This is a genomic window from Cupriavidus sp. SIMBA_020 (assembly GCF_046535395.1).
Taxonomy (GTDB): Bacteria; Pseudomonadota; Gammaproteobacteria; order Burkholderiales; family Burkholderiaceae; genus Cupriavidus; species Cupriavidus campinensis.
Window position 1 is genome coordinate 112,167 of the sequence record NZ_JAWRWU010000012.1, and the last position, 57,671, is coordinate 169,837.

At 66.6% G+C, this 57,671-nt stretch carries 48 protein-coding genes (2 of these 48 cut by a window edge); 23 read left to right on the forward strand and 25 right to left on the reverse strand.

Features of this window, described 5'->3' with window-relative positions; all coding sequences use genetic code 11:
• Positions 1 to 37: the 3' end of a LysR family transcriptional regulator gene (locus SB751_RS21400; protein ID WP_144197709.1), read on the forward strand. It extends 863 nt beyond the left edge of the window; 37 of the gene's 900 nt are visible here — the last part of the coding sequence; the start codon falls outside the window, past its left edge; its stop codon occupies positions 35 to 37.
• On the opposite strand, the gene SB751_RS21405 is transcribed toward SB751_RS21400, so the two are convergent.
• The 3 genes from SB751_RS21405 to SB751_RS21415 all read right to left on the reverse strand — a co-directional run bounded on the left by SB751_RS21405 (position 34) and on the right by SB751_RS21415 (position 4,966).
• Positions 34 to 681, reverse strand: a complete 648-nt coding sequence (locus tag SB751_RS21405; protein WP_144197710.1) for a response regulator transcription factor — start codon at positions 679 to 681, stop codon at positions 34 to 36. The genes SB751_RS21400 and SB751_RS21405 overlap by 4 nt on opposite strands.
• A 167-nt stretch (positions 682 to 848) precedes the next feature.
• Positions 849 to 1,790 (reverse strand): hypothetical protein, encoded by a 942-nt coding sequence (locus tag SB751_RS21410; protein WP_144197711.1) that lies wholly within the window; start codon positions 1,788 to 1,790, stop codon positions 849 to 851.
• A 140-nt stretch (positions 1,791 to 1,930) separates the two neighbouring features.
• Positions 1,931 to 4,966, reverse strand: coding sequence for an autotransporter domain-containing protein (locus SB751_RS21415; protein ID WP_410748521.1), 3,036 nt, complete (start codon positions 4,964 to 4,966; stop codon positions 1,931 to 1,933).
• Between the two features lie 514 nt (positions 4,967 to 5,480).
• Between SB751_RS21415 and SB751_RS21420 the strand changes: the two genes are divergently transcribed.
• Positions 5,481 to 5,672, forward strand: a complete 192-nt coding sequence (locus SB751_RS21420) for a hypothetical protein (RefSeq protein WP_244844678.1) — start codon at positions 5,481 to 5,483, stop codon at positions 5,670 to 5,672.
• A gap of 23 nt (positions 5,673 to 5,695) precedes the next feature.
• On the opposite strand, the gene paoC is transcribed toward SB751_RS21420, so the two are convergent.
• The 3 genes from paoC to paoA are packed head-to-tail and all read right to left on the reverse strand — an operon-like array spanning position 5,696 to position 9,529.
• Positions 5,696 to 7,909: an aldehyde oxidoreductase molybdenum-binding subunit PaoC gene (gene paoC, locus SB751_RS21425; RefSeq protein ID WP_410748522.1), complete on the reverse strand. Its 2,214-nt coding sequence runs from the start codon at positions 7,907 to 7,909 to the stop codon at positions 5,696 to 5,698.
• 16 nt (positions 7,910 to 7,925) lie between these two features.
• Entirely contained in the window at positions 7,926 to 8,876 is a 951-nt protein-coding gene (locus SB751_RS21430; RefSeq protein WP_144197715.1) for an FAD binding domain-containing protein, read from the reverse strand.
• Complete coding sequence (gene paoA / locus SB751_RS21435) at positions 8,873 to 9,529, reverse strand: aldehyde dehydrogenase iron-sulfur subunit PaoA (RefSeq protein ID WP_144197716.1); 657 nt, start codon at positions 9,527 to 9,529, stop codon at positions 8,873 to 8,875. Before paoA ends, SB751_RS21430 begins: the two co-directional genes overlap by 4 nt.
• Before the next feature lie 270 nt (positions 9,530 to 9,799).
• Here paoA and SB751_RS21440 point away from each other — a divergent pair, with 270 nt between their 5' ends.
• From SB751_RS21440 to SB751_RS21455, 4 genes are all read left to right on the forward strand, one after another.
• Positions 9,800 to 10,945, forward strand: a complete 1,146-nt coding sequence (locus tag SB751_RS21440; RefSeq protein WP_410748523.1) for a cytochrome P450 — start codon at positions 9,800 to 9,802, stop codon at positions 10,943 to 10,945.
• Between the two features lie 14 nt (positions 10,946 to 10,959).
• Complete coding sequence (locus tag SB751_RS21445) at positions 10,960 to 11,334, forward strand: antibiotic biosynthesis monooxygenase family protein (protein ID WP_144197718.1); 375 nt, start codon at positions 10,960 to 10,962, stop codon at positions 11,332 to 11,334.
• Between the two features lie 12 nt (positions 11,335 to 11,346).
• Positions 11,347 to 12,096 (forward strand): sulfite exporter TauE/SafE family protein, encoded by a 750-nt coding sequence (locus SB751_RS21450; protein WP_369823406.1) that lies wholly within the window; start codon positions 11,347 to 11,349, stop codon positions 12,094 to 12,096.
• Between the two features lie 101 nt (positions 12,097 to 12,197).
• Positions 12,198 to 13,313 carry an alpha/beta hydrolase family esterase gene (locus tag SB751_RS21455; protein WP_144197719.1) on the forward strand — a complete coding sequence of 372 codons (1,116 nt, stop codon included), beginning with the start codon at positions 12,198 to 12,200 and terminating at the stop codon, positions 13,311 to 13,313.
• A gap of 21 nt (positions 13,314 to 13,334) precedes the next feature.
• Here the strand turns inward: SB751_RS21455 and SB751_RS21460 are convergent, their stop codons facing one another.
• Complete coding sequence (locus tag SB751_RS21460; RefSeq protein ID WP_144197720.1) at positions 13,335 to 13,649, reverse strand: 2Fe-2S iron-sulfur cluster-binding protein; 315 nt, start codon at positions 13,647 to 13,649, stop codon at positions 13,335 to 13,337.
• Entirely contained in the window at positions 13,642 to 14,247 is a 606-nt protein-coding gene (locus SB751_RS21465; protein WP_144197721.1) for an IMPACT family protein, read from the reverse strand. Before SB751_RS21465 ends, SB751_RS21460 begins: the two co-directional genes overlap by 8 nt.
• Before the next feature lie 134 nt (positions 14,248 to 14,381).
• Here SB751_RS21465 and SB751_RS21470 point away from each other — a divergent pair, with 134 nt between their 5' ends.
• Complete coding sequence (locus tag SB751_RS21470) at positions 14,382 to 15,011, forward strand: DUF938 domain-containing protein (RefSeq protein WP_144197722.1); 630 nt, start codon at positions 14,382 to 14,384, stop codon at positions 15,009 to 15,011.
• On the opposite strand, the gene SB751_RS21475 is transcribed toward SB751_RS21470, so the two are convergent.
• The 13 genes from SB751_RS21475 to SB751_RS21535 all read right to left on the reverse strand — a co-directional run bounded on the left by SB751_RS21475 (position 15,008) and on the right by SB751_RS21535 (position 33,312).
• A complete protein-coding gene (locus tag SB751_RS21475; RefSeq protein WP_410748524.1) occupies positions 15,008 to 15,697 on the reverse strand; it encodes a TSUP family transporter in 690 nt (229 codons plus the stop codon). The genes SB751_RS21470 and SB751_RS21475 overlap by 4 nt on opposite strands.
• A gap of 15 nt (positions 15,698 to 15,712) precedes the next feature.
• Entirely contained in the window at positions 15,713 to 16,714 is a 1,002-nt protein-coding gene (locus tag SB751_RS21480; RefSeq protein ID WP_410748525.1) for a T6SS immunity protein Tli4 family protein, read from the reverse strand.
• 465 nt (positions 16,715 to 17,179) lie between these two features.
• Entirely contained in the window at positions 17,180 to 17,944 is a 765-nt protein-coding gene (locus tag SB751_RS21485) for a sulfite exporter TauE/SafE family protein (RefSeq protein WP_144197723.1), read from the reverse strand.
• Positions 17,945 to 18,057: 113 nt separating this feature from the next.
• Positions 18,058 to 18,579 (reverse strand): type VI secretion system lipoprotein TssJ, encoded by a 522-nt coding sequence (gene tssJ / locus SB751_RS21490; protein WP_410748526.1) that lies wholly within the window; start codon positions 18,577 to 18,579, stop codon positions 18,058 to 18,060.
• 17 nt (positions 18,580 to 18,596) lie between these two features.
• Positions 18,597 to 19,577: a type VI secretion system baseplate subunit TssG gene (tssG, locus tag SB751_RS21495; protein ID WP_211943125.1), complete on the reverse strand. Its 981-nt coding sequence runs from the start codon at positions 19,575 to 19,577 to the stop codon at positions 18,597 to 18,599.
• Between the two features lie 62 nt (positions 19,578 to 19,639).
• Positions 19,640 to 21,520: a type VI secretion system baseplate subunit TssF gene (tssF, locus tag SB751_RS21500; RefSeq protein ID WP_410748527.1), complete on the reverse strand. Its 1,881-nt coding sequence runs from the start codon at positions 21,518 to 21,520 to the stop codon at positions 19,640 to 19,642.
• A gap of 12 nt (positions 21,521 to 21,532) precedes the next feature.
• On the reverse strand, positions 21,533 to 23,098 hold the full coding sequence (tssA, locus tag SB751_RS21505; protein WP_211943110.1) for a type VI secretion system protein TssA: 1,566 nt from the start codon (positions 23,096 to 23,098) through the stop codon (positions 21,533 to 21,535).
• Entirely contained in the window at positions 23,091 to 26,453 is a 3,363-nt protein-coding gene (locus tag SB751_RS21510; protein ID WP_410748528.1) for an ImcF-related family protein, read from the reverse strand. The genes tssA and SB751_RS21510 overlap by 8 nt, the downstream gene beginning before the upstream one ends.
• Before the next feature lie 73 nt (positions 26,454 to 26,526).
• The gene (locus SB751_RS21515) at positions 26,527 to 27,789 is read right to left on the reverse strand and encodes a hypothetical protein (protein ID WP_144197727.1); all 1,263 of its coding nucleotides are present in this window, start codon (positions 27,787 to 27,789) and stop codon (positions 26,527 to 26,529) included.
• 3 nt (positions 27,790 to 27,792) lie between these two features.
• Positions 27,793 to 28,032, reverse strand: coding sequence for a PAAR domain-containing protein (locus tag SB751_RS21520; protein ID WP_410748529.1), 240 nt, complete (start codon positions 28,030 to 28,032; stop codon positions 27,793 to 27,795).
• Between the two features lie 17 nt (positions 28,033 to 28,049).
• Entirely contained in the window at positions 28,050 to 28,694 is a 645-nt protein-coding gene (locus tag SB751_RS21525; protein WP_144197729.1) for a hypothetical protein, read from the reverse strand.
• 1 nt (position 28,695) lies between these two features.
• Positions 28,696 to 30,933, reverse strand: a complete 2,238-nt coding sequence (locus tag SB751_RS21530; protein ID WP_144197730.1) for a M23 family metallopeptidase — start codon at positions 30,931 to 30,933, stop codon at positions 28,696 to 28,698.
• Positions 30,934 to 30,990: 57 nt separating this feature from the next.
• Positions 30,991 to 33,312: a type VI secretion system Vgr family protein gene (locus SB751_RS21535; RefSeq protein WP_410748530.1), complete on the reverse strand. Its 2,322-nt coding sequence runs from the start codon at positions 33,310 to 33,312 to the stop codon at positions 30,991 to 30,993.
• Between the two features lie 295 nt (positions 33,313 to 33,607).
• Between SB751_RS21535 and tssB the strand changes: the two genes are divergently transcribed.
• From tssB to tssE, 8 genes are read left to right on the forward strand one after another with little or no spacing between them, the layout of a single operon-like run.
• The gene (tssB, locus tag SB751_RS21540; RefSeq protein WP_144197732.1) at positions 33,608 to 34,123 is read left to right on the forward strand and encodes a type VI secretion system contractile sheath small subunit; all 516 of its coding nucleotides are present in this window, start codon (positions 33,608 to 33,610) and stop codon (positions 34,121 to 34,123) included.
• A 23-nt stretch (positions 34,124 to 34,146) separates the two neighbouring features.
• Positions 34,147 to 35,709, forward strand: coding sequence for a type VI secretion system contractile sheath large subunit (gene tssC / locus SB751_RS21545; protein ID WP_144197733.1), 1,563 nt, complete (start codon positions 34,147 to 34,149; stop codon positions 35,707 to 35,709).
• A 20-nt stretch (positions 35,710 to 35,729) separates the two neighbouring features.
• Positions 35,730 to 37,076 (forward strand): type VI secretion system baseplate subunit TssK, encoded by a 1,347-nt coding sequence (gene tssK, locus SB751_RS21550; protein ID WP_410748531.1) that lies wholly within the window; start codon positions 35,730 to 35,732, stop codon positions 37,074 to 37,076.
• Positions 37,073 to 37,720, forward strand: coding sequence for a DotU/TssL family secretion system protein (locus tag SB751_RS21555; RefSeq protein ID WP_313819141.1), 648 nt, complete (start codon positions 37,073 to 37,075; stop codon positions 37,718 to 37,720). The genes tssK and SB751_RS21555 overlap by 4 nt, the downstream gene beginning before the upstream one ends.
• 10 nt (positions 37,721 to 37,730) lie before the next feature.
• Complete coding sequence (locus tag SB751_RS21560) at positions 37,731 to 39,467, forward strand: OmpA family protein (RefSeq protein ID WP_144197736.1); 1,737 nt, start codon at positions 37,731 to 37,733, stop codon at positions 39,465 to 39,467.
• A gap of 4 nt (positions 39,468 to 39,471) precedes the next feature.
• Positions 39,472 to 39,957 (forward strand): Hcp family type VI secretion system effector, encoded by a 486-nt coding sequence (locus SB751_RS21565; RefSeq protein ID WP_092293497.1) that lies wholly within the window; start codon positions 39,472 to 39,474, stop codon positions 39,955 to 39,957.
• Between the two features lie 59 nt (positions 39,958 to 40,016).
• Positions 40,017 to 42,707: a type VI secretion system ATPase TssH gene (tssH, locus tag SB751_RS21570; protein WP_250025582.1), complete on the forward strand. Its 2,691-nt coding sequence runs from the start codon at positions 40,017 to 40,019 to the stop codon at positions 42,705 to 42,707.
• Positions 42,707 to 43,138 (forward strand): type VI secretion system baseplate subunit TssE, encoded by a 432-nt coding sequence (gene tssE, locus SB751_RS21575; RefSeq protein WP_144197738.1) that lies wholly within the window; start codon positions 42,707 to 42,709, stop codon positions 43,136 to 43,138. The genes tssH and tssE overlap by 1 nt, the downstream gene beginning before the upstream one ends.
• A 16-nt stretch (positions 43,139 to 43,154) precedes the next feature.
• Here tssE and SB751_RS21580 read toward each other — a convergent pair whose 3' ends face one another.
• Complete coding sequence (locus tag SB751_RS21580) at positions 43,155 to 44,135, reverse strand: Bug family tripartite tricarboxylate transporter substrate binding protein (protein ID WP_144197739.1); 981 nt, start codon at positions 44,133 to 44,135, stop codon at positions 43,155 to 43,157.
• 119 nt (positions 44,136 to 44,254) lie between these two features.
• Positions 44,255 to 45,244, reverse strand: a complete 990-nt coding sequence (locus SB751_RS21585; protein WP_211943120.1) for a LysR substrate-binding domain-containing protein — start codon at positions 45,242 to 45,244, stop codon at positions 44,255 to 44,257.
• A gap of 144 nt (positions 45,245 to 45,388) precedes the next feature.
• On the opposite strand from SB751_RS21585, the gene SB751_RS21590 reads away from it, so the two are divergent.
• From SB751_RS21590 to SB751_RS21610, 5 genes are all read left to right on the forward strand, one after another.
• The gene (locus SB751_RS21590; protein ID WP_186296827.1) at positions 45,389 to 46,561 is read left to right on the forward strand and encodes a CaiB/BaiF CoA transferase family protein; all 1,173 of its coding nucleotides are present in this window, start codon (positions 45,389 to 45,391) and stop codon (positions 46,559 to 46,561) included.
• A 12-nt stretch (positions 46,562 to 46,573) separates the two neighbouring features.
• Positions 46,574 to 47,422, forward strand: a complete 849-nt coding sequence (locus SB751_RS21595; protein WP_410748532.1) for an HpcH/HpaI aldolase/citrate lyase family protein — start codon at positions 46,574 to 46,576, stop codon at positions 47,420 to 47,422.
• A gap of 278 nt (positions 47,423 to 47,700) precedes the next feature.
• The gene (locus SB751_RS21600) at positions 47,701 to 49,038 is read left to right on the forward strand and encodes a TolC family protein (RefSeq protein WP_144197831.1); all 1,338 of its coding nucleotides are present in this window, start codon (positions 47,701 to 47,703) and stop codon (positions 49,036 to 49,038) included.
• A 1-nt stretch (position 49,039) separates the two neighbouring features.
• Positions 49,040 to 50,224: an efflux RND transporter periplasmic adaptor subunit gene (locus SB751_RS21605; RefSeq protein ID WP_244844682.1), complete on the forward strand. Its 1,185-nt coding sequence runs from the start codon at positions 49,040 to 49,042 to the stop codon at positions 50,222 to 50,224.
• A 15-nt stretch (positions 50,225 to 50,239) separates the two neighbouring features.
• Complete coding sequence (locus SB751_RS21610; RefSeq protein WP_144197743.1) at positions 50,240 to 53,362, forward strand: efflux RND transporter permease subunit; 3,123 nt, start codon at positions 50,240 to 50,242, stop codon at positions 53,360 to 53,362.
• A 40-nt stretch (positions 53,363 to 53,402) separates the two neighbouring features.
• Here SB751_RS21610 and SB751_RS21615 read toward each other — a convergent pair whose 3' ends face one another.
• Positions 53,403 to 54,671 (reverse strand): MFS transporter, encoded by a 1,269-nt coding sequence (locus SB751_RS21615; protein ID WP_144197744.1) that lies wholly within the window; start codon positions 54,669 to 54,671, stop codon positions 53,403 to 53,405.
• A 105-nt stretch (positions 54,672 to 54,776) separates the two neighbouring features.
• Between SB751_RS21615 and SB751_RS21620 the strand changes: the two genes are divergently transcribed.
• Positions 54,777 to 55,697 carry a LysR substrate-binding domain-containing protein gene (locus SB751_RS21620; RefSeq protein ID WP_410748533.1) on the forward strand — a complete coding sequence of 307 codons (921 nt, stop codon included), beginning with the start codon at positions 54,777 to 54,779 and terminating at the stop codon, positions 55,695 to 55,697.
• On the opposite strand, the gene SB751_RS21625 is transcribed toward SB751_RS21620, so the two are convergent.
• The gene (locus SB751_RS21625) at positions 55,694 to 56,056 is read right to left on the reverse strand and encodes a YqjD family protein (protein ID WP_144197746.1); all 363 of its coding nucleotides are present in this window, start codon (positions 56,054 to 56,056) and stop codon (positions 55,694 to 55,696) included. The two genes, SB751_RS21620 and SB751_RS21625, sit on opposite strands and share 4 nt — an antisense overlap.
• 289 nt (positions 56,057 to 56,345) lie before the next feature.
• Here SB751_RS21625 and SB751_RS21630 point away from each other — a divergent pair, with 289 nt between their 5' ends.
• Positions 56,346 to 56,786, forward strand: coding sequence for a PRC-barrel domain-containing protein (locus SB751_RS21630; protein WP_144197747.1), 441 nt, complete (start codon positions 56,346 to 56,348; stop codon positions 56,784 to 56,786).
• A gap of 584 nt (positions 56,787 to 57,370) precedes the next feature.
• A protein-coding gene (locus SB751_RS21635) for a hypothetical protein (protein WP_410748534.1) crosses the window boundary here: on the forward strand, positions 57,371 to 57,671 show its 5' portion. It continues 14 nt past the right edge of the window; the window shows 301 of its 315 coding nt (coding positions 1–301); the start codon lies at positions 57,371 to 57,373; the stop codon falls past the right edge of the window.

The window sequence follows — 57,671 nt, forward strand, 5'->3', positions numbered from 1 at the left end:
GTTTCTGCAGGATCGCGCAGCACGGCGGGGCACCTAGAGCAGGCCGTGTTCGTAGGCGTAGCGGATAAGGTCGGTATTCTTGTTGACCCCGAGCTTGTCCATGGCCGTGGACTTTTGCGACGAGACGGTGCTGATCGACCGCCCGACCCGGGCGGCGATCTCCTGCAGCTGCAAGCCCTGAACATAGAGGCGGACCACTTCCATCTCGCGCGGGGTGAGGTCATGGACCGGCTTTTTCATGGCGCCGGAGGCATTCAGCAGCGTGCGGATGGTCGAGGAGTAGAAGCATTCGGTCGTGGTGGCCACGTGCACGCAGGCCTGAACCACTTCATCCAGTTCGTCCTGCTTGCTGACGAACCCGCGCACGCCCAGATTCATGGCGCGGGCGACGATGCCCGGGTTCATCTGGCCGCTGATTACCACAACGTGGGCCTTGGGGTGGTGCTCGATCAGCTGCTTCAGCAGGTTGAAGCCGTCAACGCCGTGATCCCCCTGCCCCATGGCGAAGTCCGTCACGATAATGTCGACCTCGGTATGGGCCAGCGCGTCGATCAACGCGCTGCCATTGGCGCATGCGCAGACCACTTCGAACCCCGGCGTCAGGTCCAGGCAGTCATGCAGTGCTTTGAGGATGAGGGGGTGGTCGTCTGCGACCGCAATTCGATTGGCCATCAATGTCATAACGTAGTCTCCGAACAGGTCGATGCTGCTATGGGTGGTCAAGCGGGTAAAACGGGGGTCAAACGGAGTCAAACGGGGTCAAACGGGTGGTCGAGGAGAGGCCAACACGGGGCCAGAGACCTCGCCCGGCAGGCACGTGGCGGCTGCGGGGCGAGCGGGGCAGGGCTCTATCGGAAGCGGTTGGCGCGCAGGCTGGCCTGCTGGGCCGCGATGGCCGCGCACAATGCCTGATATTCGGGCAGGAGGCGAGCGGTCTGCATGACGAACTGGTCGCAGCGCTGCGATGGCACCGGGGAGGCGGGGGTGGGCATGCTCACGGCCGGATGTGCCATTGCCGGATGGATGGCCAGCCAGCGCGGGATGGCGGCATAGCCGCGCAGGCGCAACAGCATCAACAGTTCGACTGGCACGGCCTGTTCCACCGGCTGGTCGAAGTCCGCGAGCGCGGTGGGCGAGTGGCCGTGGCTTTGGGCGAGATGGCGGTCGGCCAGTTGGAGCGCCAGTTCCACGAAGGCGGTTTCGTTGTCGCGCCACTGCGAGGTCATGGCCGCAAGCGGTGCTTCCGTGGCGCGGAACGTGGCCTCCGGTACCTTGATATCGAGGGCCTGGCCGGCAACCCCGACGATCATGCCGGCCGCGCCGCTCAGCGTCGGCTGGTAGAGGTTGTCGAGCTCGGAGTGCTGGCCGAACCATTCCCGCAGCGCGAACGTCCCGAGATCGCGCCAGTCGAGCGCGAGCAGCATTGCAACCTGGAGCGCCAGGTCCGAAAGGTCCGTCTTGTTATAGTGGGTGCCATACCAGTGCCTGCGATGCACGACCATGGCGTGCGATCCGGCCAGGCTCTCGAGCACCCCGGAGCGCAGGTTGCCCACATTTGGCGCGGGTGCGCCGCGCGCGGTGGCGTTGATGGCCTGCCACTGCCGTACGCGGCCCAGCCGATACATCGCCCGCGCCGCGCGCGACAGCGATACCGAGGCCGGTGCCTCGAAGAACTCGGCCATCGTCTTGCAGTACCGATTCCTGAGCAGGGCAACCTCCATTTCGGCAGGATTGTTGCCCGGCTGGCCCGGATGGTCTGTCTCAATCTCCAGCGGAAAATTTTTGTGCATATGCGATAGATGTGAAAGTCATGGCCTACGTTAGCCGCTTAGCCGTGATGTCACCATCGCTGTTTCCTGAAAAAGCAAGCTGCGCAGCCGGGGCTGCGGTCATCGCTTCCACCGGATTGGATGAATTGCGAGTCGAGGGACTACCAGTGATGCGAGATGCTCACCGCGCCGCCATGCGTGCTGCCGTGGGTGCCGAGTTCGCCGTCGTAGCGAATGGACAATCGGCTACGTGGCGTGGGGCTCACGCTCATGCCCAGACGGAGTTGGGCGGCATTGCGGTTCTGGCCGCTGCCATGCACCGTGAAGTCGGTGGCCGGGGCGCCGGCGTAACGCGCGGTGATGGACTGCGTGTTCGTGCCGAAGGTGTGCACCCAGGCCGCCGCCGCGTGGATGCGCCAGGCGCCTGCCGGTCCGTCGAACAGGTGGCGCCATTCGGTGCCGAGCAGCGAGCGGACCGAATTCGTCGAGCGCGAGGGCAGCACGAGGTTGACGCTGTCCGCCCCGGTTTCCGTCGTGCCGGATAACTTCACCGCCTGCCCTTCCACGCCGGCAAACGGCGACAGCACGCCGGGCAGGGCCAGCGGCAGGTCCACGCCGGTGCGCAGGGCGGCGAAGAACTGGTTGCCGTGCGTGCTGCCGGTGGCCGTGCGGGGCACCTCGGTAAACGTGATGTCGCGGCGCATGTCGTCGATATTGCGCGCATAGCCCAGCGCCTTGCGGAACCAGAAGCGGCCCGCCGTGTAGCGGCCATAAAGCACGGCCTGATAGCTGTCGAACTGGCCGTGCACCGGCAGGCTGTGGGTGAAAGTATTGCCGTGGAGGTAGCCGAATGCCATCCCGCCGACGAAGGCTGGCGTCCATTGATAGTCGACCCCGGCCATCACGCCCGCGAGGTTGATGTCCTGCGACAGCCACGTGTCATAGCCGCCGATGCGGCCGGTGTTGCCCAGCACGGTGGCCCATGCGCAGAAGCGCGCCGCCGGCGCCGCAGGGGTGCAGGTCTCGTCCGCGAGCCGGGTGTCGATGGCGTTCATCCCCGCCCGCGCCGCCGCGTAGTGGGCGTTCGGCAGCGCGGCGTAGGCTTCCGCGCTCAACTGGTCGATCGCCGCGTAGGCCGCTGCGCCTTCCACGTTGAACAGGTCGACGGCCACTGCCAAGAAATCCCGGCTCGGCGCGTTGTTGGTGCCTGCGGCGAAGGCGTCGCGGTCCAGGGCAGTTTCCACGGCGATCTCGTTCGGTGTACCGCCGGCCAGGGCGAAGCCGCGTGCGACCACGAGGTAGGCATTCCCGGCATCGTAGGCCAGGGACGGCGCGGCGAACGGGTTGAGCGTGGTCACGCCCGCGAACGTGCCGGTCAGCCCGCCCGAGGCCGACAGGATGCGGTACGTATCGGCAGGCCGCAGCGACAGCGCGCGCAGGCGGGCCTGCACCGTGCCGCCGGCCAGCGCGGCGGGGCCGGTGACATCTATCAGGTCATTGCTGGTGGGCGAGATATCGACCTGATACACGGCGCTGGCCGCGTGGCTGTAGCTGCCCGCGATGGACAGCGTGCCGACCGACAACGGCGCCCGCGGCGTGGTCGGCAAGACGGCGTTCCCGGGTGCGACGATGCCCTGCACGCTGACAGCGCCCTGCACCGTGCCCGTACCGGCCAGCGCCGCGCCGGGCGACACCGCCACCGCCGGGCTGGCGAGCGTGCCGTTCACGCGCAGGGTGCCGGTCTCGACGGTGGCCGATGTCCCGATCTCCGAGGTGCCGTCGAGCGACCAGTCCGCACCACGCATCGAAAGCGCAGGGAAGCCATAGGCGCGGCCGGGCAGGCTGCCGCTGCCCTGCAGGATCAGGGCGTTGCCGGCGCCGTTGCCACCGTCGAGGTCGCCCGATATGGCGCTGCCGGTATCCAGCGTCAGCGTGCTGTTCGCCCCGGTGAACTGCACGGCGACACCGCTGCCGGTCAGCGTGCCCGCGTTGACGATGGCGACGTTGGCGCCCGCGACGATTGCCGGCCCCTGGCTGCCGGCAATCGTCGCCCCCGGCTGGTTGACCACGCTGGCCGGACCGTCAGCGCCATCGATGCGGATGGCGGGGATGTTCGCGCCGCTGGCCGCGATCGTGCCGGCATTGACGATCTGGCTCCCGCCGTTGAGCGAGATGGCGCTGGTTGTCGGCGACTGGACGACGCCCCCTGGCGCGACTTCTATATAGAGGCCGGTCACGCCGGGCTGGGCGGTCAGGCTGCCGGCGAGTTGCCCGGCGACGACGACACCGCCGCCGCCGATCTGCCACGCCTGTTCGTCCGCGTTCGCACCCGTCAGCGTCCAGACGCTGGTGCCCTGTTTCTGGAGGATGCCGAAGTTCCGGTACTGCGCGGTGGGGCCGAGCGTGGAGACGTCGAAGCTGCCGGCGTCGGCGCCGCCCAGCACCAGCGTGTTGCCGGCGCTGGCCGCCGCGCCGCCGTCCACGATGCCGGTAATCCGCGAGGTGCCGGTGATCTCTATCCGGTCATCCGCCGGGCCGAACGATATCGCCACGCCGCTGCGCCCGTCGATCGTGCCGCTGTTGACGATGGAGGCCGGTGCGCTGGGGCCGGTGTCCAGGTCGATGGCCGCGCCCTCGTCCGACGCGATCAGGCCGGCGTTGTCGAGGGTGAGGGCGGGCGTGGCCAGGATGCCGTGCGCATGCCCCACGATGCGGCCCGTCGCCAGATTGACCACGGTGCCGCTCTCGGCGAAATGGATGGCGGCCTGCGTGCTGGAGTAGTCGAATACGTCGCCGGCGATGTCGCCGGCATTGATCACCATGCTGCCCGACTGCCCGAGGTAGATGCCGTCGAGCTTGCCGGCGATCACCGCGCCGGCCTGATTCACCACGGTGCCGCCGGCGAACATCGCCACCGCGGTGGTACTGGGGCTCGCCAGCACGCCGAAGTTGGTCAGCGTGCCCAAGGGGAGGTGCACCGCGTTGTAGCCGCCGTAGACGGTGCCGTTGTTGGTCAACGACCACCCGGAACTGCCAGAGGCGTCGATGGCGACGGCGCCGTTCCCGCGCGTGTCGATGATCGCCCCGGGCACCACGACAAACGGATTGTCGGCGCGGCTCAGCTTGTAGCCCACCTCCGAACTCGTCAGGTCAGTCGCCTGAAGGGGCCGGAAGGCGGTGGCAAACAACAGAAGCACAGCGATGCGAACTCGGGACGGAACGGGCATCGGCAATTTCCCACGGATCGGAAACTGAATCCAATATGTTTGATAATGGGCGATATTGGATTATCAGAAGATTATTGGGTGGAATTGAAAGGCAGTGTATGTGATGCGAAGGGGTTGAGAAAGTGGATTAGTGATAGTGCGGGGTATTTATTTTCCTGCATTGTCTGATATTTATTTTCCGCCTCGATATAACGCAATGTTGCGATTGTCATTTATTATCCATGTAGCGGTCCATCATGCAAAAAATACAGAACTGGCGGGGGTGACAGCGAAAGGGGATGCTCACTCGCCAGCGCAATGCCGGATTTTCCCGTGGGGCTCCCGACATATATGTAACAGCGCTGGAAATCTGGGCGGCTCGCCCTAGGGTATTAGGATGGGCACTGCCCTTCTCATTTTGCATCTTAGCGATAGGGGATTACGAATGGCCATCCAGTCACTCGCATCTCATAGCACGGCGCAATTACGACGGATGATTGGCCACTTGCAGACGGAACTGGACGCCCTGGAGCGTCTGTCTTCACTGGATCCCGAGGTGCAGGCGCGCCTCGGCTACGCCTGCACGCGCCTGCGGGAGGGGCTTGAAGCGGTGGAGGACGCACAGCGCTCCCTGCGATCGCTGCAGGAAGTGCGGCCTTCGGCACTGCGCGATACCCGTCCCTCGCGCAAGGCGTGACGGACGGGTATGGGCGCGGTTGGTCAGACCATCGTCGGCATGCCCGCCAGGAGCTTGTCCAGCGTGATCGGGTAGTCACGCACCCGCACGCCGGTGGCGTGGTAAATGGCATTGGCCACCGCCGCGCCCACGCCGCAGATGCCGAGTTCTCCCACGCCCTTCGCTTTCATGGGCGAGGAGATGGGGTCCACCTCGTCCAGGAAAATCACCTCCTGGTGCGGAATATCGGCGTGCACGGGCACCTCGTAGCCGGCGAGGTCGTGATTGACGAAAAAGCCCACGCGTTTGTCGATGGCGAGTTCCTCCATCAAGGCGGCGCCCACGCCCATCGTCATGGCGCCGATCACCTGGCTGCGCGCCGATTTCGGATTCAGGATCCGGCCCGCCGCACAGACGGCCAGCATGCGGCGCACGCGGATTTCGGCAGTGGCCATGTCGACGCCCACCTCGACGAAATGCGCGCCGAAGGTGGACTGCTGGTATTGCTTGTCGAGATCGCCGAACTCCAGGGTGTCCTCGGCGGTCACGCCTTCGCCCGCCGCCTGCGCCAGCGGCACGCTGCGGCCTCCGGCGCGGATCTGGCCGCCCTCGAACACCGCGTCCGTGGCGTTCACGCTCAGGCCGGCACGCTGGGCCAGCAGCTGGCGCAGCTTCACGCAGGCGGCATAGACGCCTGAGGTGGCGCTGTTGGCGCCCCACTGGCCGCCGGACCCCGCCGACACCGGGAACGACGAATCGCCCAGCCGCACCACCACCTGCTCGATCGGCACGCCCAGCATCTCGGCGGCCGTCTGGGCGATGACCGTATAGCTGCCCGTGCCGATGTCGGTCATATCGGTCTCCACGATGACCCGGCCGCCCTTGTCCACCCCCACGCGCGCGCCGGACTTCATGACCAGGTTGTTCCGGAACGCCGACGCCACGCCCATGCCGACCAGCCATTGCCCCGCCTTCGTCGCGCCGGGCTTGGGGTTGCGCGCCTGCCAGCCGAAGCGCTCGGCGCCCAGCCGCAGGCATTGCACGAACTGCCGCTGCGAGAATGGCCGCGCGGGCTTTTCCGGGTCCACCTGCGTGTCGTTGAGGATGCGGAACTGCACGGGGTCGATGCCGGCCTTCTCGGCGATCTCGTCGATGGCGATCTCCAGCGCCATCATGCCCGGCGCCTCGCCCGGCGCGCGCATGGCGTTGCCTTCGGGCAGGTCCAGCGTGGCCAGCCGCAGCGCGGTCATCCGGTTGGCGCCGGCGTAGAGCAGGCGCGTCTGCTGCACGGCGGTCTCGGGTCCGCCGCCGGGCAGGTCGCCCGACCAGCTTTCATGGGCGATGGCCGTGATCTTGCCGTCCCGCGTGGTGCCGATGCGGATGCGCTGGATCGTCGCCGGCCGGTGCGTGGTGTTGTTGAACATCAGGGGCCGCGTCAGCGCCACCTTCACGGGGCGCCCGGCCGCGCGCGCGCCCAGCGCCGCGAGCAGCGCCTCGGCCCGCACGAACAGCTTGCCGCCGAAGCCGCCGCCGATATAGGGCGAGATCACGCGCACGTTTTCCTTGGGGATGCCGAGCGTGGCCGCCAGGTCCTCGCGGCCCCAGGCGATCATCTGGTTGGCCGTCCACAGCGTGAGCCTGTCGCCGTTCCAGGCGGCGATGGAGGCGTGCGGCTCCATCATCGCGTGCGACTGATCGGGCGTGGTGTAGGTGGCGTCCAACTGCACCGGCGCCGCCGCGAAGCTGCCGGCGAAGTCGCCCACGGCCGTTTCCGGCTTGCCCGAAAAGTCATCGCCCTTCGGCGCGACGGCCGCATCGCGCGCGGCGGCCAGGTCGAACGCGCCTTTCCCGGCGGTGTAGCGCACGCGGATCATCTGCGCCGCCGCGCGGGCCTGCTCGAAGGTTTCCGCTACCACCAGCGCCACGGCCTGATGGTAGTGCTGGATCTCCGGGCCGCCGAGCAGCGCGGCGGTATTGCGCTGGCCCTTGCCGAGCTTGCCGGCGTTCGCGGCGGTGACGATGGCCAGCACGCCGGGCGCGCGGCGCGCGGCGGTGGTGTCCATCGACATGATGCGGCCTTTGCCAATGCCGGCGCCCACCACATAGCCGTACGCCTGGTTGCGCGCCACGTCGTGCCGCTCGTAGGCATAGGGCGCGGTGCCGGTGGCCTTGTGGGGGCCGTCGATGCGGTCCGTGGGTTTGCCAACCACGCGGAGCTGGTCGATCGGGTTGGTGGTGGCGGGGGTATCGAATTTCATCGTCCGTCTCCTCCGGTCAGGTGCGGGCCTGCGCCAGCACGGCGGCGAGGGTGCGCTGGAACAGCGGCACCTTGAAGGCGTTGTCGTGGGTGGGCCGGGCGTCCGCGAACAGGCGCTGGGTCACGGCCTGGGCGCCGCGCGGCAACTCGGTCTCGGCGGCTTCCAGGCGCCACGGCCGGTGCGCCACACCGCCCACGGCCACGCGGCCGGTGCCGTCGCGCTGCACGATGGCGGCCACGGACACCAGCGCGAATGCGTACGAGGCCCGGTCGCGCACCTTCCGGTACAGCTGCGCGCCGCCTACCGGCGGAGGCAGCGTCACGGCGGTAATCAGCTCGCCCGGCTCCAGCGCGGTTTCGATATGCGGCGTGTTGCCCGGCAGCTTGTGGAAATCGATGATGGGAATGACACGCGTGGCGCCCTTCGGGTTGACGGTCTCCACCGTGGCGTCGAGCACGCGCATGGCCACCGCCATGTCGCTCGGATGCGTGGCGATGCACGCGTTGCTGGCGCCGATGACCGCATGCTGGCGCGTCACGCCGCCGATGGCCGCGCAGCCGCTGCCCGGCGCGCGCTTGTTGCAGGGCTGGTCCGTATCGTAGAAATACGGGCAGCGTGTGCGTTGCAGCAGGTTGCCCGCCGTGGTGGCGCGGTTGCGCAACTGCCCGGAGGCGCCGGCCAGCAGCGCGCGCGCCAGTACGCCGTAGTCGCGCCGCACGCGCGGGTCGGCGGCGAGGTCGGTGTTGCGGACCAGCGCGCCGATGCGCAGCCCGCCCTGAGAGGTGGCCTCGATCTTGTCCAGCGCCAGGCCGTTCACGTCGATCAGGTGCAGCGGGGTCTCGATACCGAGCTTCATCAGGTCGAGCAGATTGGTGCCGCCGGCAATGAAGCGGCTGCCCGGGATGCGCGTGGCGGACGCGGCGGCCTGCGCCGGCGACTGGGCGCGTTCGTAGGTAAAGGGGATCATGCTTTCCTCCCGGCGACGTCGCCGATGGCGTCGAGGATGTTGGCGTAGGCGCCGCAGCGGCAGATGTTGCCGCTCATCCGCTCGCGGATCTCCTCGGCGCTCAGGGCCGGGCGCGCGTTCAGGTCGGCGCTGACGTGGCTCGGTATGCCGGCCTGGATCTCGTCGAGCACGGCCACGGCGGAGCAGATCTGGCCGGGCGTGCAGTAGCCGCACTGGTAGCCGTCATGCTTCACGAAGGCCACCTGCATCGGATGCATGCGCTCGGGCGTGCCCAGGCCCTCGATCGTCGTGATTTTGGCCTCGTGGTGCATCACCGCCAGCGTCAGGCACGAGTTCAGCCGGCGCCCATCGACAATGACCGTGCAGGCGCCGCACTGGCCGTGGTCGCAGCCTTTCTTGGTGCCGGTCAGGTGCAGGTGCTCGCGCAGGGCGTCCAGCAGCGTGGTGCGGGTATCGAGGTCAAGGTCGCGCCGCTGGCCGTTGACGATCAGCGACACCTTGTGCGAGATGGGCGGGCGCGTGGTGGCGGGGGAGGGCGCGCCGGCGGGCCGGCCGGTGGCGGCGCCCGGCACGGCGGCGGCGGTCACCGAGACCGCGCTCGCCTTGAGCAACTCGCGCCGCGATAGCTTGAGAGGGTCGCGGAAGTCTTCCATGGGTGGGGGATTCCTTGTGATGTCGGACGCGGACGCCCGAAATTGCAATGTGGCGACGGTTGCGCGCAGTTCTTACACGGCGCGGGCCGGCCGCGCGGGGCGGCTGCACGGGGCGTCTGCCGGTGCGGGCAGAACGGCGCACAAAACATGCCCGAGCGCGCCCGCGCCGTTGTCAGGCCCGCCTGCCCGCATTCGACGTTTCACGCCGCCATGAAGCATCGGCGGCACGGCGTGACGCACACTGCATCCATTCGCCACGGAGCCGCCCCCATGAACGTTGCCGATCCGATTGCCGCCGTCACCGATGCGGACCCCTATCCGTACTACCGGCACCTGGCCGCCACGCGGCCGTTTCACCGCGATGCCGCGCTGGGCCTGTGGGTGGCGGCCAGCGCCGACACGGTGGCCGAGGTGCTCGCCCATCCTGACTGCCGGGTCCGCCCGACGGCCCAGCCGGTGCCGCCCGCGCTGGCCGGCACCCCGGCGGGCGACCTGTTCGGCCGGCTGGTGCGCATGACGGACGGGGCGCCTCATGCGGCGCTCAAGACCGTGGTCCTGCGGGCGATGGCGGGCATCGACCTCCCTGCCGCCCGCCTCCGCGTCCGCGCGCTGGCCGCGCACCTGCCGCGCGTGGAGGCGGACGACGCCCACGAGGCCAATCGCTGGATGTTCACGCTGCCCGTGCTCTGCGTGGCGGACCTGCTCGGGCTGCCGCTGGAGCGGGACGAAGCCGGCCATGTGTCCACACGGGTGGCCGGCTTCGTGGCGACGTTCGCGGCGGCCATGTCGCCGCTGGCCCGGCCCGCCGATGTGGAGGCGGGCGCCGTGGCCGCGCAATGGCTGACGCGCTGGGCGGGGGAGAACGCAGCGCCGGGCGGATTGCTCGCGGCGATGGCGCAGGCCGCTGGCGAGGCCGACATCGACCCCGCCACGCTGCTGGCCAACGCCATCGGCCTGATGATCCAGGCCTGCGAGGCCACGGCCGGGCTGGTCGGCAATACGCTGGTGCGGCTGGGCCGGACTGGCGAAATGGGCGAAATGGGCGATGTGGGGGATGTGGAGCAACTGGTCGCGGACGTCGCCCGCACCGATCCGCCAGTGCAGAACACGCGCCGCTTCCTGGCCGCCGACGCCACGCTGTGCGGCGAATCCCTGAAGACCGGCGATGCCGTGCTGGTGCTGCTGGCCGCCGGGTCGCATGACCCGGCAGCGCGGGCGGACCCGGCGGACCGGCCGTGGACCTTCGGCACCGGCCGCCACGGCTGCCCCGGCGACGCGCTGGCGCGTCTTCTGGCGGCGGTCACCGTCGAGAGCCTGCTCCAGCGCGATGTGAACCCACGCCGCCTGCTGCGCGGCTTGCGCTATCGTCCATCCGTGAACGCGCGCATTCCGCTGTTCACACCATCCCACTATTAAGTAGAGGAGCCCCCATGATTGCCGTGATCTTTGAAGTCGAACCCGCGCCGGGCCGCCAGGACGCCTACCTCGACATCGCCGCCCACCTCAAGCCGACCCTCGAGGCCATCGACGGCTTTATCTCGGTGGAGCGCTTCCAGAGCCTGACCACGCCCGGCAAGCTGCTGTCCCTCTCGTTCTTCCGTGATGAGGCGGCGGTCATCGCCTGGCGCAACACGCTCGACCACCGCCAGGCGCAGGCGGCCGGGCGCGGCGGCGTGTTCGCCAACTACCGGCTGCGCGTGGCCCAGGTGCTGCGCGACTACGGCCTGCACGAGCGTGACGAGGCGCCGGCGGACAGCCGGGCCGTGCACGCCGATGTGCCCAACGGTGTGTCCACCCCGCGCTAAGGGAGCCTGTCGATGTTCCACGTCGGTCCCGAATTCGCGTTTATCGGCCTGACCTTCCTGCTGGCCGGCTTCGTCAAGGGCGTGGTGGGCCTTGGCCTGCCGACCGTGGCGGTGGGCCTGCTCGGGCTGGTCATGCCGCCCGTGCAGGCCGCCGCGCTGCTGGTGGCGCCGTCCATGGTCACCAACGTCGTGCAGCTGTTCAGCGGCCCGCGCTTCGGCCAGCTGCTGCTGCGGCTGTGGCCGATGCTGGTCACCATCTGCGCCGGCACGTGGCTGTGCGCCGCGCTGGTGCCGGCCAGGATGATGGACCACGCCACCAACGCCCTCGGCGTGGCGCTGATCGTCTATGCCGTGATGGGCCTCGCCGCGGTGCGGCTGGTGGTGCCGCCCCGGGCGGAGCGCTGGATGGCGCCGCTGGCCGGGCTGGTTACGGGGGCGATCACCGCCGTGACCGGGGTCTTCGTCATCCCCGCCGTGCCCTACCTGCAGGGGCTCGGCCTCGACAAGGAAAGCATGGTGCAGGCGCTGGGGCTGTCGTTCACGGTCTCGACCATCGCGCTGGCCGTGAGCCTGGCGCTGGGCGGCGCGCTGCTCCATACGCCGGTGCTCGGGGCCTCGCTGCTGGCGCTGGTGCCGGCGCTGGGCGGCATGTTCCTTGGCCAGTGGCTGCGGCACCGGATCAGCGCGGAGCGCTTCCGGCGCCTGTTCTTCTGCGGATTGCTGCTGCTGGGGGCGGATCTGGCGCTGCGCGGCATTGTCTGACCGGCCCTGGCATGAAAACCTGACACAATCGCCCCGGATACTGGTGCAGGATCGCAACGTGGCATCCGCCATGGCACCAGACGACGAAAGGGCGATGCGGCATGACACGGCGCAGGGGTACTACCCAACTGTGGGCAACGCTGGGCAAGCAGGCGGCGCGCAGCGCCCGGCGCCTGCAACGCACGGTGACCAATTCCGTGCTGAAGACGGCCAGGCAGCAGGGCAGCGCCGTGAGCGAGGCCGTGGGCCGTGCCGTGGGCAAGGCTGCGCATCGGGCGCTGACCGGAGTGGTCACGCCCGCGCCGTCGCCGGTCAGCAAGGGCGGCGGGGTCTGGGAGGAAGGGGTCTGGGGTTTCACCCTCGGCCTTGGCGCGCTGGGCCAGCGGCGCTACCGCATCTTCGTGCCGCCGGGCGTGAGCGCCGCGCGTCCCGCCCCGCTGCTGGTGCTGCTGCACGGCTGCGGGCAGGACGCCGCCAGTTTTGCCGCCTGCGCGCGCGTGACCACCGTGGCGCGCGACGCGCGCTGGGTGGTGCTGATGCCCGAGCAGTCGGTGCAGGCGAACTCGCAGCGCTGCTGGAACTGGTTCCGGCCGGACGCCCGGGGCGCATCCGAGGCAGCGCTGCTGATGTCGATGATCGACCATGTCTGCCGGCGCTACGCCATCATCGGCGAGCGGGTTTGCGCGCTGGGCCTGTCGGCGGGCGGGGCGATGGCGATGATGCTGGGCCTGCGCTACCCCGACCGCTTTGCCGCCGTGGGCTCGCACTCGGGCGCCGTGCCCTATAGCGCCGTCAACGCAGCCCAGGCCCCGCGCGCCATGCGCGGCGAGCGCGTGCCGGACGCCGTGGCGGCCCGGCTGGCGCTGGCGGGCCGTCGTCCGCCGCCGTTGCTGCTGCTGCATGGCGATGACGACACCGTGGTCACCTACGACAACGCCACCTCGGCCGCCGCGCTGTGGCTGGAGCTGCTGCCGCCTGGTGCGGTCGCCCCGAAGGCCATGCCGCCCCGGCGCGTGCGGCGCGGCACCCGGCGCGCGGTCGATGTCTTCGACTGGCAGGCCGGTGTGCGGCCCTTCATGCGGCTGGTCAGGGTGGAGGGGCTGCGGCACGCCTGGAGCGGCGGCGCGCCGGGTCAGGCCTTTGCCGATCCGACCGGCCCGGATGCGCTCAAGATCGCCCTGCGCTTCTTCTCCGTGAACGGGCGCGGGCTGGCTTGATGGGGCGATTTACCCGGGTGCCTAGTTCGTGCCGACGGGCTCGAAGGCCACGTCGCTGGTCGGGCACGCCACGCACGGCAGGATCAGGCCCTCGTCCTTCTCATCTGCACTGAGTCCCGGCCATTCGATCCGATAGCGCACGCTCCCCGCGTGAAGCTGGCTGATGCAGGCCCGGCAGGTGCCGTTGCGGCAGGAGCTGGGCAGGGCGACGCCTTCGAGCAGGGCCGCCTCCAGCAGGCTCAGCGAGGCCGGCGCGGCGTAGCGTGTCTCGCCGGGCAGCACGTGGGCGGTGAATTCTGCGCTGTCGTCCGAGATGATGTCGTCCTGGTCAGGCATCGGCTTCCGGGAACCGGGCGCGGCCATGGGTGGCGTCGCGCAGGGTGGCGATGGCGGGCTCGCGCAGCGTGGCCGGCAGGCGGATTACCAGCCGGGCCAGCGCGCCATACTGGGTGTCGGCCAGCGTGCAGCCCTCGCCGGCCATCGATTCGATCCAGCGGCGCACGCGCGGTTCGTCGGCATAGTCCACCTCGACGTCCAGCGTGGCGTAGGCGATGCGCTCCACGCGCTCGGCGTCCTTGAGCGCGGCGGCAATCGCATCGGTATAGGCGCGCACGAGGCCGCCTGCACCCAGCTTGACCCCGCCGTAGTAGCGGATCACCGCCGCCAGCACGCCATCGAGATCATGGTGGCGCAGCACTTCGAGGATCGGCCGGCCCGCCGTGCCGGACGGCTCGCCGTCATCGGACATGCCGGACTGTCCACCCGCCAGCAGTGCCCAGCACACATGGGTGGCGGCTGGGTGCTGCGCGCGCAGGTCCTGGAGCACCGCCATGGCGGCCTCGCGGTCTGGCACGGGCGTGGCCAGGCCGATAAAGCGGCTCTTGCGGATCTCGAGGTCCGAGTGCACGGGGGTGGCAAGCGTGTAGGTGGGCAAGGCGGCGGAAATCGGCCGAAACCGGCGGGGTGACTGGGCAGGAGAGGGAGTGTAGCGCAGCCGGGGCGTCTGACCGCGCAGAGGCGCCGTGCCTGCTACCCTTGCGCCTGTTACCCGCGAAAACAGGAGCGCCCATGACCCGCCCGTCCCCCGATCTCGCCGCGCGCCGCATGGCGCCTGCCACCGAGCGCAACCGGGAGCCGATCCTTGCCGTGCTGCGCCAGGTGCTGCCGACCAGCGGCACGGTGCTCGAGATCGCCAGCGGCACCGGCCAGCACGCTGTCCACTTCGCCGCCGCGCTGCCGGGCATCACCTGGCAGCCGAGCGACCCCGATGCCACCTGGCGCGAGTCGATTGCGGCCTGGGCAGTCCACGCCGGGACGACGAACGTGCTGCCGCCGCTGGCCCTCGACGTGCGCGCGGAACCCTGGGGCATTGACGCCGTGTCCGCCATTGTCTGTATCAATATGGTCCACATCTCGCCGTGGGCGGCCGCCGAGGCGCTGTTCGCCGGTGCCGGCAAGCGGCTCGGGCCGGGCGGCGTGCTCTACCTCTACGGCCCCTACAAGCGCGACGGCGCCCACACGGCGCCCAGCAACGCGGCCTTCGACGCGCAACTGCGTGCCGCCGATGCCGAATGGGGCGTGCGCGACATGGAAGCGGTGATCGCGCTCGGTGCGGCCCAGGGCATGACCTGCGACGCGCCCATCCCGATGCCGGCGAACAACTTCAGTCTGGTCTTCCGCAAGCCGGCGGCCGGCTAGCCGCGTACGAGCATGACCACCGCCGTGGCGATCAGGCAGACGGCGAACGCGGCGCGCAGGCGGCGTTCCGGCATCCGGTGCGCCAGCGCCACGCCCCAGGAGATCGTCAGCATGCCGCCGAGCGAGAGCGGGATGCCGCTGGTCCAGTCGACATGGCCGGCCTGGGCATAGGTCATCAGCGCGACCACGGCGCCCGGCGTGACCAGCGCCAGCGCCAGCCCCTGCGCGGCGGCCTGCCGCATGCCGAACAGGCCGACCAACGCCGGCGCGGCCACCACGCCGCCGCCCACGCTGAAGAACCCCGAGAACGCCCCGCCCACCACGCCCACAGCCGGAATCCAGCGCGACGACAGCCGCGCCTGCTGCTGGGTCACGGCCCGGCCGGGCATCAGGCGCCACAAGAAGTACAGGGCGAGGCCGAGCGACGGCAGCAACAACGGGCTGGGGCTGCAACGGCAGACACAAAGATCGTCGCTCAGCGCAGCCTCGCGTCCATCGGGGCCCGTGGTGGACAGGCGCGGACCGATACATACGATCTGTCCCACCGACTTGCAGACTGGACACCAGACTGGGTCGCCCTCATAGGCTTGCTCGCGATGCCCTACCATATCGTTGGCGTCTCCGCCCTGTACGATGCCCCCCAAGGTGGTGAGATCCCCCCTCAAGATGTCGTATCGTCTGGTCATGCCGACTCTCCTGGCTCACAAGGCGCCGGGCCGAAGCCGCATGCTGTTGAGCAATGTGTCCCACATCTGTATGGCGCCGGCTTCGTCGACAGGAGATGTCGCGAGCTCCGGTGTAAGAGAATGCGTACTTGGGCCCCCCAGTGTCAGCCGAATCTCGGTGTGGGGTTGCGCGACGGTCTCGGGGTCTCCCTGCGCCATCAGATAGAACTGATAGATCTGTATCGTTCCATCAGTGATGGAAAACAGTACTTCCTCTGCTTCCATCCCGGCGACCTGTCGTTTGCCATCACGCAGGAAGCGGACGTTGCCGCTGAAGCCTTTATTGTTCAAGTTACCGCGTAGATCTGGTAGGGTCTGACGAAGCGATAGCTTCTTGTCTGATTCCACGGCATCGCGCATTCTGATGAGGAGCCCCGCGTACCTTCCCGGTAGCAGAGCAAAGCTCTGAGTAACGCGCTCGCTATCGCGTGAACGGCCGCCAATCAAAGCCCCGTCGATACAGAATCCTGGTTCGGTCGGGACCGTCCAGTCGTCACGATAGGTGACGTCTCGAAGGACTTCGGATAGGCCGGCGATGGCGGACTGAATAATCCTCTTGGGTACCGTCGACTTCATCGCTAGCATCGTGCCGCCGGCCAGGACGTATCCTTCCTGCTTGAAGAAGGGATCCGGTCGTTTTCCATCCATCGTAAATAGGAAGACTCGTGAGTTTTGGGTCGGTGATGCAACCTGCTCCAGCATCGGTACATTCACCTTAAAACGCATGGATTCCAAGCCCCTTTCCTTCATCTCCTGGTAGGAAATCGAGCTCTCGCGCTTTTCCCTGCGCAGCGTTTCTTCACGTTTGCGCATTTCATGGTCAAACGTCTGGAAGCTGACATTCCTCCTGATCTCAATTTCGTCGCCCCAGAAGCCGTAACGCTCAGAACTGATCTCGCTCGCCGCAGGGCGATCGAATACGAAACGGCCGATACACCAAGGTCTCGAATTAGCAAGCAGCGGGTTGTTCATCATCATAGGTTCCACGGGAGCGATCTGCGCACACGCAGACAGAAGATTCATTGAGACAAGAATCGGGAGTATAGAAAGTCGGATTCGATAGGATGTTCTCGTCAATTATCTAGCCCCTCAACGGAATGGACGATTCTTGCAACGCTATAGAGAGTGGCCCAGCGCGACCACGGATGATTGAAGCTGGCCTGGTGCTCGTACCCACCTTGCACGAAGACCATCTGCACACCTCGGGCTTTATTGCCCGGAACGCCAGGTAGCAAGCCTCGGCCTTGCGCCGCAGCGGACAATGCAGGCACCGTCCTGTCTCCCGGGACAATGCCGTTATCCCGCTGACCAGGCTGCGGGATAACGGCCGCCTTCTGGACGGTCACTTTGACAAACTGCCCGCGGACGAGACATGACCTGCGACGCGCCCATCCCGATGCCGGCGAACAACTTCAGTCTGGTCTTCCGCAAGCCGGCGGCAGGCTAGCCGCGTACGAGCATGACCACCGCCGTGGCGATCAGGCAGACGGCGAACGCGGCGCGCAGGCGGCGTTCCGGCATCCGGTGCGCCAGCGCCACGCCCCAGGAGATCGTCAGCATGCCGCCGAGCGAGAGCGGGATGCCGCTGGTCCAGTCGACATGGCCGGCCTGGGCATAGGTCATCAGCGCGACCACGGCGCCCGGCGTGACCAGCGCCAGCGCCAGCCCCTGCGCGGCGGCCTGCCGCATGCCGAACAGGCCGACCAACGCCGGCGCGGCCACCACGCCGCCGCCCACGCTGAAGAACCCCGAGAACGCCCCGCCCACCACGCCCACAGCCGGAATCCAGCGCGACGACAGCCGCGCCTGCTGCTGGGTCACGGCCCGGCCGGGCATCAGGCGCCACAAGAAGTACAGGGCGAGGCCGATCATGAAGATTGCGAAAATCCGGCGCAGGAGCTGGGCGTCCATGGCGGTGGCCAGCCGGGCGGAGAAGTAGGTGGCCAGCACGGCCGAGAGACCGAGCACGATGGCAGTGCGCAGTTCGATATCGGCCCGTTTGCGGTACTGCCAGAAGCCGATCACCACGTTGGGCGCGATCATCACCAGCGAGGTGCCCTGGGCGAGCTGCTGGTCCATCCCGTAGAGCAGCCCGAGGGCCGGGATGGCGATCAGCCCGCCGCCGATGCCGAACAGGCCCCCGACCCCGCCGAGCAGCCCTCCAAGTCCGAAGATGAGCAGGGCGGACAGCAACGAATGGTCAGGCATGGTGAATCCGGGGGCGTCAGGGGCGCGAAGAGGGGGCGAAGAGCGTCGATGATACGCGGACATTCGTGGATACATGGGCGCTGCCGGGGGCGACCCCTTTGCTATTCCGTTAACTACCCCTTCGCCGGCGCAGCCAACGCCAGCGTATTGGCGCGCACCTCCACCCTGACCGGATCGGTCTGCTTCCATTGCCGCCGGGGCACCACCAGCTTCCAGCCGGCTTCCTCGTCCGGGTTGCGGAACAGGGCGACGATGCCGACGAATTCGGCGTCGGCATGCATCGGCTCGGCCAGGCTGACCCGCTCGTCCGGGCGCAGGACGACATCGCGCTGGGCCAGCAGGTCGGGCTTCAGCGCCGTCAGGTCATTGGTCTGGAGCTGGGCGTAGCTCAGTTCGCGGAAGGCGTCCGGCGTCTTCAGCTGATAGACCCGGACCACCGTCGACAAGGACTTTCCGGCGTCGGTGGCGTTCAATGACGTCCGGCTGGCGAGGTCGAGATTCATCGTCTTGACCTGCGTGGTGAAGGCCCACTTCGCGGCCTCCACGGTGCTGTCCTTCACGGCCTGGCCGACGCCGCACCCTGCGGCGAGGCTGGCGAACAGGCACAACGCCCCGGTTCTGAACGGCTGTCTCATCGTGTTTGTCCTCATGATTAGTGGTGGCTGGAGGGGTGGCGCTCCGGGCGCGCGGCGGGTTGGACGATGCCATTCCAGGTGCCCAGTTGCACCCGGGTCACGGACTCCGCGGGCGCCCGCAGCTGGGTGGAATAGCCCAGCCGCACCGCGCCGTCGTTCAGCGCCGGCGGCGGCATCAGGGACGTGTGCACGTGCATTTCGATACAGGCATGCGCCGTGTGGCCAAGGTAGAAGCGCAGCAGGGTCATCACCTCCCGGTGCTGGGCGTGGCCGGGCATCAGGCCCTGCACGAGGTCCGCCGTACGGGGCGTGATGACCACGCGCACGGCATTCGCGCGGTCGAAGAAGCCGCGCCCGAGTACACAGTTCTGCCCGAGCGGCCTGCGCTCGGTCGCGTCCGACGGCAGGCGGGTCCAGACCGGATGGAATTCGTCTACGCGCACGCCTGCGTCGGGCACGGCGTGTTGCAGCACGCCAGCGAGGCCCTCGGCCGTGCGGGTGCGCTGGCTGGCCAGCCCCAGCATCGACAGCAGCTTCTGGGTGGGCACGGTGTCGCTGACAGCGGACCCGCCAAGGCCGAGCCCGAGCAGGCTCAGCAGGTAGCGGGACACCTCGTCGCCGCCGTCGCGCCGGAAGCCCAGCGGGTAGCGGTACTTCCGCGCCACGCGATAGAACTGCGTGACGATGCGGTGGTGGAACAGGTCGAGGAAGGCCGCCAGCGGCTCCGCGCCATCGCGCCGCTGGGCCACTTCGTCGACGAAATACGACGGCATGTGGGCATCGACGCCATACAGCCCCAGGAAATTGGTGCGCACCACGGGTGGCGCGTCGGGGTGGTCCGGGTCACGCTCCACGGCGTCGATCTCGCGGCCCGGAAAGCCGAGCCGGCCGTTCGAGCGGAAGCGCACCGGCTCATTGGCCGGCGAATCGGTGGTGCCGAGCGGCGGGTGGCCTGGCGCCGCCAGCTCGATCAACTCGCACAGGCGGAAGAAGTTCATGCGCGGGGCATCGGCCAGCAATGCCTCGCTCAGCGGGCGGGGCGCCCGGTTGTCCGGTGCGTTCAAAACGGCGCCCCCTGGCCCTTGCTGTCCGGCCACGCCAGCCGCTGGCCGGACGGTTGCGAGACGATCACGAGCCGCGTGTAGAGATTGAGCGTGGCGTACAGCGACAGGAAGCGGTTCAGCATCTCGCCGAACAGTTCGAGGTCGCCCGCGCCGGCAAAGCGCGTGCTGTCCAGCCAGACCTCGATCTCCACGCCGCGCAGCAGCCCGCCGCTCTCCAGCTTCTGCAGAGGGCGGTGCCGCACCTCGGTGATGGCGTCGATGCGCTGCCGGTTGGTCTCGCCGTCCGTCCAGTCATAGAGCGCCAGCGTGCCGCGCAGTACCTCGGCATCGAGCAGCGAGAGGTAGTTCGGCGCCAGATGCGAGAGCACGCGCCAGTGGAAGCGGTCGCCGGTGGGCGGATAGACGGGCAGCGTCGGCGCCGTGAGGTTGCGGATCGACGCCACGTTGGTGAAGCCGCCGCGCATCTGTGTGATGCCGGCTTCACGCAGGCCCTTGCGCGGCAGCATGCCGTGGGTGCCGGTGACGGACAGCGAGAGCGTCTCCTCGGGCAGCGCGTCCTGCGTCTCCCAGGCATGGCCGCCGAGCACCAGCCAGGTGTCCACCTGGCCCGACGGCCCGCGCCGCACGCGCGTGTGGAAGTAGCGCTCGGGCATCTCGTGGCGCAGCATGCCGCCGCGATGCCGGAACGCCGCGAACGGTGCGTACTCGAAGCGCTCGCCGCTGGCGGCCTCGAAGCCGCGCACGGTGTCCACCGAGTACGCCTCCACATGCCGGCCATGCTGCGCCATCGCCCGCACGCGGTATTCGGTTTCGTGGTGCGTGAGGGTGACCGGGTCGGCCTCGAGTTCGAACAGGTTGATGATGGGCGCGCAATGGAGCCGCACGTTCTCGGCGGAGAAGCGCAGGTCATCGGGGAATGGCCGGGCGAGCACGACCTCGACATCGAACTGCTCCGTCTCCGGCGCCAGCCGGGCGATGGCGGGGAGGTCGAGCCCGAACAGGTCCACGAACATGAATTTCTCGGGGAACGTGAAGTATTCGAGCATCAGCTGGTAGCCGCCGAACGCGTTGTCCGGCTTGGGCCACAGCCGTTCGTCGGCGGCGAAGCCGGCCGGCCGCAGGGACAGACCCGGCATGGGCAGGGGCGTGCCGGGACGGTCGGCAGGGTGGCCGGGCACCCGCACGTGCATCGCCACCGGCGTGGCGGTCAGCGCGGCGTACAGGGCGAGCGCCAGCGGGCGGTCGGCATGGAGAAAGAGCCGCAGGCGCGGCACCTCCAGCAGCGCGATCTTGGCCTGCGCCTGCAGCGCCAGCCGCAGGCGGATCACCGAGCGGCCATCCTCGCGCGTGTAGGTGGCCGCTTCGGTCAGGCGCAGCGGATACAGGTCGACGGACTGCGTGGTGCGGTAGATACAGTCGACGCTATCGCCGGGGTTGCCCGGGGTGCCCTGGCCGCTCTGCCCGCTCTGCCCGCTCTGCCCGCGCGCCGGCTGCGCGCCGAGCGCCACCGGGTCGGAAACGACTTCCAGCCCGGCCGGCAGCACCTCGTGGCGTTGCAGCGTGCCCATGGCCGGGGACATCTCGATGATCGAGAGCGACGGGATCATGCGCAGGTAGTGGGGCCATAGCATGCTGACGAGGCCCTCGGTCAACTCTGGCAGTTCATCGTCCAGCTTGTGACGCAGGCGCCCCATCAGGAAGGCGAAGCCTTCGAACAGCCGCTCTACGTGCGGGTCGCGCTCCCCGATGCGATCCAGGTTCAGCATGCGCGCGCGGTCTGGGTAGGCCTGGGCGAACTCGGTGCCCGCTTCGCGCAGGTAGCGCATCTCCGCTTCGTAGTAGCGCAGGATCTCGTTGTCTTGGGTCGGGTGCTTCATGTCTCGGGAAGGCTAGGCGGTGGCGATGGCGCGCGCCGGGTCGAGGGCGATCAGATCGGCCAGCAGGGTGTCGATGCGATGGGCGATGGCGGGCTTGTCGGCGTCCTTGCGCGACAGGCGCGCCCGGAGCAGCCGCAGCAGTTGCTGCTTGGCCTCGAACGCGAGGCCCGGCTCCCACGCGGCGAGCTGGAAGCGCGCGGCGGTGGCTTCGAGCGTGGCGAGCAGGTGCAGCGCGGTATCGGCACGGTCCGCGCGGGCGGCCACGCGTGCCATCACCAGTTGGCGGATGAAGCGGTCGCGCTCGCCATCGGGCAGGGGCAGCCCTTGCAGCCACGCGAACGCCGCGTCCAGGCTCTGCTGCGCGGCGAGATCGGCCGCCTGGGCCTCGGTCTCCGCCCAGTCGGTGCTGGCGGACGAGACCGACACCGGCGCCACGGCGTCGCCCCGCTCGACATCGCGCACGGTGGCATGGCGTGCGATCCATTCGAGCGTGGTGTCGTCCGCGAACGGCGTGCCATCGGCAAAGCTCAGTTGCTCGATGCCGGGTAGCCGCTCCAGCATCAATGCGCAGTCCGTGGCCAGCAGGTCCCGTACGCGCGCGTAGTCGCCGCCGGCCTGGTCCTGCGCGGTGAAGGCGTAGTACTGGAGGTCCAGCCAGAAATGGTTGGCGCCTTCGGCAAAGGCGCGTTCGAGCCGGTCGAGCAGTTCCGGCCACTGCTTCTGCAACAGCAGGCGCTTGAGTTGGGCGCGCAGTTCGGCGCGTGGGGCCACCAGTCGCGTCTTGCCACTGGGCTCGTGCGGCGGCGCCTCGGTCAGCGTGTCCCAACGGACGCAGCGCATGAGCCGGTACGCGGCCAGATAGCCCTGCGGCTGCTCGCGCAGGAACGTGGCCATCTGGCGCGCGCGGTCGAGCAGGTCGCGCGAGGAGGAGACGTCGCCTGCGGGCAGCGCCATCGGCGTAGCAGGTGACGCGGGCTCGGCGCCAGAGTCATGGGCGGCGGGCGATTCCACGCGGCCCTCGAAGCGCCGGAAGAGGGCGTCCAGCGCCGGCCGGGCGGCCTCCGGCCACTGCGCGGTGCGCTCGAGGATCAGCGCCAGCGCCGACAGCGTGCGCTCCAGCGGCAGCCCGGTCAGCCCGTGCACGCGGTCGAGCCGATCCGTGAACGTGGCGCTGGCGAGCCACTCGAGCGCCGCCTTGCGGCTCTCGGCCCGGGCGGGCAGCAGCTGCGTGCCAAAGCGGTCTACCAGTGCCGACAGCAGCTCGAAGCCGGACGCGATGCCCTCGGCGCCGTCCCGCCGCATGCGCGCGTAGAGATAGTAGGCAGCGATCCGCGCGTCCTTGGCAGTGCCCTGGAGCAGGCGCTCCGCCGTCTCGACGATCAGGGTGTCGTTGACATCGGACAGCTTGGCAACTTCGTCCTTGATGGCGAGGAAGTCGTCGTCGTAGCCGGGATCGTCCCCGGCGGGTGCGTCGGGGCGGATGGGCTTCAGCCACGGCTCCCATCGCGCGATGGCCGTCCGGGCCAGATCCGACGGCGCGCGCGTGCCGAACAGTGCGTTGAGCAACTGGTTAAACATCGTTCCCCTTGGTGGTGGATGGTTGGGGCTTGTCGAGGAAGATCCGGGACGGCAGCACGAAGTCGCGCAGCGAGAGCAGTTCGAGCGGCCCATGGCCGAGTTCGGTGCGCAGCTGGTAGCGGATGGGGTAGGTGACATCCCTGGCTGGCGGCTGCATCGCAGCGCGCGGGGTCAGGCTGTCGGGGTCCGGCGCGGGGTCGGGCGCGGGGGCCACGACGGGGCTATCCGGTTGCCCCTGCCACGTGAGCTGGAACGTGGCGCTGTCGATCGGCTCGATGCTGGCCCGCTCGAGCATCCTGACGAGTCCCCATCGGCCGGTGAACTCGTAATGCTTGTTGGTGGCGGCCGTCTCGGTCTGCCACTGGAGGCGCGTGCCGGGGCTCTCGAGGTTGCTCGCCGGCCACGTCATGGCCTGCCAGTGTTCGCGCTGGTTGTAGTAGTGGAGGGTCTGGCCGTCCAGGGTCAGCAGCGTATCGGTCAGGCCCGGCGTCGGCACAGGCTTCATCTCGAACTGGTAGCGGGGTTCGCCCTGCGTGAGCAGCCGCGTGCCGATGCGCTGCAGCCGGTTGATCGCCGCAAGGAAGGCCGGATCGAACGCCAGCGCGTGGCCGCCCGACGCCGCGGGCTGCCACGCATCGCCCTGCAGTTCGAGCACGCCGGCCAGCTGAGCGGTGAGAAAGCCGTGGATCAGCCCGCCCTGCGGGCGCAGGAAGCGGGCGAGTTCCGGCAGCGAGGCGTCGTTGGCGGTATCCGCAAACGGGTAGCGGCCGGCGAAGGCGCGGCCCCATGCCATGGCGATGCTGTCTCGCCAGGCGGCGTTCAGGCTGGCCTGCGCCGGCTGGAGCACGGTCTGGGTCGCCTGGGCGATGGGACGCACGAACAGCGCCTCCCCCATCCCGGCCCACTCGGCGCCGAGGCTTGCGGCAATCAGTTGCGCGTACGCCTGGGTATCGGCCAACTCCGAGCCCTTGCCCTGGAACAGCGCCTGCGCCATCTGGCGGGCCTGGGCGTCGGCGTCCGGGCTGTGGCTGACCTGCTGGAGCCGCAACCGCAGGGCCGTCGCGCGATCGAGGAAGCGCTGCAGGCTCATGTCGCCGCCGGCACCTTCACCAACGGCCATCAGCCGCTGGATCGGCCCGAAGGTCGGGCCCAGCGGGCCGGCGGTGTCGGGCTTGACGGCCTGGGGGCCGGTGGCCTTCTTTCCGAGCATGTCCTGCGCTTTGGCGACCAGCGTGTCGGACAGCGAGTCCTTCCGCGCGCCCGCGCCGCCCTGGTAATCGAGTGACTTCATTAGCGCGATTACAGGCGACTGCCGCGCATCGGCCATCAGCTTCAACTGGTCGATGGCGCCCGGCAGCGTGGGGGCGGGCTCCCACTGGAGGCTGTTCATGAAGCGCTGCCACTGCTCGGCGTAGTCGGCGAAATACCGGGCGGTGAGGCTGGCCTGTAGGTTCTTCGGGCTGGCCGACTGCGGGGCATTGCCGTCTGATAGCACCCAATCGCTAGTGACTTCCGTGCGCTTGGCGGCCTGCGCAATGGCCTCGGCCACGTGGCCGTCGTAGGCCTGCCGGGTGTAGGCGCCGGGCACCAGCGCATTGGCACGGATCAGCCCCCGTGCGTCGGTACCGGGAGTCAGCGACACCAGCGTCTGATCAGGATACTTGTTGCCGATGCCATCGATCACCTGGCGGTAGATCGTGTCCTGCGCGTTGCGCTGGCCGATTACCGCGAGCACCGTGCGCCGCGCGCCGGCCACCAGCTCGGGCCGCGCCTCGATGCGCCAGTCGGGATGGGCCTTGACGCGGGCGGCATGGAACGTGAGCAGCCGATCCGCCAGATCGTCCCGCTCGCCCGGCGTGATGCGGGCTTCCGTCTGCCAGTGCCGGACCAGCTGCGGCGCCAGGAAGTCTGGCTCGGCGCGCTCCGGGTTGGCCAGCATCAGATAGGTCTTGAGCGTCTGATGGCCGCCCAGCGCCCACTGGCTGCCCTGCGCGTCGAGCCCATCCACCGGCATCTGCGCGAGATCGACGAGCACATCTTCGAGATCCTGCTGGATCGGGCCGACCAGAAGCTCGCGGCTGGCCGCCGCATAGGGCTTCCACAGCGCTGCGAGCAGGGCGGCGTCGCGGTTCAGGCCGAAGCGGGTGAAGAGCGGCGCGTGATGACCGGGGCGGGGTTCGTAACGTGCGATCTGGTGTTGGAGGCTGACGAGCGAGCGAAGTTGCCCGGCGGCACTTAGTTCCGCGGCGCTGGCATCGACAGCCCGCTGTGCAGTGTGGATATTGCGGGCGTTCTGATAGCCGGACAGCAACATCCCGGCCGTCCACAGGCCGATGGCGCCGAGGGCGATGGTGGAAAAGACGGTGACGGGATGGAAGCCGACCCGCCGGCCGGGATGACGGCGGGCGGAATCGGCGATGTGTTGCCAGAGGGGGAGGTTGGTGGTGGTGCCGGGCTGCGGATACGGAGAAAAGACGATCCCCGCAAGAGGAATAGCTCCGCTGCGGGAATTCATCAGCCCTGTTACCCACTCGACGAGTCCGTTGATGCGCTTGTCCAGTTGCTGGGACAGCGTTGCCATGTAGCGGTCGGTGTGGTCGGCGATCAGTTGCGCAGTGCCGCGACGGGCGAGGGTTTGGTGCAAGCTCTCCAACGATCTCTTGCAGCCCTCGACGTGCCCCTGGCTCCATTCGCAAGCGATCACCGCTGCATTGGGTTTAGCCGTGGCATCAAATTGCATGGCATCAAGCGCGTAGACAGGCGCGGACCAGCGCAGAGCCTTCCTGATTTGGGTCAATGAAGCGACGTGCGGATGGGTGCCACTTTGTGAAGCCGGATTGCCTCCCTCCGTGCCATCGGCAATGAGAACAATCGCGTCCACCGGGCGATGCCGCCGCAGCCGGAAGATCTGCTTCATCCAGTCGGTGTCAGGCTGTCCATTCTCCGCATGCCTGTGCCACAGCAGTACCGCGTCGGGTGTGACGACCCAGCGGCGCTCCACAGAATTGGGGAGAAGTCGCGCAATCGCCGCATCATCTCCGGTGAGCAGAAACCAGGGCAGGCGATGCCGCCAACGGTATCCGTGGGCGTCGAATAGTTCTTTCCGCAGATCACGCAACTGCGTTCCCGGGCTTGCGCTGGCTTCCGCGCCTGACATCCGACCATTGTTGGTCTGCTGTCGAAACAGCCAGCCTGCGGCCCGATAAGCACCCATGCGAGAAGCGAGTGCGTGAATCGCCATCGCCGACGCAACGATGGCCGCGAGCCGCAGTGTAGCCGTCTTCTTCGATGCGGTGCTTCTCCACCCCAGGTCATCGCCCCAAAGCCAGATTGCGGCCAGGCCAAGCGCGGCCAACGATGCCGCGAATAGCAGGAAGCCCCATGAGAGGACAGGCGCTGCCGCTGCAGTGCTTTGTTGTGGCGCATGGCTAGACATTGACATCGGATTCTGCTTTCCTTGCTGCTGAATAGACGACTGCGAGTTGCATGTCGCCGCCTTCGCTCAACACCAGCTGCGGGCCGGCGTCCTCGGATTCGATCGCCGCACACACAGCGATCCATCCTGCTGCCACGCCAGCATGGCCAAGAATGCGATCGAGGTGATGCTGCCGTCCGGGGTCTGATAGTTGGGTTAGCCCGGCGTCCGCCAGGCCCTTCGCGACGGCGGCGTCTGCGGCGCTGTCGACGCCAGCTATCCACAGACGCTTGATCTCATCTGGGGAGGCTGAGCCGGCGCGAAGTGCCTCGGCGCCTCCTTCCTTCAGTGCGTGCAGTGGGCACTGCACTGGGCGATGGAGCTTGCCAAGCGAGTGCACGCCGCCCGGAAGTGCGAGACTCTCTGGAACCATCAGCAGCGCAGTTCCTGCTTCGGCGCTCTCTTCGGGCGGGAATTCATGCAGTTGTGTGGCGACCAAAAGCAATGGCGACGAGGGTTCGCGGTCCAGCCACTTATCCGCAAGCAGGAGACTTCGGGCATTCTTGGCGTCGACAACATCCGCCTCGAGATCGTCCAGGCCGTTCGCATCCAACACTCGCCGCAGTTGCCGCAAACGGTTCTTTGCTGTCGCCACAGAGTCGTCGACCAGCCGAATTTCGGGGACGTAGCGCCCCCCATGCTGACGCAGTGCCACGAGGGCATCCAAGACCGGAGCCAGCAACCTCTCCAGCAGCACATCGAAGCGATCCAGCAAGGCCCCATCAGCGCATTCTTGCTTCGACTCACTCAATTCCTCATCCCATTCAGGTAACGGGCTATGACGGATCAGATCGGCACCATGACGTACACGCCGCGCAGCCATCTGCGACTTGCCTGTGATCAACACTTGGGAAAGTGACAAGTCCGGACTAGGCACACAGTGAGACGATGCGACGATATGCAACGGAACCTGCGAGCGCGAGATCAACCCGCTCAGGTATTCCTCGCGATGTTGGTTGTGATAATGCGCGGCGAGATGTGCGCTTTCATAGCTGTGACGAAACCATCCCAGCACTAATGCAAAAACGATCTGAGGCGCCGCGACAATGGCGAACCAGAAGTGGGCGCCCTGTGCAGGCTTATCGGTGGGCCACAAGAAGACGGCGGCCGCCGCTCCCAATGCGCTGCAAAATACCCAGAGCAGTACCCATTGTCGTTGCCGTGTCCGATTGGGCAACGCGATCTCGGAACCGGCTTTGGCATAGTCGATAGGCATGCCTTACTCCTTCCCCGCGATCTTGAGCGACGAAATCAGGCGGCAACCACACGCGCATTTTTGGAGGTGCAGCGAGATAGGTTTGCCTTTGTCGGTGAAGGCGCGATCGCCTTCCGCGATAAATGTGTCGCCATGAACGTTGCATCGCGCCGGGTCTCCTTGCCGTGCGACGCCCCGACCCATGAACACCATCGTGGCTGAGCCGGCCAATACTGTTCCGCCGTTCTCGAGTTTGTCGCCCACTCTGATTGCTCCGCGCATTAATCTCTTCCCTTCGAATTTCCGAACAATTCGCTACACACCTCCGGCGTCTCTATCACGCGCTTGTTTTTCTTGATGTCCCATACGCCTGGAAAGGCCTGCGGATCGCAGTCTATCGAGCCCGAGGGGGCAACATAATCTCCGCTTGGAGAGATAATTGAAGATCCCGCAATTCCATCGCTCAGAAAGGCGTGCTTTGCCAATTTTGATATTCGCTTGCTGGGCAAGTATGATCCGGAAATCGATACGAGATTCTTGGTTGTGCCGATGCGTGCAACCGTTGCTAAATATAAAAATGGCTGCACACTTACAAAATCCAAAGAGACATAGATCCCTTTTCTTAGGTTTATATCCGTCAGGAAGCCGACTCCTTTTGGAATCTCGTTCACACGGACAGGCACATCACTGCTGCAGTTTTCCAAATCCTCTCGCCTCAAATACCCTCGTGCAGAAATGATTACTGCTGATCCGTCATTACTTGCCGTGGCGAAATTTGCTGGAGCAGACAGCAGGCAAGTGCGGAGCGAGCCGTCAGTGTGAAACGTGATTTTCTCCCCCGACGCCTCAAATTCGGTTGCCGTGCATGCAGACGCGGTAACCAGAAGATGCGCTGTAATAGCGGAAGTGAAGAGAGCTTTTCTCATGTCAACCCAATATCAATTTGGCAGCGCGAGTGAATTTCAGGCGCTCATCCTCGGCGAGATTCCCGCCGTTAATGGCTACAGTGACCGCAGCGGAAATTCTCTTTTCAGCGGAGATATCTCCGGCTGAAAGTGCAAGAGAAGAATTGTCCTTGTCGATACGAATAAATACATTGGGGCGGGAAAATCTCATATAGAAGGCCCCGCTGTCCATGCAATTTTCCGGCAGCGCCACCTGATGTGGGTTGTTTATGGTGATGGGCTTTAATTTCATCCCTTTTCTATTTTTTGCTTTGAATGCAGGGTCGGTCCACCAACTACGAGAGAATTCTACGGAATTCCATCCTCGAAATATCCAGTAGTCAGCATAGTTACTCCTTCCGGTAAGTTGTTTGAATCCACGGCCCCGGAATTTCTGTGCATCCTCGAAATCACAATTTCCGTTTCTCCAATCGTAGGAACTAGCAATACGTGTTCCCTTGCTATTGAATTTGGTTGATCGATACCATGGGTCGTCCTCTGCCGGGTGCTCTCCGTACCAATGGCCGAGGTCAGATTCGCGTGATCGCGAGAGGCGATTCAACTCGCTACCGTAAAAACCGGCGGGTTTCATATCTCCGATCATGCTGAGTTCCTGCATCTGCGTGAGATGTGCACTTTCAACTGCGCCTTGTCCAAGGAAATGCGCCAGCCGCGTAGGCGTGGTGATGCCAAACTTCCGCGCGGCGGAGTTGAGGGGGGTGAGATACTCGGTGCGGAGGCTCTCCAGATCCATCTTCGGATGGGCCTTGTTCGGGTAGATCTGGGCGAACTCATTTGAGCTAAGCCATGTACATTTGCGAAAGTGTCTGATAAAGCTCAGGGGATGAAAAAACCAAAGCCGATCCGACGCCGTAGGTGGCAAGCCCGTTTTGTCCCAGAATTGGCACATCTCATGTAGCTTCATGAACCTTTCGTAGCCGCTTTCATTGCCGGCGTAGAGCTCTCCCTTTTCCTTAATCTTGCGATAGCGTGCATCGCTGTTCATTCCATCCCACTCCGAGGGCATTTCGCAAATTAACCCTCGAAGCCTCCTTCTTACGTCGTCGTCCATGTGAACGTAGTAGAGCAGTTCTTTGTCTGCGGACGTTCCTATATACGGGTTGTGTTCGGGGTTGTCTTTCTTAAGTAATGTCTTAAGCGAGTCGATATCACACAGACCATCTTGTGTGAACGGAGCGTTTGTTTCACGTACCGTTTGCCATCCCGCGAACATTGGAAAATCTGCGTCAGAGAGTTTCTGTATACGCGGATCGTTGACATCAACATACCCCTCCGCATTCTCATCAAATGCAACCCGAAACCAGGTTGTCCTCGCAGCCGATGGGAGTGTCGGCGACTGGCTTAAAACTCGCCCAAAGCGCAAGAGCTCGTAGCCGTCACTAGGACAGGCTGGATATAGCCGGGAGGCACGCAGATGCATGTTGTATTCGTAGTCCGTTTCCTTAATGGGGGCTTTGGTCAGAAGCGTACGCACACCATTTCCGCTATCGCGCCAAACGCGAGTAATCCTCTGCCCGAGATGGAAACAGACTTCGATGTAAAGGTCCCGCGTCGTCGCAGCAATGCCCTTCAGTAGGGGAAAATCAATGCCTTTCAACTTGTTTTGTATCGTGCCGGGTGGTTGCGGAAGAATGGGAGTGCCCTTAGGAACAACGTAATAGCTGTTTCCCCAATGGTCCGCCCCAGATGGCGTCGTCGGTGTCGCCTGACCAAGCTGCGTGCCTTTGAAATAGGCTTCGAAATCAATTTTTGTCATGAAGATCTCGAAGTGAAGATACATGGCGCCGTCGCATCGCCCTGTCCAGCCTAGTATCTCCTTTCGGCGGACCCGCTTGCCCTTGCCTGCTTTCGCCTCCGTTGGCATGCGCAACCAGTCTGGCAAGCGGGCTGGATCACAGTTGCCTCCATATCCACCGAGGTGACGAAGGTGCATGTAAAGGGAGTAGTACCGGAGCGTGCGGCCCTCACCGGTGTCAGTCTCGTGCCGCAAAAGCACGAATCCGGCGTTGGTGTCGCTGACTCCTCCCTCGTGCCCCTCGAGGTGCTGGCAGACGCGATAGGCCACGACCTCCCCATCGGCAATCGCTCTCACGGGATCGTTCTGGTATTCGGGTGCCAAGTGACAACCGCCGTGCCAACGCCGGTCGTGGCAGATCGGATACATGCCGTGAAGCTGTTCGCGACGATCGGTCCAATCCATGAGCTCCAATGCACTGTCTGTGGAAGGTAGAAACGGAGGGCTAATGATCATGGCGCGTTAGATGGACAAGCGGTATTTTTCGATCGACAGTGGCTCACTGGTCGGCAAGACTGGCAAAACAGCATCTAGCCGGTCGGGGCCGGAGTAGCTGAAGGAAGCGCTTCTGATGTTGAAGTCGCCTGGGCAGCCGATCTCAATGCTTCCCCCTGCCAATCTGATGTAGGCGCCATCGCACATCAGGGTGAGTTTTTCTTGTGCAGATACAACGACTTCGTCGTCTGCGCTGGCAATGTGCAGCCGCTTGGCGGAGAACAAGTCAAGCGCGCCGGATTGCGCCTGGATTTCGACCTTTCCCTTTGCGGCAAACAGCTTGACTCCGAGCTTATGGGCACATAGCGAGATTAATTCGCCTGCCGCGACTGCGAAGCGCTTCACGGCGCTCACATCGATCTGCCTGCCGGACGTCAAGATGACGTTTCCACTCGCACTATGCTGAATCGATTCGGGGGTAAGGAATGCCAGTCCGCCGGGCGCTGTGGCGAGAATGCCCGCGCCCTTGAGTTGGTCCATTGCGGAAAGCAATTCCGATTGGGTGGTGTTGTCCGCCGGTGTCGCACCTGCCTGCGTCGTCGCATGCGCCAGCGCTGACACTCGGTCCAGTGCCAGACGCAATTCGGACAGCGCTTCCTGCATCTCAAGCTGTTGCCCGGTCCCGCGCTTGCGCACGTCAGCGCTTAGCAGAAGTCCCCTGCTCCTGATGCTACCTGCCGCATCGGTCCGCAACTCGAACCCCTCCCCCCGCTTCTTCCACTTCCCATCCACCATATGGCCAAGTGTCAGTTGCGATTTGCCGGAATGCTCCGTGGACAGCTTGACGTGCTCCTGGCCTTCCCAGTCCTCGAACTCGAGCTTGTTGTCGCTCTGCGTACGAATGACGTTGCGCGACAGCCAGCGGTCGTGATTGGTGATCAGGTCCGTCTGACGGCTGTTGTGGTGGACGTGGGCGATGTAGGGCTTGTTCGGGTTCCCGTCCCGGAACGCGATGGCGGCTTCGGTGCCGTCGATCAGCGGAAAGTGGAATCCTGTCTGGAATGCGCCGGCGAACGGCTTTGCCAGCCGCAGGGGCACGCATTCGCCGCCACCGGGCCATTTCTCGAAATCGAAGTCGAAGCGGACGGTGTAGTAGCCCTGTTGGGTCAGGTAGGCGTACTGATATTGGCTCGGTGAGGTGATGCGGGCGCTCAGCGTGCCCGGGATCCTTGGCCAGTTGGCCTCGTCCAGTGGCAGCCGGAAACGGCGATCAGAAGGAATTGATTTAAAGGAATTGCGATATGCGACATCGCGCGCGCCGGTATGGGTGACCTCGGTGATGACCTGCCCATTGGGTGCGTCGGGCAGGTCAATATCCATTCGAAGGATCCGCGCCGGACGCAGTTCCAGCACGTTGCTCTCGCCCTCGTATTCCACCTGACAGGCGATGGCGGCCTCGTGACGAAGCTGGGCCTCCCACTTGGCGCCATCGAAATCGAGGTGATGGGTGCCGAAGACGTAAGGTTGGCCGTAAGTGGTCTTGTCCTTTCGCGCGATATTGGCTTCGCCCTTCAACGGCTCCCAGGCCAGGTCGGGGTTGTAGTCCGCCACGAGGAACGATTCGGGGACGGTTCTAGCATTTGTACGAATGCTGAAGACCGCCTCGACACCGGCCTCCAGGCCGGCGGTCTCCCGGTAGGGCACACTTAATTCAGGCTTGTAGAGGTAATGGTCGATGTCGTCGCCAAACACCACCATTTCGCCGAATTTCCCAGGAAGGAAATAGGAATAGAGCCCTTCCTGCTCCATCAGCAGGCGGATGTAGTCCCAGTCAGACGTCTGGTACTGCAAGCGGAACGGGTGCTGCGGGTACTTGCGGCGCAGCTTGAAGATGAACTGGTGGCCGACCAGTTCATGCCGCCGCAGGATCGCCTCGATGATCTGCGGCGCGGTCTGGTGCTGGTAGACGCGGGTGGAGCGGGTGAGCCGGAGCCGGGCCACAAGGGGCTCCACCACCATCTGGTAGCCGTGGAAGTCTTGCGTCCGCGCGGTCTTGGAGAACTGTGTGATGCATCCCGCGAACTTGCGCGGCTCGGTGCCATCGCCGGGGTCGATCTCGAACGTGGCGGGCTTGCCGAGGTAGCTGGCACGCCCGAGTTCCAGCGGGTGGGTGAGTTGGATCGTGACGGCATAGGGAGCGCCCAGCTGCTCCACCGCCTCGAACGACACCACCGAGAGACCGACTGCGGTCTCCGCGCCCGGCACCTTCAGGAAGTACGACTGCTGTCCGCCCAGTCCCTTGAGCAGTGCTTCCCCATATGCCTTCAGTGTTGCAACCCCAGCCGACATCGTCTCTCCCCATGGCCGGCAAGCCGGCGTAGCACGTCAGGCATGTCGCGATGCAAGCGACATGCTCCTGCGCGCCGCACCTTACCGCCTTGTGGCTTTGAGGAAAATAGGACTATGTCGAAAAATTGATTTAGATAAAAAAGATCAAAAGTCTGACGAATTTTAGGAAGTCACCTAAATACAGTAAGAAATAAAAAAGATAGTCTCCCGGACTTGCGTGTCTACCGGCCGTGCGGCTGATCGAGACGAATCGATCGCCGCGTGGATTGAAACCTGTTGGAGAAGGAAATCGAGAATGGCAGAGAGCTTCCAGAACGAAGTGCCCAAGGCACGGATCAACATCAAGCTGGATTTGCACACCGGCGGCGCGCAGAAGAAGGTGGAATTGCCGCTGAAGCTGCTGGTGATGGGCGACTACAGCAGCGGGCAGGACACCCGCGCGCTGGCGGAGCGGGAGAAGGTCTCGATCAACAAGAACAACTTCAATGCGGTGCTGGCGGACTTCAACCCGCGGGCCAGGATTGCCGTCGAGAACACGCTCGCAGCGGATGGCTCCGAGCTGCCCGTCGATCTCGATTTCCATTCCATGGATGACTTCAAGCCGGAGGTGGTAGCCGGCAAGGTGCCCGAACTGCGCGCGCTGATGGCGGCACGCAATCTCCTGCGCGACCTCAAGTCGAACCTGCTCGATAACGCAATGTTCCGTCGCGAACTCGAGAAGATCCTCAAGGACCCCGGGCTGTCCGAGCGCCTGCGCGCCGATCTGCAGAAGATTGGCCAGGCCGCCCCGGCTCCGGCCTCCGCCCAGTAACCCGTTACCCGAGGATTTTTTCCATGGAAAAGAAGCCAGAACTGTCTGCACGTACCCATAGCGCCGCCGATAGCGCCGCCGCTGCCGTCGTCCTCGACGCGCCGGGCAAGAGCGTCTATGAAGCGCTCTGCGAGAAGATCAACCTGTCGCCGGTCCGTAGCACGCGGCCGGTGGAGTCGTTCCAGAGCGCAGACGCGCTGTCCGAATCTTCGCTCGACGAGCGCGTGGCGCAGGCCATGCACGTGTTCCTGAAGATGATCCAGGATTCGTCACAGCAGGTGGACCGGCTCGACAAGAGCCTGCTCGACTTCCACATCGCCCATCTGGACGAGAAGATCAGCCGGCAGCTCGATGCAATCATGCATCACGAGACCTTCCAGGAGATCGAATCGGCCTGGCGCGGCCTGAAATTCCTGGTCGATCGCACCGATTTCCGCAAGAACGTGAAGATCGAGGTGCTCGACGTCTCGAAGGAAGCGCTGCGCCAGGACTTCGAGGACACCCCCGAGGTGATCCAGAGCGGCCTGTACCTGCACACCTATATCCAGGAGTACGACACGCCGGGCGGCGAGCCAATCGGCTCGATCATCTCCAACTACGCGTTCGACCGTAGCCCACAGGATATCGCCCTGCTGCGCAATATCTCGAAGGTGTCGGCGGCTGCGCACATGCCGTTCGTGGGTGCGGTGGCGCCGGAGTTCTTTGGCAAGACGTCGATGGAGGACGTGGCGGCGATCCGCGACATCGGCAACTACTTCGACCGCGCCGAGTACCTGAAGTGGAAGAGCTTCCGCGAATCCGACGACGCACGCTATATCGGCCTGACGCTACCCCGCTTCCTGGCGCGGCTGCCGTACGGCCCGGATACCGTGCCGGTCCGCGCGTTCAACTATACGGAGGCGGTCAAGGGGCCGGATCACAACCGTTACCTCTGGGCCAATGCATCGTTCTCGTTCGCCGCGAACATGGTGCAGAGCTTCATCAAGAACGGCTGGTGCGTGCAGATCCGGGGCCCGCAGGCTGGCGGTCTGGTCGAGGACCTGCCGATTCACCTCTATGACCTTGGCACAGGCAACCAGGCCAAGATCCCGACCGAGGTACTGATTCCCGAAACGCGCGAGTTCGAGTTCGCCAACCTCGGCTTCATCCCGCTGTCGTACTACAAGAATCACGATTTCGCGTGCTTCTTCTCGGCGCATTCGGCCCAGAAGCCGGCCCTGTACGACACCAAGGAGGCCACCGCGAACAGCCGTGTCAACGCGCGCCTGCCGTACATCTTCCTGCTGTCGCGCATCGCGCATTACCTGAAGCTGATCCAGCGCGAGAACATCGGCACCACCAAGGACCGCCGCCTCCTCGAGTTGGAGTTGAACAGCTGGATCAAGACGCTCGTGACCGAGATGACCGATCCGGGTGACGAACTGCAGGCATCGCACCCGCTGCGCGACGCGCGGGTCATTGTCGAGGATATCGAAGACAACCCGGGCTTCTTCCGCGTGAAGCTGTTCATCGTGCCGCATTTCCAGATCGAGGGGATGGACATCAACCTGTCGCTCGTCTCGCAGATGCCCAAGGCGAAGAACTGAAGCGGAATCGGCCCGATACCATGAAGATCACAAGACCGCTGTGGGCGCAGGGCATCTTTATGACGCCGCAGCATTTCCAGCAGCAGGCGCTATGGGAGCGCCACGCCGGCGAGCAGATTGCGCGTATCGCCACCCCGGAACCATGGGGCGTCGTGCGCGTCGTCATCGATTCCCAGGCACTGACAGTGAATCGACTGGCGGTGAGTTCGCTTGCCGCACGCCTGCCGGATGGCACCGTGATCGACACGGAGACGGCCGACCGGACGCCTCCCGCGCGCGATCTGGCCGATCTGCCGGCCGGTGCAGACTCGGCGGTGGTCCTGATCGGGCTGCCGCTGATGGACGCGCTGGGTGGCAATTGCGTCGACGATGGCGAACGGCCGGCGCGGCCGCGCCGCTTCGTGCGTGAGTACCTGGAGGTCGCCGACCTGCACGGTGAGGGCAAGGAGGAAATCAGCGTCGAACGTCACGCACTGGCCCTGCTGTTCGACGGCGAGGCACAAGGCGACTACGTGACCTGCCCGATCGCTCGGCTTATCCGGACGCCGCAGGGCCAGATCGAACTCGATCCGGCCTACGTGCCGCCAAGCCTGTTCCTGTCCGCAAGCGAGCAGCTGACCGCCCGCATGGTGCGGCTGTCGACCATCCTCAGCGCGAAGAGTGCGAGCCTGGGCGTGCGCCGACGTGAGCGTTCCGACCAGATGGCCGATTACGCGGTGGCCGACGTGGCACTGTTCTGGCTGCTGCACAGTGTCAACAGTGCCTGGCCGGAGCTGGCGCGGCTGCGCGCGGCCCCGCAGCAGCATCCCGAGCAACTCTACCGTGTGCTGGCCCGGCTGGCGGGTGCGTTGCTGACGTTCTCGACCACGGAGACGCTGCAGGCCATTCCGGCTTACGACCACATGGCGCCAGAGCCTGTGTTCGCGGAGCTGGAATCGATGATTCGGCGGCTGGTGGATGCGGTGGTGCCGTCGCGCGTCGTGCCGATTGCACTGGAACGGCTGCGGCCCACGATCTGGGACGGCAAGATCCTCGACGAGCGGCTGGTCGAGGGCACCGAGTACTACCTGTCGGTGCAGGCTGGGATGCCGGCGCACGCCTTGCTCGAACAACTGCCACGGCTGTGCAAGGCGGGAGCGCCGGACGAAGTCTCGCAGATCGTCAACTCGGCGCTGCCCGGTATTCCGCTGCGGTCGATGTCGCGCCTGCCCGCCGCCATTCCGGTGCGGATCGAGAACCAGTACTTCGCGCTCGATAGCGCCCACCCGGCGTTCCGGCGCATGCTGGACGCGCGGGCCTGCCAGTTCTACGTGCCGGCTTCCGTGCCGGACGTATCGCTCGAACTCTTTGCGGTATTGCCGGCATGACCACGTCAGATCCGATTTTTCCGCTCGCGCTCCGCGATACCGCCCTTACTGTCGCTGCGCTGGCCAGCGGGAGCACTCCGGTGGCCTTCGCGTCGTTCCGTGAGACGTGCCTGGGGCACATCGCCCGCCTGCGCGAGGAACTCCGGGTGGCGGGGCAATCCCCGGACGTCATCGAGGACGCGATCTATGCGCAATGCGCGCTGCTCGACGAATACGCGCTCCGCCACCTTGAGGGAGCGGGCCGGGACGAGTGGGAGCGCGAGCCGTTGCAGGTCAAGGAATTCCAGAGTCATGACGCGGGCGATGCGCTGATCGACCGCATCGAACGGCGGCTTGCGGCGCCGCAACCGGTGCTGCCATTGCTCGGGGTCTTCCATGTGGTGCTCGGACTGGGTTTCCAGGGGCGATTCGCCCTGAACGGCGCCACGGACCGCGCCGCGCTGCTGCGCGCGCTCGATGAGCGGCTGGCGCGTGCGGGGTTCGACCAGGGCAACGGGCCGGTCATCGTCACCCATGGCAAGGGACGCGCCGACTGGCACATTTCGCCGGTCGCCTGGGTGGTGCTCGCGCTCCTCGGCGCCGGGCTGGTCTATCTGGCGCTGGATCGCTGGCTCGACGCGGCCATCGCGCGGCTGGCTGCTTGAAGGGCGTAACGTGACCGGTTATCCCTATCGCACCTTGGCTGGCTGGATCGCGGCGCTCTGTCTGGCATGGCTTGGGCTGTGCTCGCCGTGGTCGGCCACCTGGAATCTGCTGCTGGGCATGTTCGTCGTGGCGCTGATGCTGGCGGCGATGATCGTCGCCACACGGCGCGGGCGGGCACGCCGGCGAGCCTCCCGGGCCGTGCTGGAAGCTGTCAACGCGTCGCTCGATGCATTGCCCGGCGAAATGCGCCGCAATACGCCGCTCGTACTGGCCGTAGGCGAGCCGGATGGCGCCCTGGCGTCGGCGTTCGGCGACGCGTTGGTCAGCATCACCGAGTCCGCGATCTGGGTCCGCGTGGACGATCCGGCGCGGCTGGCGCACGTGGCGGACGCCCTGAAACGCTGGCGCGACGGCCAGGGGCCGGACGCCGTGGTGTGCCTGGCCGCTGCCGACCTGATATGCGACGCCGCAACGCTGAACGCGCGGCTCGGCCGCTTGCGCCACGCGATTGGCGAGGCCAGCCGCGCCGTGGACTATCCGCTACCAGTGTGCGTCGCGGTCTATGGTGAGGCATCGGACGGGCCGCCGGACGAATGTCCGTGGTTCGGCATGTCTGGCGAAGCGGCGCTGGCGGACGAGGCATGGATCGCGCAAGTCGCGGCGAGCCTCGATTCCTACGCGCGCACCGCCGGGCCGGCCGACCGCACCGCGCGGTGGTATCGCGCTACCCGGCTGCATGCGTTGGCCAGATGGGTGCAAGCGGCCTTGCTGCCGCCCATGCGGGACGAAAGCCGCGAAGGCAGCCGCGACGGTCGCCGCACGGGACGACCGGTGCAGGTGGCCGCTGTCGGCGTGATCGCGGTACACGGCACGCCAGCCGACAAGTCGCTGTTTGCCGGGGCCGTGGCGCGCATCACCGGTCTGGCCGGGGCGCATCGCGCACAAGGGAGTGGCGGTGTCCGCTATCCGCTCCCGGAGTCGCTGATCCTCGGCATCGGCCGGCAGCCGGTCCGGCGCGCGCTGCCACGGGCGCTGGCGCATGGTTTCGTGTGGCTGGCGGTGGCTTTCTGTGCAGCTGCGGCCGCCTCGGCATGGCAGAACCGGGCGCTGGTGGCGCGGGTCACGGGCAACATGGACCGCTATCGCGCGCTGGCTCCGGAACAGGATGCGGCGCGTGTCGATGCCCTCAAGACTGTCCGGCGTGACCGCGACGAACTGGACCGCCATGCCCGCAACGGGGTGCCGCTGCGGCTCGGGCTCGGCCTGTATCGCGGCGCCGCGCTGCGTGCGCCCATCGATACGCTGATTGCCGGCTACCGGCCGCCGCCTCCGCCGCCGGTCACGATCGAACTGGACAGCCTGGCGTTGTTCCGCAGCGGTAGCGCCACCCTGAATCCGGGCTCCAACCGCGTGATGATCGGCGCGCTGGAGATGGTTCGGGCGCATCCGGACAAGCGCGTGCTGGTGGCCGGCCACACCGATGCCACTGGCAATTCGCGCAGCAACCTGCGGCTGTCCGAGGCGCGCGCGGTGTCCGTCCGCAACTGGCTGGCCGATGCCGCCGGGCTGCCGCTGACGCATTTTGCGACGCAAGGCTACGGCGACACCCGTCCGAAGGCGGACAACGATACCGAGGCGGGCCGCGCCGCCAACCGCCGTGTGGAGATCACCCTTGTTCCCGATTGCCGTGACGGCGATCGGGTCACTTCTGGCCAGTCGGCCTGTTCATTTCAGCAGAAGGAGTAAGCAAATGGCAATTCCCGCATACATGTGGATCAAGGACGATGGTGGCGCCGACATCAAGGGTTCGGTCACGGTTTCGGGCCGCGAGGGCAGTGTCGAGGTGGTGGCGTTCGACCATGCGGTCAAGATCCCGACGGATGCCAACACCGGCAAGCTGACGGGCACCCGCGTGCACGAGCCGATCGTCTTTACCAAAGAGACCGACGCCTCGACGCCGTATCTGTACAAGGCCGTCTCCAGCGGCCAGACGCTGAAGGCCGTCGAGATCCGTTGGTACAAGATCGACGATGCCGGCAAGGAGAAGGAGTACTTCAACACCAAGCTCGAGAACGTCAAGGTGGTCGGCGTCACGCCCAAGATGCACGACATCAAGAGCCCGGCCTTCGAGAAGCACAACCATCTCGAGAGCATCGAGCTGCGCTACGAGAAGATCACCTGGTCGTACAAGGACGGCAACATCATCCATGCCGATAGCTGGAACGAGCGTGCCTGAGTAAGGCCGGGCCGGCCGCGCGCCGGCCTTTTCTTCGCGTCCATCGCCATTTCTCCCTCATGACTGCCCGCGACTATTCCCCGTTCCTGCGACGCCTGAACCCCCATTGCGCCCGCGCGCTGACCGAGGCGGCCAGCCTCTGCGAGACCCGTGCCCACCGGGACATCGAGGTCGAGCACTGGCTGATCAAGCTGCTCGAACTGGGCGAAGGCGACCTGCTGGCGATCCTGCGGCGCTATGAACTCGATGTCGATGCCATCTGGCATGCGCTGCTCGCCGCTATCGACCGCCTGCCGCATGACCTGCGCGGTCGGCCCGGGCTCTCGCCGCGCGTGGGCCAGTGGCTGGAGGCGGCATGGATGCGCGCGTCGCTCTCGACGGCGGCGGTGGGGGCGCCGGGCGGCGCCGAGATTCGCTCGGCGCACCTGCTCGCCGCGCTGGTGGAAGCGCCGCATTGGCTGCGGGCGCCGGATGCCTGGCCGCTGCTCAGTGTCTCCGCCGCGCAGATCGAGCGGCTGATGCCGGAGCTGGACCAGGTATCGAGCGAGGCGCAGCGGCTGCCCGAGATCCTTCCCCTGCCAACCGACACGCCAACCGTGGCGGACCGCCCCGACAACCCGGTGCTGGGCCGCTTCACGATCGACATCACCGCCAAGGCCCGTGCCGGGCAGATCGATCCGGTCTTTGGCCGTGATGTCGAGATCCGGCAGATGATCGACATCCTCGCGCGGCGCCGCAAGAACAACCCCATCCTCGTGGGCGAGCCCGGGGTTGGAAAGACCGCGCTGGTCGAGGGGCTGGCGCTGCGCATCGCGGAGGGTGATGTCCCGGCAATCATCGCCAACACCAGCTTGCTGACGCTCGACCTCGGGCTGTTGCAGGCCGGCGCGGGTGTCAAGGGCGAGTTCGAGCAGCGGCTGAAGCAGGTGATCGAGGCGGTGCAGCAGTCGCCGACGCCGATCCTGCTGTTTATCGACGAAGCCCACACGTTGATCGGGGCGGGTAACAGCGCTGGCGGCGCCGACGCGGCCAACTTGCTGAAGCCGGCGCTTGCGCGCGGTGAGCTTCGGACCATCGCGGCGACTACGTGGTCGGAGTACAAGCAGTATTTCGAGCGCGACGCGGCACTCGAGCGCCGCTTCCAGATGGTGAAGGTGGACGAGCCCGACGACGAGGCTGCCTGCCTGATGCTGCGCGGCCTCAAGGAGCGCTATGCGCGGCACCATGACGTGCATGTCACCGACGCGGCGGTCGTCGCCGCCGTGCGGCTCTCGCGCCGGTACCTGACCGGGCGCCAGTTGCCCGACAAGGCGGTTGACCTGCTCGATACCGCCGCCGCGCGGGTACGCATGAGCCAGGACACCACGCCGATTGCCTTCGCCCGGTGCGAGGCCGAGCGCGCGGCGCTGGAAACCGAGCGTGCCGCGCTGGCGCAGGACGAGGGTGCCACCGGCATCCGTGACGCCGCACGGATCGGCGCCATCGACAGCCGGCTGGAGGCGCTGGATGACGATCTCGCCCGATTCACGCAGACCCTCGCCGCCCAGAAGGCCGCGACGGAGACCCTGTTCGGCCTGCGCCGCCAATGGCAGGACGCGGACGAGGCGTTGCGGCAGGATCTCGCGCCCTCGATTGAGGCCGCCCACCGCGCCGTGGGTTCAGCCGGGCGGGAGGCGCTGATTCGCGCCGAGGTGGACGAGCACGCGATCGCCGAAGTCATCGCGGACTGGACCGGGGTGCCGGCGGACAGCCTGCTGGCCAGCGAACTGGCCACGCTGCTGGATCTGGAGGCCAGGCTGGGCCGCGTGGTGGTGGGCCAGGACGAGGCGCTCGAAGCGCTCGGCAAGCGGTTGCGGGCGGCGAAGGCGGGGCTCAAGGCCGAAGACGCACCGATCGGCGTGTTCCTGCTCGTCGGGCCTTCTGGGGTCGGCAAGACGGAGACGGCGCGGGCGCTGGCCGACCTGATGTTCGGCGGCGAGCGGGCGCTGATCACGATCAACCTGTCCGAATACCAGGAGGCGCACACGGTGTCGCAACTGAAGGGCTCGCCGCCCGGCTACGTCGGCTATGGCGAGGGCGGCGTCCTGACCGAGGCGGTGCGCCAGCGCCCCTACAGCGTGGTGTTGCTCGACGAGGTGGAGAAAGCCCACCGCGACGTGCTGAGCCTGTTCTATCAGGTGTTCGACCGTGGCTTCATGCGCGACGGCGAAGGCCGGGTGATCGACTTCCGCAATACGGTGATCGTGATGACGTCGAATCTGGGCAGCGACCAGATCCTGGCCGCTACGGACGCGGTGGCCGAGGCTGGCGGCGCGGCCACCCCCGGCATGCTGATGGAGGCGATCCGCCCGACGCTGGTCGAGCATTTCCAACCCGCGCTGCTGGCGCGGTTCCAGACCGTGGTGTTCCGGCCGCTGGCCGCCGGGCCCATGGCGACAATCGTCCGCATGAAGCTGGACAAGGTCAGCGAGCGGGTGGCGCGCCGGTTCGGCGTGCCGCTGCGCTACGACGATGGGCTGGTGGACGCGCTGGTCGCCGCCTGCCTGTTGCCGGACACCGGCGCGCGCAATATCGACAGCCTGCTCGACCAGCAGATCCTGCCGGTGCTGGCCCGCGAGCTGCTAATAAGAATGGGGAACAAGACAGCGGAGGCGGGCGCCGCGGCCACGATCCGGCTGACCTTCTCGGACGCGGACGGCATCGGGTTGGAGTTTGACGAGGATGCGGCGCGGGCGGAGGCTGACCTGTAATGGCCGGCGGCCCGGGCCTGTTCGAGGCAATCACGGGGCACTTTGCGAATGGGGTGCCGGTCGAGGAATTCGACCTGGCGACGCAGACTTTCCTGTCCGTCCAGGACAATATCCAGCGCATTCTCAACAGCCGGCGCGGCGGGCTGGCCCACCTTCCGGACTATGGGCTGGGCGATCTGTCGCGCATCTACCGGCACCTGCCCTCGTCGGCGCACACGCTCAAGCGTGAGATTGAAATGACGCTGCTGCGCTACGAGCCGAGGCTCCGGGCCATCGATATCGATATCGACGATACCGAGCCCGGGATGCTGCTGAGTTTCACGATGACCTGCCACCTGCGCCGGGCCGGGCTGGTGCGCTTTGGCACGCATTTCACGCCCGACGGCAAGACCCGGCTGACACTGCTACGCGCGGTGCAGGACCGCGACTGAGGGAACCTGAGGAGAGTCAGTCCACCTGGGCGCCCGAGGCCTTCACGATCTTGCCCCATTTGTCGATATCGGCGCGCAACATGGTTGAAAACTGCTGCGAGGTGCCGGTGAGCACCTCGGCGCCCTGCGCGGCGAGCTTGTCGCGCAGCGGCGCGTCGGCCAGCGCGGCCTGCAGGGTCTTGGCAAGCTTCTCCGTCACCGGCTTGGGCGTGCCGCGCACGGCGAACAGGCCAACCCAGAGGTCGCCGCTATAGCCGGGCACGGTTTCGCTGATGGCCGGGATATCCGGCGCGAACGGCGAACGCTTGGCCGAACTCACGCCCAGCGCGCGCACCTTGCCGGCCTTGATATGGGCCAGCACCGAGGGCAGGCTGGCGAAGGCCATCGGCACCTGGTTGCCGAGCACATCGTTCAACGCCGGCGCCACACCCTTGTAGGGCACATGCTCGAGCTTGATCCCGGCCATGCTGTTCAGCATCTCGCCGAGCAGGTGGTTCAGCGTGCCATTGCCGGCCGACGCGTAGCGGTAGAAATCCGGCTTGGCCTTGGCCATGGTGATCAACTCCGCCATCGACTTGGCCGGGAACGCGGGATTCACGACCAGCACGTTCGGCACCGTCGCCACGGGGGCGATCGGCTCGAAATCCTTGATCGGGTCGAACGGAATCTGGCGGTACAGGGAGGGGTTGATCGCCTGCGTGCTGCTGATGGTCATCAGCAGGGTGTAGCCGTCCGCAGTGGCGCGCGCGGCGGCCTGGGTGCCGATGTTGCCGCCGGCGCCGGGACGGTTCTCGACGACCACCTGCTGGCCCAGGCGCTGCGACAGATCGGCGGCCACCAGCCGCGCGACGATGTCATTGGTGCCGCCCGGCGCCTGGGGCACGATCATCTGGATCGGCTTGGTGGGATAGGTGTCGGCGTGGGCGCCGCCAACGGCGGCCAGCGTAAGGGCCGTGGCCATGGCCATGCCAGCCAGGGCGGGAAGGGTGCGAAGCATTGTTGTCTCCTGTGGCGGGCGGTTATCTGGGATGTCGGTCCCGCCCATGCTGGCGCCCACTCTAGCCGAGGCTGGTGCGCAGGAGAAATTCAATCGCCGACTATGGCCATAAGGATTTCTTATCGGCCGGCAGGGGCCGCAGGGGAGGGGGGCGGCGCCAATGAGCCGCCCTGCGCGATGCGCACCGCAACGATCTCCCGCAGGATCTCGGCCACGGCTTCGGCCGCGTTCGAACGCGGCAGCGCCCGGGGCCAGCACAGCGACAGCGTGCGGCGCAGTTCCGGCAGGATCAGGCGGCGCCCGATGCCCCCTTCGGCATCCCCTTTTCCATCCCCATCCCCAGCCCCATCCCCTTCTGCGCCCGGACTCTCCCCCAGCGACGACGCCGGCAGCACCGTGCAGGCCAGCCCCTCGCGGGCCGCGGCCAGCAGGAAGGGCAGCGAATCGAGGTCTGCCACCACGTTCAGGGCGATGCCGGCCTTGGCGAAGCTGCGCTCCACCACCTCGCGCAGGCCCTGCGAGCCGCTAGGCAGCACCAGCGGGATGCCGTCGAGGGCTTTCAGCGCGATGGTGGCAGAGCGGGTGGTGCGCCCGGGCGGCGTGCCGATCAGGTAGAGCGGTTCGCTGGCCAGCGGTTCGGGCTCCACCGCGCGCGACGCCGTGTCGCGGAACAGGATGGCGAAATCGAGCCGGTTCTGGTTGAGCAGCTCGGAGATATAGCCGCTCATGCTTTCGAACAGTTGCAGCCGCACCTGTGGATAGCGCTGCCGCACCGCGCGCATCAACGGCATGCCGAAGGCCGCCGCTGCCGTGGTCGGCAGGCCGATGGCGACATTGCCGGAGATCTCCGAGCCGGCCACCCGGACATCCGCGCCGGCAATCTCGACCTGGCGCAGGATATTCCTGATGTGACGATAAAGCGTCTTGCCGGCCTCCGTGGGCCGCACGCCCTTGGCGCCGCGATGCACCAGCGGCACGCCGAATTCCTCCTCGAGCGCTGCCAGTTGCTGGCTCAGTGCCGGCTGCGCCACGCAGACCACCTCGGCGGCGCGTGTCAGGCTGCCGTGGTCGACGATCGCCACGAAATACCGCATTGCCCGGATGTCCATCGCCGCTGTCTCCTGTCCCGTTCGTCGGGTGTCCTCTCGTTGAGGGTATTGATTCTACTTATGGAGGCTTTGGCAATCCCTATTTCACATAGTCGGGGCACGCGGGTAGATTGGCGGCATCGAGCACCCCCGGACCCTATCGCCATGACCCGACCCTTAGCCGGCATTACCGTCATCTCCCTCGAACAGGCGATTGCCGCGCCGTTCTGCACCCGCCAGCTGGCGGACCTTGGCGCGCGCGTGATCAAGATCGAGCGGCCCGGCCCGGGGGATTTCGCCCGCGCCTACGACACGCGCGTGCGCGGCCTGTCTTCGCATTTCGTCTGGACCAACCGTTCGAAGGAAAGCCTGACGCTGGACGTGAAGGCGCCCGGCGCCACGCCGGTGATGGAAGGGCTGCTGGCGCGCGCGGACGTGCTGGTGCAGAACCTCGCCCCGGGGGCGGCGGCCCGGCTCGGGTTGGATTACGAGACGCTGTCGGCCCGCTATCCGCGCCTGATCGTCTGCGATATCTCGGGCTACGGCGGCGACGGCCCCTATCGGGACAAGAAAGCCTACGACCTGCTGGTGCAGAGCGAATCGGGGTTCGTCTCGGTGACTGGCACGGCCGAAGAGGGCGTCAAGGCGGGGGCCTCGGTGGCGGACATCGCCGCCGGCATGTATGCCTACAGCAATATCCTGGCGGCGCTGATCGAGCGCGGCCAGACCGGGCGCGGCAAGCGGATCGACGTGTCGATGCTGGAATCGATGGTCGAGTGGATGAGCTTCCCGATGTACTACGCCTTCGATGGCGCCGAGCCGCCGCCGCGCGCCGGCGCCGCCCACGCCACCATCTACCCCTACGGCCCGTTCCCGACCGGCGACGGCAAGACCGTGATGCTCGGGCTGCAGAACGAGCGGGAGTGGTCGGTCTTCTGCAAGACCGTGCTGGGCGAGCCGGCGCTGGCCACGCATGCCGCGTTCGCCACCAACAGCCTGCGCAGCGCCAATCGGGCCCAGTTGCGGGCGCGGATCGTCGAGGCGTTCTCGCACATGACGGCGGAGCAGGTGGTGCAGCGGCTCGAGGAGGCCAAGATCGCCAACGCCAACGTCAATACCATGGCCGATGTCTGGCACCACCCGCAACTGGCCGCGCGGGAGCGGTGGCGCACCGTGGCGTCGCCGGTCGGCGAGATCCCGGCGTTGCTGCCGCCGGGCCTGACCGATGCGCGGATGGATCCGATTCCCGCGGTCGGCCAGCATACCGATGCCATCCTGGCGGAAATCGGCTGTTCCGCCGCGCAAGTGGCCCAACTTCACGCCGATGGCGTGGTCTGAGGGGAGCCGGCCATGACCACTCCCCGCGTACCGCGCAGCTACCTGTTCGTTCCCGCCTCCCGCCCCGAGCGTATCGGCAAGGCCCTGTCGGCCGGCGCCGATGCGGTCATCGTCGACCTGGAGGATGCCGTCGCCCCCGATGCGAAGGCGGAGGCCCGCGCGGGCCTTTCCGCTCCCTGGAGTGGCCTGCGGACGGCCGCCCAGGTGGGCGGCGTGCAGCTTCTTGTGCGCGTGAACGGCGCCGATACCGCATGGTTTGCCGACGATCTCGCCTGGTGCCGCGCGCAGTCGGTGCGCCAGATCGTGCTGCCGAAGGCCGACGCCACCGCGCTTGCCGCCCTCCACGCCGAGCTGCCCGATGCCCACTGCCATGCTCTGCTGGAGACGGCCGCCGGGTTTGCCGATCTGTACGAGGTAGCGCGCGCGCCGGGCGTCACGCGGCTGGTGTTCGGCAGTATCGACCTGATGTTCGATCTCGACGTGGCCGACGACGGCGAGCCGTTGCATCACTTCCGCAGCGAGTTGGTCCTTCATTCGCGCGCGGCCGGGCTGCTGGCGCCGGTCGACGGGGTCTGCACCGCCATCGGCGATGCCGAGGCGCTGGCGGCCGACACCGCCCGGGGACGCCGCTTTGGCTTCGGCGCCAAGCTGCTGATCCATCCGAACCAGGTGGAAGGCGTGCATGCGGCGCTGGCGCCGTCCGCCCAGGAAGTGGCGTGGGCGCGGCGCGTGGTGGAGCAGGCCGCCGCCGCCCAGGGCGCCGCCATCGCGGTGGACGGCAAGATGGTGGACCGCCCTGTGCTCGAGCGCGCATTGAGAATAGTCGCCGCGGCGCCCGGCCCGGCCGCCACCTCCGCCTGAGCCGGACGTAGCGCCAATCGGTGTTTTCCCGACCCACACGTTGGGCGCATTTGGGTGGGAATGCCGACAAGATGAAAGCCGTTTGTAATGAGATTGCGATTGAATGCGCACGGGAGATCGTGCGCGGCAAGGCAGCGCGGCCAAAAGAGCGGGTTCCCGGGGAGCGATGAAAGAAAATCGTCCGCCCGGTGCACCGTTCGGCTGGCACGGTCGTTTACGTCAGACCGAAGTGACATTGAGCCAGACCGATCGTGCATTTTTCAGTTTCCCGCGCCGCCATGGCCGTGCTGCTGGCTGTGGCAGCCGTTGCTGGCCACGCCGCCAGCCAGCCGATGCCCCCGGACGGCCCCTGTGTGCCGCCACCGGCCAAGGCCACGCTGACGCTCGCCCAGGCGCGGCTCGACGCCCAGCGCTGCAATCGCGACATCATTGCCGCCCGGCGCGGCGAGGAAGCGAGCCAGGCCGATGTCCAGATCGCCTCGCAGCGGCCGAATCCGGTCCTGAGCCTCGGGGTCACTAATATCAATCCGCACGCGGGGGTGGGATCGGGCAGCTTGCGCAGCAAGACGGTGGATTCCACGCTGCGCATCGATCAGGTCATCGAAACGGCCAACAAGGGCAACCTGCGCGTGGATGCGGCCCGCAAGGCCAGCGCCGCCGCCGGCGAGACCACCCAGGCCATCGTGGCGCAACAGCTTGGCGCGGTGGACCAGGCCTGGTACGAGGCCGTGGTCAGCCAGACCCGGCTCGAGGTGCTGACCGAGACCGTCGGCCTGTATTCCCGCACCCAGCAAGCCAATGAGACCCGGCTGAAGGCCGGCGACATCTCCCGCGCCGACGTCACCAAGCTCCAGCTGGAAACGCTGCGCGCCCAGAGCGACCTGCGCAACGCCCAGGCCGACCACGCCAGCGACAAGGCGGCTTTGGCCGCGGCGATCGGCGTGCCGGGCACGCTGATCGACAATCGCCTGGTGCCGGACTGGCCCGCGCTGGACACCCCGGTGCCGCCAGTGGACCCCGATGTCCTGCAACGCCGCCCCGACGTGACCGCCGCCGAAGCCCGGCTGGCCGCCGCCGCTGCCTCGCGCGACCTGGCCCGCGCCGGCCGTGTGCCCGATGTGACGGTAGGCGCGCAGGCCGAGCACTATCCGCAATCGCCCACTAATACGTATGGCGATGGCAACAGCTACGGCGTGTTCATCTCGATCCCGCTGTTCGTCCGCCACAGCAATGGCGGCGAGGCGCGCCGCGCGGAGGTGGACTACTACGCCGCGCTGGACGACCGCAACCGCATCCTGCTGGAGGCGCAGAACGACATCGAGCGCCTGCGCAGCCAGCTCGAGGCCGCGCGCGCCACGCTGCAACAGATGCAGACCGCCGTGCTGCCGGCCGCCGAGTCCGTGGCGAACAGCGCCGAATTCGCGTACACGAAGGGCGCCACCGGCGTGCTGGACCTGCTCGACGCGCGCCGCGCGCTGCGCCAGACCCGCGTGGATGCCGTCGAGGCGCAGGGCAACTACGCCAAGGCGCTGGCCGCCTACCGCACCGCGCTGCAAGCTACCCAATCCGATATCAACACGCTTCCCCAGGTCCGTACCGATGCGTCGCGCCCATAACATGCCGTCTTCGTCCCAGTGGTTCCGTTCTCTCCGCCTGGCTGCCGTCGGGTCACTTTGCGCGCTGGCGCTGGTCGCCTGCGGCAAGAAGGAGGCACCCGTGGCCGACGACGACCCCAAGGTCAGCGGCCAGGTCATCCAGTTTCCGGAGTCGGTGAAGACCCTGCCCGGCATCGTCGGCCAGCCGGTGAAGCTGGGCGGCGACCGCATGCTGAACCTGCCCGGCCGGCTGGTCTGGAACGAGGACAAGACCGTGCGCGTGACCACGCCGTTCGCGGGCCGCGTGACGGACATCCTCGTGCAACCCGGCGCGACCGTGAAGGCCGGCCAGCCGCTGGCGACGCTGACCTCGCCCGACTATGGCCTCGCCCAGGCCGATGCCCGCAAGGCCGCCGCCGACAGCGCCGTGGCCGCCAAGTCCCTGGCGCGCCAGCGCGAGCTGTACAGCGCCGGCATCGTCGCCCAGAAGGAGTTGGAGCAGGCGCAGGCCGACAGCGCCCGCGCCGCCGCCGACCAGCAACGCACGCAGGCAGCGCTGCGCATGTACGGCGCTGCGGCCGGTGGCGATGCGGTGAACCAGCGCTTTGCGCTGCGCAGCCCCATCGAGGGTCTGGTGGTGGAGCGCAATATCAATCCGGGCATGGAACTGCGCCCGGACCAGGCGCCCAACGCGCCGCTGTTCCTGATTACCGACCCGACCACGCTGTGGGCCCAGGTGGATGCCGCCGAGGCGGACCTCGGCCTGTTCAAGCCGGGCGTGACGGTGCAGCTGACCAGCGCCGCCTATCCCGGCGAGACGTTCCAGGGCACCGTGGTCAAGATCGCGGATTACGTGGACCCGGCGTCGCGCAGCATCAAGGTGCGGCTGACCGTGCCGAACGCGGACCGCCGCCTGAAGGCCGAGATGTTCGTCACGGCGCGCCTCGAGGCCGCCTCGTTCAAGGGGATCGCGGTGCCGTCGAAGGCCGTGTTCCTGGCTGACAACAAGAACTACGTGTTCGTGCGCAAGGGTTCGAACACCTTCGAGCGGCGCCTGGTCAAGACCGGCGTGTCCCTGCCGGGCATGACCGAGGTGCTGGAAGGGCTGGCCGATGGCGAGGTGGTGGTCACCGACGGCAACCTCTATCTGCAGGACATCCTGCGCGACGCCACGGCGGTCAATGCGGCGCGCGCGTCCGCCAAGTAAGGGAATGGCGGACACATGATCTCGCGTATCGTCAACTTTGCGCTGCACCAGAAGCTGTTCGTCTGGCTCGGCCTGGTCATCTTCGTGGCGGGCGGCCTGGCCGCCTTCAAGAACCTGCCGATCGAGGCCTTCCCGGACGTCTCCGACATCCAGGTCAACGTGATCACGCTCTACCCGGGCCGTGCGGCCGAGGAAGTGGAGCGGCAGGTCACGATCCCGATCGAGACCGCCCTGGCCGGCACGCCGAACTCTGTGCGGGTGTTCTCGCACACGCAGTTCGGCCTGTCGTTCATGATGGTCACGTTCAACGACAAGGCCACGGACGTTACCGCCCGCCAGCAGATCATCGAGCGGCTGCGCAGCGTGGACCTGCCCGATGGCGTGCATCCGGACCTCGCGCCGCTCTCCACCGCCATCGGCGAGATCTATCGCTTCCGGCTGACCGGCAAGGGCTATTCGCCGCAGGAACTGCGCACGCTGCAGGACTGGGTGGTCGAGAAGAACCTGCGCCAGGTGCCCGGCGTGGCCGATCTGGTGACGATTGGCGGCAGCATCAAGCAGTACGAGGTGAACCCGAACCTGGCGCGGATGCGCGATGCCGGGATCTCGCTGTCCGAGCTGTTCACGGCGCTCCAGCGCGGCAACTCGAACGCCGGTGGCGGCGCGGTGGCGCATGGCCGGCAGCAGTTCCTGCTGCGCTCGCTGGGCAGCTTCCGCACCTCCGCGGACATCGCCAACGTGGTGGTGAGCGAGAAGAACGGCACGCCGATCCTGGTCAGGGACATCGCCGAGGTGAAGGTTGGCTCGGCGCCGCCGCAGGGGCTGATGGGGCAGGACGACGAGGACGATATCGTCTCGGGCATCGTGGTGATGCGCAAGGGCGAGAACCCGTCGATCGTGCTGGACGCGCTGAAGCAGAAGATCGACCTGCTCGACAGCACCATCCTGCCCAAGGGCGTGAAGATCGTGCCGTACTACGACCGCTCCACGCTGATCGACAAGACGCTGCACACGGTGTTCGGCAACCTGGTGGAAGGCGCGCTGCTGGTGATGGCGGTGCTGTACCTGTTCCTGGCCAACGTGCGCGCGGCGGCCATCGTGGCGCTGGTGATTCCGCTGGCGCTGCTCTCCACCTTCATCGGCCTGACCTGGGTGGGCATTCCGGCCAACCTGCTGTCGCTGGGCGCGATGGACTTCGGCATCATCGTGGACGGCGCGGTGATCGTGGTGGAGAACATCTTCAAGCGGCTGGGCGAGCTGAAGGAGCAGCAGATCCAGGACAGCAGGGCACGGCTCAACGCCATCCTGCTGGCGACCACCGAGGTGGGCCGGCCGACCGTGTTCTCGATGGTGATCATCATCGCGGCGCACATCCCGATCTTCACGCTGCAGCGCCACGAGGGCAAGATCTTCGCGCCGATGGCCTATACGGTGACCGGGGCGCTGATCGGCTCGCTGATCATCTCGCTGACCGTGGTGCCGCTGCTGTGCCACCTGCTGCTGAAGAAGAACATCGCGCACGAGGACAACTTCGTGGTGCGCCACTGCAAGCGGCTCTACGAGCCGATGCTGAAGTGGGCGCTGGAACACAAGAAGATGGTGGTCGGCATTGCGCTGGCCTTGCTGGTTGCCACGGTGGGCGTAGGCAAGTTTCTCGGCAGCGAGTTCCTGCCGGAGCTGGACGAAGGCTCGATGTGGGTCAGCTTCGACCTGCCGGCGTCGGTCTCGCTGGACGAGGCCCGCGACCAGGCGCGCAAGCTGCGCACCGTGATCCGCCAGACGCCCGAGGTGAACACCACGATCTCGAAGGTGGGCCGCCCGGACGACGGCACCGACCCGAAGCTGATCAACACGGTCGAGATCCTGGTGGACCTGAAGCCGGACCAGAAGTGGCGGGCCGGCTACGACAAGCGCAAGATCATCGAGGAAATCAACCACAACCTGCGCCGGCTGCCGGGCATCGAGCCGAACTTCTCGCAGCCGGTGCGCGACAACATTCTTGAGAGCATCTCCCAGATCAAGGGCCAGATCGTGATCAAGGTGCAGAGCGACAGCCTGCAGCAGAACAAGCAGGTGGCGGACCAGATCCTGGCGAACGTGCAGACGGTCAAGGGCGTGATGCGCGCGTTCATTGACCGCGACGGCGAACTGCCGCAGTACGTGCTGGAGTTCGATCGGGCCCAGGCGGCGCGCTACGGCATCAACGTGGCGGACGTGCAGGACCTGATGGAAACCGCGCTGGCCGGCAAGGCCGCCACGGAGCTGTGGGAGGGCGAGCGCCACTTCAGCGTGGCCGTGCGCCTGAAGCCGGGCGAGCGCGAACTGCCGAACCTGCCGAACATCTTCATGCAGACCGCCGATGGCGCGCAGGTGCCGTTGTCACAACTTGTGACGTTCCGGGCCGCCTCGGGCGCCATGAACATCAGCCGCGAGAACGGCCAGCGCACCACGTCCATCGGCATCTTCATCCACGACCGGGACATGGGCAGCGTGGTGAAGGACATGCAGGCGCTGGTGAAGAAGAACGTCAACGCCGAGGACGTGAAGATCAGCTGGTCCGGCGAGTTCGAGAACCAGGAGCGCGCCATGGCGCGGCTGTCGATCGTGGTGCCGCTGTCGGTGCTGGTGATCTTCCTGCTGCTGTTCAACGCGTTCAAGTCGTTCAAGAGCGCCACGCTGATCATCTCGAACATCCCGTTCGCGCTGATCGGCGGCGTGTTCGCGCTGTTCCTGACCGGGATTCCGCTGTCCGTCTCGGCGGCGATCGGCTTTATCGCGCTGTTTGGCCAGGCCGTGTTGAACGGCGTGGTGATGGTGACGTACTTCAACCAGCTGCGCGACGAAGGGCTTTCCGTGCGCGACGCGGTGCTGGCCGGCTCCATGGACCGGCTGCGGACTGTGCTGATGACGGCGCTGCTGGCCATGCTGGGCCTGTTCCCGATGGCGATCTCGCGCGCGATTGGCTCGGAGACGCAGCGCCCGCTGGCCATCGTGATCATCGGCGGTCTGATTACGGCAACGTTGCTGACGCTGATCGTGCTGCCCACGCTGTACGAGTGGATGGTGGGACGCTCCTGGCCGGACGAAGAGTCCGACGAAGAGGACCACAACCGGATCTCGCCCTCGCTGGCATCGTAAGCCAGGCATCGTGAACGCCCCCGGCCCCGCCGGGGGCGTTTCACATGCTGGGCTTCGTTCCCGGAAACAGCGGCCACGCCATCAGCGCAACCGTCGCAGTGCTGGCCCAGACCACCGGCCATGACGTCGCCGCGAGCCAGTGCGGCAGGGTCAGCGGCGTGAGGAAGAAGCCGAGGAAGACCGCAGTATTCGCCATGCCGAGCGCCGTGCCCGCGCGCTCGGCCCCGGCCATGGCTGCCAGCTCCGCATAGGCCACGCCGTGCCAGGCCGAGACGCAGATTCCGGCGAGGGCCATCATCGCCGGAAGGAGGATCATCCACGGGCCTTGGACCTGGCCGGCGCTGCCCTGGACGCAGGCCGCCAGCACCAGGAAGGCGGCTACCGACACCAGCGTGCAGCCGCGTAGATAGGCACGACGGTTGCCGTGGCGGTCGGTCCAGCGGCCGCTCCATACGCGCATCGCCATTGCGCCGCCCTGCACGGCGACCATGGTGGCCGTCATGACGCCGAGCCCGGCATGCGCAAAGTCGTGCAGGAACACCGACGCAAACGTCAGCACCGCAAACTGCGGCATGCAGAGCAGGCCGATGGCCGCGACGATGCGCCAGATGCCCGGCTGCCGCAGGGGATTCGCGGTGGGTGCCCGGCACGCCGGTGATGCCGCGCAGCCTGCCGCCGGCGGCTCGTGCAGCCATCGCCAGGTCAGCCACGCCGACACGCCACACAGCAGCGCCACCCATCCATAGACCCAGGCGAAGCCCACCGTCGAGGCGAGCCACGGCAGCGTAAGGGCGCCGATACCGCCGCCCAGCGGCACCGCCGTCTGCCGGATGCTCATGGCCAGCCCGCGTTCACCTTCCCGGAACCAGCGCATCACGGCGCGGCCGCTCGCGCCGTTGACGCTCCCGCTCAACAGCCCGACGACCGCCATCGCACTCATCAGCCAGCCCAGCGGTGGCGCGTGGCCGCCGCTGGGAGCGAGCCAGAGCGCCATGGCCAGCAGGGCGACGGCAGTGGAAGCGAGGCCGCCGAGCAGCACGGGGCGGTCGCCCCAGCGGTCTGCCGCTACGCCCCATGGGAGTTCGGAGAGGGCGACGCCGAAGCCGAGCGCCCCGAGGGCGAGGCCCAGCTCGGCGTTGTCGAAGTGATAGCCGGTGCGCATCCAGACGGCGGTGGTGGGAATGCCGCTGGCGCCGGCCATCACGCTGGCATTGGCGGCGACGCCCACGCCGAGGACTTTCCAGCGGTGGCCTGCGCCAAAGTGACGGCTCGCCGACACCGGCGCCGAAGCAAGAGTCTGGGATGACATGTGGGGTTTCCGATCGATGATTTGACCGGACCGAGTCTCTCACCCACAATCCGTCCTGAATATCAGAAAATATTTCTGGAATCGTTCGACAAAACAGGATGATCGATGTCACGCACGAACTTCGACGTCGCCGCCTTGCGTAGCCTGCTGGCGGGGATGGAGTTGGGCAGCTTCGCGCGCGCGGCGGATCGCGTCGGGCGCTCCACGTCCGCCATCAGCGCGCAGATCAGGAAGCTGGAGGAGCAGGCCGGCACACCGTTGTTCCGCAAATCCGGACGCGGGCTGGCGCTGACAGCCGCCGGCGAGGCCATGCTCGGCTATGCCCGGCGGCTGGTGGACCTCAACGACGAAGCCGCGGCGGCGGTGCGCGGCGTGGATCTGGCGGGCGGCATCCGGCTGGGATTGCAGGAGGAGTTTGGCGAAGGGCTGCTGCCCGATGTGCTCGGCAGGTTCGCCCGTGCGCACCCGAAGGTGCGCATCGAGGCGGTGGTGGCGCGTAACGCCGAACTGCTGGCGCGGATCGATGCCCGGCGGCTGGACCTCGCCCTGATCTGGGCCGATGGCGGTCTGGGCTTGCCCGAGGCGAGCATCCCGGGCTACGCACTGGGCCAGCGCGCGGTGGAGCCGATCGACGAACCGCCCATGTGCTGGGTCGGCTCCGCGACGGCGCCGATGACCTGGGAGCGGGGCGAGCCGCTGCCCCTGATCGCCTTCGACCGCCCATGCCAGTTCCACGCCGCGGCCACGGCTGCGCTGGATCGCGCCGGCATTCCGTGGCGCCTGGCGTTCTCGAGCCCGAGCCTGGGCGGGCTGTGGGCCGCCGCCGCTGCCGGGCTGGGGCTGACCGTGCGGTCCCGCTACGGTCTGCCGGCCAATGTGCGCGCGGTGCCGGCCGGGGAGGCCGGCCTGCCCGGGCTGCCGTCGCTGCCGCTGGTCATGCTGCGGGCGGCGCCGACCATGCCGCCCGAGGTGGAGCGGCTGGCGGACATCCTGCTGGCGTCGGTGCGTGAGGCGCGTGCGGCCTAGTCGTCGTAGCGATGCCGGCTCGGCCGGCAAAGCACCGCGCCCAGCAGCACGCCAATCCCGAGCGCCATGCCGATGGCGCGCATCGGCTGCTTGTTGACGTACTCGGTCACGCACTCCTGCCCTTGCTGCCAGTTGTGGCTGACCGTGGACTTGATCGAGTCCAGCGCCTGCGAGCCGCGCTCCGCCTTGGAGAGAAACGTCTTCTTGGCGGCTTCGACGGCTTCACCGGTCAGATTCGGCAACTGCGACAGCAGATCGTCGAGATCCTTGGCCAGCTGGTTGGTATCGGCGCGCAGGTTGGCTCGGGCGGCGGAGGCGTCGGCGCTAGAGTTCTGGGGATTGAGGTTGTTCGGGTCCATGCGTGTCTCCTGTCAGGCAGTGCGAAAGGTGCAAAGGTGCGGGGAAATCGATGCCAACACATGCCTGCGCAGGTTCCGTACCAGCACACGCGCCGCCACCCCACACGCGCGGCGCGCTCTCTAATATAGAAACGCCGCGGCAAGTTACCGGTGCTTGTAATTTGTCCGCGATGGAAGGAGGTGCGCGACACGCCGCCCCAGACCACCGCGCGCGCCTGGCAAGGCGGGCGCAGCGTCGGCACGCTCGTTGCGGGATCAGGGTTCCCACACCCCACGCAAGGAGTTGCAGATGAACACCGCTGATCCCACTCTCACTTCCAACCAGGGCGCCGGCATCGTCGGCTCCGGCGTGGGCGACGGGCCCGGCCCCGAAGTCATGGCCGCATCGAGCCTGGATGACACCAAGGTCTATTCGTCCGACGGCGAACACGTCGGCGAAATCTCGGAAATCATGATCGACGTCCCGCGCGGCCGTGTGGCCTACGCCGTGCTGAGCACCGGCGGCTTCCTCGGTATCGGCGACACCCTCCACGCCATTCCCTGGGGCGCCCTGGTCATGGACACCGACGCCAAATGCTTCCGCCTCGGCCTGACCGCAGACCGCATCAAGAACGCCCCCGGCTTCAACAAGGACAGCTGGCCCGGCATGGCCGACCCCCAATGGGCGACCACTATCCATGAGTACTACGGGCGGGACCCGTATTGGACTGGTGTGGGCGGGGCGCTATGAGTTGAGCGTTTCCTGGCTGGATAGACGGCGGCCGTTCGAATGACGGCCGCCGTTTTTGTTTGCGCGTGGACCGTAACAGAATCGTGAACATGCGTTGTCGCGACGCGTCATTGAATTCTGATTTAAAGATGATTCATATCACTGGTGACTCAGATTTGACGGAATAGTAAAAACTGCCGGTTTACCCGGAAACCCTTTGCTGGGGCGGGCCCGACTTTCGGGCGGAGCAGATTTGTGCCTCGGGCAGGCGATGGAATCAGAAAAGAGTGGGGTATGCCGGACCTTGCGTCGTGCCGTACGCTCCCCCTCGTTTTCAAAAAACTTACAACTGGTTACAAGTAGGCCCGCGGTAGTAGGACGGTGTTTCGCGACCCTTTGGCGTGAGTAGGACCAAATTGCCGACGACAGCCACGCGTGCGCCAGTCGCCGGGGTCCGAAATGAAAGCCGGCAAGACACGGACGACTACCACAGCTGCGATTCGTCGTCGAGTATGCAAAGCCAGTATCTGCGTGCCGCCGATCTGCTATCGGCACCACAGTGAGCGCCAGCGGCAGCGTGAGCAGCGGCAAGACGGACAGCACCTATGCGTCCGTGGTGGAGCAAACCGGACGTGCCATTTTTTCGCGATATCCGACAAAGAATATCCAACAATGAGTGGCTTTTTTTCTTTATAGAAACTTCGACCGCCTTACGCAAAGCGCTATTGATATCGATACGTGCACCGATTCTATTCGCCACGATCATGTATGCGGCAATTTGGTTATCCGTTAATACTACGGGCGGTGGATTATTACCGCCTGCAATCGATGAGGTTGTGTTGGAGGAGATTATAGAGCTGGCGGTGCTTGGTGCTGTTGCCATTGCAATTCACTCTTTGTGGTTGG

Bases quoted from the DNA above. Each gene is read 5' to 3' on its own strand.
- SB751_RS21430 (WP_144197715.1), bottom strand. From the start codon at position 8,876: ATGATCCCCTTTACCTACGAACGCGCCCAGTCGCCGGCGCAGGCCGCC.
- SB751_RS21565 (WP_092293497.1), top strand. From the start codon at position 39,472: ATGGCAATTCCCGCATACATGTGGATCAAGGACGATGGTGGCGCCGAC.
- SB751_RS21535 (WP_410748530.1), bottom strand. From the start codon at position 33,312: ATGTCGGCTGGGGTTGCAACACTGAAGGCATATGGGGAAGCACTGCTC.
- paoA (WP_144197716.1), bottom strand. From the start codon at position 9,529: ATGGAAGACTTCCGCGACCCTCTCAAGCTATCGCGGCGCGAGTTGCTC.
- SB751_RS21440 (WP_410748523.1), top strand. From the start codon at position 9,800: ATGAACGTTGCCGATCCGATTGCCGCCGTCACCGATGCGGACCCCTAT.
- paoC (WP_410748522.1), bottom strand. From the start codon at position 7,909: ATGAAATTCGATACCCCCGCCACCACCAACCCGATCGACCAGCTCCGC.
- SB751_RS21630 (WP_144197747.1), top strand. From the start codon at position 56,346: ATGAACACCGCTGATCCCACTCTCACTTCCAACCAGGGCGCCGGCATC.
- SB751_RS21445 (WP_144197718.1), top strand. From the start codon at position 10,960: ATGATTGCCGTGATCTTTGAAGTCGAACCCGCGCCGGGCCGCCAGGAC.
- SB751_RS21555 (WP_313819141.1), top strand. From the start codon at position 37,073: ATGACCACGTCAGATCCGATTTTTCCGCTCGCGCTCCGCGATACCGCC.
- SB751_RS21470 (WP_144197722.1), top strand. From the start codon at position 14,382: ATGACCCGCCCGTCCCCCGATCTCGCCGCGCGCCGCATGGCGCCTGCC.
- SB751_RS21615 (WP_144197744.1), bottom strand. From the start codon at position 54,671: ATGTCATCCCAGACTCTTGCTTCGGCGCCGGTGTCGGCGAGCCGTCAC.
- SB751_RS21475 (WP_410748524.1), bottom strand. From the start codon at position 15,697: ATGACCAGACGATACGACATCTTGAGGGGGGATCTCACCACCTTGGGG.
- SB751_RS21580 (WP_144197739.1), bottom strand. From the start codon at position 44,135: ATGCTTCGCACCCTTCCCGCCCTGGCTGGCATGGCCATGGCCACGGCC.
- tssB (WP_144197732.1), top strand. From the start codon at position 33,608: ATGGCAGAGAGCTTCCAGAACGAAGTGCCCAAGGCACGGATCAACATC.
- tssJ (WP_410748526.1), bottom strand. From the start codon at position 18,579: ATGAGACAGCCGTTCAGAACCGGGGCGTTGTGCCTGTTCGCCAGCCTC.
- SB751_RS21460 (WP_144197720.1), bottom strand. From the start codon at position 13,649: ATGCCTGACCAGGACGACATCATCTCGGACGACAGCGCAGAATTCACC.
- SB751_RS21610 (WP_144197743.1), top strand. From the start codon at position 50,240: ATGATCTCGCGTATCGTCAACTTTGCGCTGCACCAGAAGCTGTTCGTC.
- tssE (WP_144197738.1), top strand. From the start codon at position 42,707: ATGGCCGGCGGCCCGGGCCTGTTCGAGGCAATCACGGGGCACTTTGCG.
- SB751_RS21405 (WP_144197710.1), bottom strand. From the start codon at position 681: ATGACATTGATGGCCAATCGAATTGCGGTCGCAGACGACCACCCCCTC.
- SB751_RS21585 (WP_211943120.1), bottom strand. From the start codon at position 45,244: ATGGACATCCGGGCAATGCGGTATTTCGTGGCGATCGTCGACCACGGC.
- SB751_RS21410 (WP_144197711.1), bottom strand. From the start codon at position 1,790: ATGCACAAAAATTTTCCGCTGGAGATTGAGACAGACCATCCGGGCCAG.
- SB751_RS21620 (WP_410748533.1), top strand. From the start codon at position 54,777: ATGTCACGCACGAACTTCGACGTCGCCGCCTTGCGTAGCCTGCTGGCG.
- SB751_RS21525 (WP_144197729.1), bottom strand. From the start codon at position 28,694: ATGAGAAAAGCTCTCTTCACTTCCGCTATTACAGCGCATCTTCTGGTT.
- SB751_RS21590 (WP_186296827.1), top strand. From the start codon at position 45,389: ATGACCCGACCCTTAGCCGGCATTACCGTCATCTCCCTCGAACAGGCG.
- SB751_RS21450 (WP_369823406.1), top strand. From the start codon at position 11,347: ATGTTCCACGTCGGTCCCGAATTCGCGTTTATCGGCCTGACCTTCCTG.
- tssA (WP_211943110.1), bottom strand. From the start codon at position 23,098: ATGTTTAACCAGTTGCTCAACGCACTGTTCGGCACGCGCGCGCCGTCG.
- tssF (WP_410748527.1), bottom strand. From the start codon at position 21,520: ATGAAGCACCCGACCCAAGACAACGAGATCCTGCGCTACTACGAAGCG.
- SB751_RS21605 (WP_244844682.1), top strand. From the start codon at position 49,040: ATGCCGTCTTCGTCCCAGTGGTTCCGTTCTCTCCGCCTGGCTGCCGTC.
- SB751_RS21530 (WP_144197730.1), bottom strand. From the start codon at position 30,933: ATGGATTGGACCGATCGTCGCGAACAGCTTCACGGCATGTATCCGATC.
- tssH (WP_250025582.1), top strand. From the start codon at position 40,017: ATGACTGCCCGCGACTATTCCCCGTTCCTGCGACGCCTGAACCCCCAT.
- SB751_RS21455 (WP_144197719.1), top strand. From the start codon at position 12,198: ATGACACGGCGCAGGGGTACTACCCAACTGTGGGCAACGCTGGGCAAG.
- tssK (WP_410748531.1), top strand. From the start codon at position 35,730: ATGAAGATCACAAGACCGCTGTGGGCGCAGGGCATCTTTATGACGCCG.
- SB751_RS21600 (WP_144197831.1), top strand. From the start codon at position 47,701: ATGGCCGTGCTGCTGGCTGTGGCAGCCGTTGCTGGCCACGCCGCCAGC.
- SB751_RS21625 (WP_144197746.1), bottom strand. From the start codon at position 56,056: ATGGACCCGAACAACCTCAATCCCCAGAACTCTAGCGCCGACGCCTCC.
- tssC (WP_144197733.1), top strand. From the start codon at position 34,147: ATGGAAAAGAAGCCAGAACTGTCTGCACGTACCCATAGCGCCGCCGAT.
- SB751_RS21485 (WP_144197723.1), bottom strand. From the start codon at position 17,944: ATGCCTGACCATTCGTTGCTGTCCGCCCTGCTCATCTTCGGACTTGGA.
- SB751_RS21515 (WP_144197727.1), bottom strand. From the start codon at position 27,789: ATGCCTATCGACTATGCCAAAGCCGGTTCCGAGATCGCGTTGCCCAAT.
- SB751_RS21480 (WP_410748525.1), bottom strand. From the start codon at position 16,714: ATGATGATGAACAACCCGCTGCTTGCTAATTCGAGACCTTGGTGTATC.
- tssG (WP_211943125.1), bottom strand. From the start codon at position 19,577: ATGAACTTCTTCCGCCTGTGCGAGTTGATCGAGCTGGCGGCGCCAGGC.
- SB751_RS21595 (WP_410748532.1), top strand. From the start codon at position 46,574: ATGACCACTCCCCGCGTACCGCGCAGCTACCTGTTCGTTCCCGCCTCC.